Source organism: Streptomyces sp. NPDC058295 (assembly GCF_042880655.1).
Classification (GTDB): Bacteria; Actinomycetota; Actinomycetes; order Streptomycetales; family Streptomycetaceae; genus Streptomyces; species Streptomyces coriariae.
In genome coordinates, this window is sequence record NZ_JBHVYO010000001.1 from 199347 (window position 1) to 254972 (window position 55626).

The 55626-nt window shown below is 71.8% G+C and carries 52 protein-coding genes and 4 tRNA genes (1 of these 56 cut by a window edge); 27 read left to right on the forward strand and 29 right to left on the reverse strand.

The window, feature by feature from the left end; all coding sequences use genetic code 11:
- On the reverse strand, window positions 1-82 hold the beginning of the coding sequence (locus ACFVYS_RS00865) for a Gfo/Idh/MocA family oxidoreductase (protein WP_389497537.1). 1064 nt of this gene lie to the left of the window's left edge; the window shows 82 of its 1146 coding nt (coding positions 1-82); it begins with the start codon at window positions 80-82; its stop codon lies beyond the left edge, outside the window.
- A 56-nt stretch (window positions 83-138) separates the two neighbouring features.
- On the opposite strand from ACFVYS_RS00865, the gene ACFVYS_RS00870 reads away from it, so the two are divergent.
- The 6 genes from ACFVYS_RS00870 to ACFVYS_RS00895 all read left to right on the forward strand — a co-directional run bounded on the left by ACFVYS_RS00870 (window position 139) and on the right by ACFVYS_RS00895 (window position 5249).
- Window positions 139-1425 (forward strand): ROK family protein, encoded by a 1287-nt coding sequence (locus ACFVYS_RS00870; protein ID WP_389497539.1) that lies wholly within the window; start codon window positions 139-141, stop codon window positions 1423-1425.
- Window positions 1426-1526: 101 nt separating this feature from the next.
- Window positions 1527-2456 (forward strand): hypothetical protein, encoded by a 930-nt coding sequence (locus ACFVYS_RS00875; protein ID WP_389498010.1) that lies wholly within the window; start codon window positions 1527-1529, stop codon window positions 2454-2456.
- A gap of 166 nt (window positions 2457-2622) precedes the next feature.
- Complete coding sequence (locus tag ACFVYS_RS00880; RefSeq protein ID WP_355701586.1) at window positions 2623-3402, forward strand: HAD-IIA family hydrolase; 780 nt, start codon at window positions 2623-2625, stop codon at window positions 3400-3402.
- Window positions 3403-3521: 119 nt separating this feature from the next.
- Window positions 3522-4142 (forward strand): hypothetical protein, encoded by a 621-nt coding sequence (locus ACFVYS_RS00885; protein WP_389497541.1) that lies wholly within the window; start codon window positions 3522-3524, stop codon window positions 4140-4142.
- A gap of 2 nt (window positions 4143-4144) precedes the next feature.
- Complete coding sequence (locus ACFVYS_RS00890; protein WP_389497543.1) at window positions 4145-4804, forward strand: class F sortase; 660 nt, start codon at window positions 4145-4147, stop codon at window positions 4802-4804.
- Window positions 4805-5066: 262 nt separating this feature from the next.
- Window positions 5067-5249: a hypothetical protein gene (locus ACFVYS_RS00895; RefSeq protein WP_389497545.1), complete on the forward strand. Its 183-nt coding sequence runs from the start codon at window positions 5067-5069 to the stop codon at window positions 5247-5249.
- 130 nt (window positions 5250-5379) lie between these two features.
- Here ACFVYS_RS00895 and ACFVYS_RS00900 read toward each other — a convergent pair.
- Window positions 5380-5453: transfer RNA gene (locus ACFVYS_RS00900), tRNA-Lys, on the reverse strand.
- A 194-nt stretch (window positions 5454-5647) separates the two neighbouring features.
- Here ACFVYS_RS00900 and ACFVYS_RS00905 point away from each other — a divergent pair.
- The 5 genes from ACFVYS_RS00905 (at window position 5648) to ACFVYS_RS00925 (ending at window position 11326) form a co-directional block, all read left to right on the forward strand.
- A complete protein-coding gene (locus tag ACFVYS_RS00905; protein WP_389497547.1) occupies window positions 5648-7069 on the forward strand; it encodes a peptidoglycan-binding protein in 1422 nt (473 codons plus the stop codon).
- A 62-nt stretch (window positions 7070-7131) separates the two neighbouring features.
- Window positions 7132-8241, forward strand: coding sequence for an SPFH domain-containing protein (locus tag ACFVYS_RS00910; RefSeq protein WP_389497549.1), 1110 nt, complete (start codon window positions 7132-7134; stop codon window positions 8239-8241).
- A gap of 159 nt (window positions 8242-8400) precedes the next feature.
- Window positions 8401-9006: a lytic polysaccharide monooxygenase gene (locus ACFVYS_RS00915; protein ID WP_389497551.1), complete on the forward strand. Its 606-nt coding sequence runs from the start codon at window positions 8401-8403 to the stop codon at window positions 9004-9006.
- Between the two features lie 90 nt (window positions 9007-9096).
- On the forward strand, window positions 9097-9558 hold the full coding sequence (locus ACFVYS_RS00920; RefSeq protein WP_389497553.1) for a DUF3592 domain-containing protein: 462 nt from the start codon (window positions 9097-9099) through the stop codon (window positions 9556-9558).
- A gap of 40 nt (window positions 9559-9598) precedes the next feature.
- Complete coding sequence (locus tag ACFVYS_RS00925) at window positions 9599-11326, forward strand: AMP-binding protein (RefSeq protein ID WP_389497555.1); 1728 nt, start codon at window positions 9599-9601, stop codon at window positions 11324-11326.
- Here ACFVYS_RS00925 and ACFVYS_RS00930 read toward each other — a convergent pair.
- From ACFVYS_RS00930 to ehuB, 6 genes are all read right to left on the reverse strand, one after another.
- Window positions 11292-11365, reverse strand: a tRNA-Lys gene (locus ACFVYS_RS00930). The two genes, ACFVYS_RS00925 and ACFVYS_RS00930, sit on opposite strands and share 35 nt — an antisense overlap.
- Before the next feature lie 113 nt (window positions 11366-11478).
- Window positions 11479-12237: an IclR family transcriptional regulator gene (locus tag ACFVYS_RS00935; RefSeq protein ID WP_389497557.1), complete on the reverse strand. Its 759-nt coding sequence runs from the start codon at window positions 12235-12237 to the stop codon at window positions 11479-11481.
- A 267-nt stretch (window positions 12238-12504) separates the two neighbouring features.
- Window positions 12505-13329, reverse strand: coding sequence for an ectoine/hydroxyectoine ABC transporter ATP-binding protein EhuA (ehuA, locus tag ACFVYS_RS00940; protein WP_389497558.1), 825 nt, complete (start codon window positions 13327-13329; stop codon window positions 12505-12507).
- On the reverse strand, window positions 13319-13966 hold the full coding sequence (gene ehuD / locus ACFVYS_RS00945) for an ectoine/hydroxyectoine ABC transporter permease subunit EhuD (RefSeq protein ID WP_389497560.1): 648 nt from the start codon (window positions 13964-13966) through the stop codon (window positions 13319-13321). The genes ehuA and ehuD overlap by 11 nt, the downstream gene beginning before the upstream one ends.
- Window positions 13963-14703, reverse strand: coding sequence for an ectoine/hydroxyectoine ABC transporter permease subunit EhuC (gene ehuC, locus ACFVYS_RS00950; protein WP_389497561.1), 741 nt, complete (start codon window positions 14701-14703; stop codon window positions 13963-13965). The genes ehuD and ehuC overlap by 4 nt, the downstream gene beginning before the upstream one ends.
- Window positions 14703-15626, reverse strand: coding sequence for an ectoine/hydroxyectoine ABC transporter substrate-binding protein EhuB (ehuB, locus tag ACFVYS_RS00955; RefSeq protein WP_389497563.1), 924 nt, complete (start codon window positions 15624-15626; stop codon window positions 14703-14705). Before ehuB ends, ehuC begins: the two co-directional genes overlap by 1 nt.
- A gap of 97 nt (window positions 15627-15723) precedes the next feature.
- On the opposite strand from ehuB, the gene ACFVYS_RS00960 reads away from it, so the two are divergent.
- Entirely contained in the window at window positions 15724-16245 is a 522-nt protein-coding gene (locus ACFVYS_RS00960; protein ID WP_389497564.1) for a DUF3830 family protein, read from the forward strand.
- 69 nt (window positions 16246-16314) lie between these two features.
- Here the strand turns inward: ACFVYS_RS00960 and ACFVYS_RS00965 are convergent, their stop codons facing one another.
- A complete protein-coding gene (locus ACFVYS_RS00965) occupies window positions 16315-17688 on the reverse strand; it encodes an amidase (RefSeq protein ID WP_389497566.1) in 1374 nt (457 codons plus the stop codon).
- A 23-nt stretch (window positions 17689-17711) separates the two neighbouring features.
- The gene (locus tag ACFVYS_RS00970; RefSeq protein ID WP_389497568.1) at window positions 17712-18674 is read right to left on the reverse strand and encodes a D-2-hydroxyacid dehydrogenase; all 963 of its coding nucleotides are present in this window, start codon (window positions 18672-18674) and stop codon (window positions 17712-17714) included.
- Window positions 18675-18811: 137 nt separating this feature from the next.
- On the opposite strand from ACFVYS_RS00970, the gene ACFVYS_RS00975 reads away from it, so the two are divergent.
- The 3 genes from ACFVYS_RS00975 (at window position 18812) to ACFVYS_RS00985 (ending at window position 21613) form a co-directional block, all read left to right on the forward strand.
- Entirely contained in the window at window positions 18812-19660 is an 849-nt protein-coding gene (locus ACFVYS_RS00975) for a decarboxylase (RefSeq protein WP_389497570.1), read from the forward strand.
- A complete protein-coding gene (locus tag ACFVYS_RS00980; protein WP_389497572.1) occupies window positions 19657-20388 on the forward strand; it encodes an aspartate/glutamate racemase family protein in 732 nt (243 codons plus the stop codon). The genes ACFVYS_RS00975 and ACFVYS_RS00980 overlap by 4 nt, the downstream gene beginning before the upstream one ends.
- Window positions 20389-20494: 106 nt before the next feature.
- A complete protein-coding gene (locus ACFVYS_RS00985) occupies window positions 20495-21613 on the forward strand; it encodes an LLM class flavin-dependent oxidoreductase (RefSeq protein ID WP_389497574.1) in 1119 nt (372 codons plus the stop codon).
- Here the strand turns inward: ACFVYS_RS00985 and ACFVYS_RS00990 are convergent.
- Window positions 21592-23424, reverse strand: coding sequence for a putative bifunctional diguanylate cyclase/phosphodiesterase (locus ACFVYS_RS00990; RefSeq protein WP_389497575.1), 1833 nt, complete (start codon window positions 23422-23424; stop codon window positions 21592-21594). The two genes, ACFVYS_RS00985 and ACFVYS_RS00990, sit on opposite strands and share 22 nt — an antisense overlap.
- 378 nt (window positions 23425-23802) lie before the next feature.
- On the opposite strand from ACFVYS_RS00990, the gene ACFVYS_RS00995 reads away from it, so the two are divergent.
- On the forward strand, window positions 23803-25029 hold the full coding sequence (locus tag ACFVYS_RS00995; RefSeq protein WP_389497577.1) for a M6 family metalloprotease domain-containing protein: 1227 nt from the start codon (window positions 23803-23805) through the stop codon (window positions 25027-25029).
- A gap of 49 nt (window positions 25030-25078) precedes the next feature.
- Here the strand turns inward: ACFVYS_RS00995 and ACFVYS_RS01000 are convergent.
- The 7 genes from ACFVYS_RS01000 to ACFVYS_RS01030 form a co-directional block, all read right to left on the reverse strand.
- Window positions 25079-25152, reverse strand: a tRNA-Lys gene (locus tag ACFVYS_RS01000).
- Window positions 25143-25730, reverse strand: coding sequence for a bifunctional DNA primase/polymerase (locus ACFVYS_RS01005; RefSeq protein ID WP_389497579.1), 588 nt, complete (start codon window positions 25728-25730; stop codon window positions 25143-25145). Before ACFVYS_RS01005 ends, ACFVYS_RS01000 begins: the two co-directional genes overlap by 10 nt.
- 269 nt (window positions 25731-25999) lie before the next feature.
- Window positions 26000-26368, reverse strand: coding sequence for a hypothetical protein (locus ACFVYS_RS01010; RefSeq protein ID WP_020132289.1), 369 nt, complete (start codon window positions 26366-26368; stop codon window positions 26000-26002).
- 179 nt (window positions 26369-26547) lie between these two features.
- Window positions 26548-27888: an AAA family ATPase gene (locus tag ACFVYS_RS01015; protein ID WP_389497581.1), complete on the reverse strand. Its 1341-nt coding sequence runs from the start codon at window positions 27886-27888 to the stop codon at window positions 26548-26550.
- Window positions 27885-29492, reverse strand: coding sequence for a hypothetical protein (locus ACFVYS_RS01020; RefSeq protein WP_389497583.1), 1608 nt, complete (start codon window positions 29490-29492; stop codon window positions 27885-27887). Before ACFVYS_RS01020 ends, ACFVYS_RS01015 begins: the two co-directional genes overlap by 4 nt.
- Window positions 29483-30604, reverse strand: coding sequence for a hypothetical protein (locus tag ACFVYS_RS01025; protein ID WP_389497585.1), 1122 nt, complete (start codon window positions 30602-30604; stop codon window positions 29483-29485). Before ACFVYS_RS01025 ends, ACFVYS_RS01020 begins: the two co-directional genes overlap by 10 nt.
- Window positions 30555-31508, reverse strand: coding sequence for a phosphatase PAP2 family protein (locus ACFVYS_RS01030; RefSeq protein ID WP_389497587.1), 954 nt, complete (start codon window positions 31506-31508; stop codon window positions 30555-30557). The genes ACFVYS_RS01025 and ACFVYS_RS01030 overlap by 50 nt, the downstream gene beginning before the upstream one ends.
- 223 nt (window positions 31509-31731) lie before the next feature.
- Between ACFVYS_RS01030 and ACFVYS_RS01035 the strand changes: the two genes are divergently transcribed.
- Window positions 31732-32325 (forward strand): histidine phosphatase family protein, encoded by a 594-nt coding sequence (locus tag ACFVYS_RS01035; RefSeq protein ID WP_389497589.1) that lies wholly within the window; start codon window positions 31732-31734, stop codon window positions 32323-32325.
- A gap of 54 nt (window positions 32326-32379) precedes the next feature.
- Here ACFVYS_RS01035 and ACFVYS_RS01040 read toward each other — a convergent pair whose 3' ends face one another.
- Window positions 32380-33846, reverse strand: a complete 1467-nt coding sequence (locus ACFVYS_RS01040) for a hypothetical protein (protein ID WP_389497591.1) — start codon at window positions 33844-33846, stop codon at window positions 32380-32382.
- Between the two features lie 256 nt (window positions 33847-34102).
- Here ACFVYS_RS01040 and ACFVYS_RS01045 point away from each other — a divergent pair, with 256 nt between their 5' ends.
- Both ACFVYS_RS01045 and ACFVYS_RS01050 read left to right on the forward strand, forming a co-directional pair.
- On the forward strand, window positions 34103-34492 hold the full coding sequence (locus tag ACFVYS_RS01045; protein WP_389497593.1) for a hypothetical protein: 390 nt from the start codon (window positions 34103-34105) through the stop codon (window positions 34490-34492).
- 551 nt (window positions 34493-35043) lie between these two features.
- Window positions 35044-35910 (forward strand): spermidine synthase, encoded by an 867-nt coding sequence (locus ACFVYS_RS01050; RefSeq protein ID WP_389497595.1) that lies wholly within the window; start codon window positions 35044-35046, stop codon window positions 35908-35910.
- Between the two features lie 56 nt (window positions 35911-35966).
- Here ACFVYS_RS01050 and ACFVYS_RS01055 read toward each other — a convergent pair whose 3' ends face one another.
- Complete coding sequence (locus tag ACFVYS_RS01055; protein ID WP_389497596.1) at window positions 35967-36494, reverse strand: hypothetical protein; 528 nt, start codon at window positions 36492-36494, stop codon at window positions 35967-35969.
- 154 nt (window positions 36495-36648) lie between these two features.
- Between ACFVYS_RS01055 and ACFVYS_RS01060 the strand changes: the two genes are divergently transcribed.
- The 7 genes from ACFVYS_RS01060 to ACFVYS_RS01090 all read left to right on the forward strand — a co-directional run bounded on the left by ACFVYS_RS01060 (window position 36649) and on the right by ACFVYS_RS01090 (window position 45255).
- Window positions 36649-37368 (forward strand): response regulator transcription factor, encoded by a 720-nt coding sequence (locus ACFVYS_RS01060; protein ID WP_389497598.1) that lies wholly within the window; start codon window positions 36649-36651, stop codon window positions 37366-37368.
- Window positions 37365-38741, forward strand: coding sequence for a sensor histidine kinase (locus tag ACFVYS_RS01065; protein WP_389497599.1), 1377 nt, complete (start codon window positions 37365-37367; stop codon window positions 38739-38741). Before ACFVYS_RS01060 ends, ACFVYS_RS01065 begins: the two co-directional genes overlap by 4 nt.
- A 166-nt stretch (window positions 38742-38907) precedes the next feature.
- A complete protein-coding gene (locus ACFVYS_RS01070; RefSeq protein ID WP_389497601.1) occupies window positions 38908-40374 on the forward strand; it encodes a cellulose binding domain-containing protein in 1467 nt (488 codons plus the stop codon).
- 283 nt (window positions 40375-40657) lie between these two features.
- Entirely contained in the window at window positions 40658-41974 is a 1317-nt protein-coding gene (locus tag ACFVYS_RS01075) for an ABC transporter substrate-binding protein (protein ID WP_389497603.1), read from the forward strand.
- A 33-nt stretch (window positions 41975-42007) separates the two neighbouring features.
- On the forward strand, window positions 42008-42988 hold the full coding sequence (locus ACFVYS_RS01080; RefSeq protein WP_389497605.1) for a carbohydrate ABC transporter permease: 981 nt from the start codon (window positions 42008-42010) through the stop codon (window positions 42986-42988).
- Complete coding sequence (locus ACFVYS_RS01085; RefSeq protein WP_389497607.1) at window positions 42985-43869, forward strand: carbohydrate ABC transporter permease; 885 nt, start codon at window positions 42985-42987, stop codon at window positions 43867-43869. The genes ACFVYS_RS01080 and ACFVYS_RS01085 overlap by 4 nt, the downstream gene beginning before the upstream one ends.
- 69 nt (window positions 43870-43938) lie before the next feature.
- Complete coding sequence (locus ACFVYS_RS01090) at window positions 43939-45255, forward strand: glycoside hydrolase family 36 protein (RefSeq protein WP_389498012.1); 1317 nt, start codon at window positions 43939-43941, stop codon at window positions 45253-45255.
- Window positions 45256-45752: 497 nt separating this feature from the next.
- On the opposite strand, the gene ACFVYS_RS01095 is transcribed toward ACFVYS_RS01090, so the two are convergent.
- The 4 genes from ACFVYS_RS01095 to ACFVYS_RS01110 all read right to left on the reverse strand — a co-directional run bounded on the left by ACFVYS_RS01095 (window position 45753) and on the right by ACFVYS_RS01110 (window position 50610).
- Window positions 45753-47183 (reverse strand): GH1 family beta-glucosidase, encoded by a 1431-nt coding sequence (locus ACFVYS_RS01095; protein ID WP_389497609.1) that lies wholly within the window; start codon window positions 47181-47183, stop codon window positions 45753-45755.
- 153 nt (window positions 47184-47336) lie between these two features.
- Window positions 47337-48224 (reverse strand): carbohydrate ABC transporter permease, encoded by an 888-nt coding sequence (locus ACFVYS_RS01100; protein ID WP_389498014.1) that lies wholly within the window; start codon window positions 48222-48224, stop codon window positions 47337-47339.
- A 41-nt stretch (window positions 48225-48265) separates the two neighbouring features.
- On the reverse strand, window positions 48266-49276 hold the full coding sequence (locus tag ACFVYS_RS01105) for a carbohydrate ABC transporter permease (RefSeq protein ID WP_389498016.1): 1011 nt from the start codon (window positions 49274-49276) through the stop codon (window positions 48266-48268).
- A gap of 5 nt (window positions 49277-49281) precedes the next feature.
- Complete coding sequence (locus ACFVYS_RS01110) at window positions 49282-50610, reverse strand: ABC transporter substrate-binding protein (RefSeq protein WP_389497611.1); 1329 nt, start codon at window positions 50608-50610, stop codon at window positions 49282-49284.
- Window positions 50611-51061: 451 nt separating this feature from the next.
- Here ACFVYS_RS01110 and ACFVYS_RS01115 point away from each other — a divergent pair, with 451 nt between their 5' ends.
- Window positions 51062-52117, forward strand: coding sequence for a LacI family DNA-binding transcriptional regulator (locus tag ACFVYS_RS01115; protein WP_062648188.1), 1056 nt, complete (start codon window positions 51062-51064; stop codon window positions 52115-52117).
- Window positions 52118-52130: 13 nt separating this feature from the next.
- On the opposite strand, the gene ACFVYS_RS01120 is transcribed toward ACFVYS_RS01115, so the two are convergent.
- The 5 genes from ACFVYS_RS01120 to ACFVYS_RS01140 form a co-directional block, all read right to left on the reverse strand.
- Window positions 52131-52643, reverse strand: coding sequence for a GNAT family N-acetyltransferase (locus tag ACFVYS_RS01120; RefSeq protein ID WP_389497614.1), 513 nt, complete (start codon window positions 52641-52643; stop codon window positions 52131-52133).
- A 66-nt stretch (window positions 52644-52709) separates the two neighbouring features.
- Window positions 52710-52782: transfer RNA gene (locus ACFVYS_RS01125), tRNA-His, on the reverse strand.
- A gap of 96 nt (window positions 52783-52878) precedes the next feature.
- A complete protein-coding gene (gene orn / locus ACFVYS_RS01130; protein WP_389497616.1) occupies window positions 52879-53481 on the reverse strand; it encodes an oligoribonuclease in 603 nt (200 codons plus the stop codon).
- 115 nt (window positions 53482-53596) lie between these two features.
- Window positions 53597-54829: a helix-turn-helix domain-containing protein gene (locus ACFVYS_RS01135; protein WP_389497618.1), complete on the reverse strand. Its 1233-nt coding sequence runs from the start codon at window positions 54827-54829 to the stop codon at window positions 53597-53599.
- Between the two features lie 377 nt (window positions 54830-55206).
- A complete protein-coding gene (locus tag ACFVYS_RS01140) occupies window positions 55207-55536 on the reverse strand; it encodes a hypothetical protein (protein WP_389497620.1) in 330 nt (109 codons plus the stop codon).
- Window positions 55537-55626 lie beyond the last annotated feature (90 nt).

Here is a 55626-nt window from a genome sequence, read left to right on the forward strand (position 1 = left end):
CGACGGCCGGGCGAGTGCCCGATCCGGTGCCGATGTCGAGGGCTGTTTCGGAGCCGGTGTCGTCAGTCGTGCGTCCAGTCATGCCAACTACTTTGGCAACGCTGTTGCCAAAGTGCAAGCGCGAGGGACAATGGCAAGGTGAACAGGACGAACGACGGAGGAGACGCGGACCGCACGCCGGAGTCCGAGCCGGAGTCCGGGACAGCGCCCGAGACAGGCCCCGAGACAGGCCCCGAGACGGGTTCCAGCTGGGGGCTCCCGCCGGACCATGAGCCGGGTCCGGAAGCCGACCGCGCGCCGGAGCGGGCGGCGGACGCCGTGACGCGCCGGGCCGCGGGCGTGAACCTGCTGGCCCTGCGCAGCCACAACACAGCGCTGGTGCTCGACCTGCTGCGCACCGCCGGGCCCGAGGGCATCAGCCGGCTGGAGCTCGCCGAGCGCACCGGGCTCACCCCGCAGGCGGTCAGCAAGATCACCGCGCGGCTGCGGGAGGAGGGGCTGGCGACGGAGGCCGGCCGTCGCGCCTCCACCGGCGGCAAGCCGCGTACGGTCCTGCGGCTGGTCCCCGGGGCCGGTCACGCGGTCGGCGTCCACCTCGACCGGGACGAACTGAGGGTGGTGCTGGTCGACCTCGACGGACGTGTGGTGGGCGAGCGGTGTGCCCCGCTGTCGCTGGGCGCGGGGGCGGAGGCGGTCCTGGACGCGCTGCTCGGCGAGGTGACGGAGGTCCTGTCGGAGGCTCTCGGAGGCGGCGCCCTCCTGGCTCCGCTCGGTGTCGGGGTGGCGCTCCCGGGTCCGCTCGACCATGTGCGCGGGGTCCTGCACCGGGTCACCGGCTTTCCCGAGTGGGACGGTTTTCCGCTGCGGGACGTGCTGGCGGCGCGGCTCGGCGTGACGGTGGTCGTCGACAAGGACACCAACGCCGCCGCGCTCGGCCTCGCCGTCGGCGGCGAACGCGGCTCCTTCGCCTGTCTCTACCTCGGGACGGGCCTCGGCGCCGGCCTGGTGATCGGCGACGCCGTGCACCGGGGTGCCCGCACCGGCGCGGGGGAGTTCGGCCACCAGGTCATCCAGCTGGACGGCCCGCTCTGCTCCTGCGGCAACCGGGGCTGTGTCGAGGCGCTGTGCCTGGCGGCCATGGACCGGGGGGACGTGGCCGAGGCGGCGCGGGTGCTCGGCGAGGGCGCCGCGAACCTGGCCGGCCTGCTCGACATCGACGCCGTCCTGCTGGGCGGCCGCACGATCGTGGCCACGCCGGAGCCGTTCGTACGGGGAGTCGCCGCCGTCCTCGAGGCCCACGCACGCCGCGAGGGATCGCGGGAGGGCGCCGTGCCGGTACGGCTCGCCCCCGGCGGGGCCCGCGCCGTCGCGGAGGGCGCGGCGCAGCTGCTGCTGGGTCCGGTGTTCGGACGGCGGGACGGCTGAGCCGACCGATCGGTGCCGCCTCCGCCGAACGAGGGGATTCGTACGGTCGTACGGTGTGCCGGTCCTGCTCGCGGCGTTCCCTCGTGCAGGCTCACGTGTTCATGCGACTGTGCCCGCCTGTCTCCCTCTGCCTCGCCGTGGCCGCCGCCCTCCTCCCCGCGCCCGCCCAGGCGGTGGCCGGCCCGAGTTGCGCCGGTCCCGACGGCGCGGACTTCCCCCTCACCACCCGGCTGCACGGGGGCCCGGATTCCTACCGGGCCGGGGGTGGTTACGGCATCTGGTATCTCGACCTCACCAACACCACCCGCCTCACCTGCGACGGGATCCACCCGGTCGTCGTCCTGGTCGACGCCGGACGCACCCTGAAGCCGTCCCAGGCACGTCTGGAGTTCTACGCCGACGGACGACCGCACCCGGTCCGCTTCGAACCCACCGACGAGGACGAACTGGTCGGAGCCTTCACCGACGGCCCCACCGCCGGAGAGGCCGACGGGCAGACCGAGGGGCAGGCCGACGGCACCGACGGCTTTCCCGGTTTCACCGTGGGCCCCGGCCGGACCCTCACCGTCAAGCTGCGCCTCGCCCTCACCTCGGACACCGCGCCCAACGAGGTGACCGCCAACGCGGCGGTCGTCCAGCGGCACGGTGACGACGGCGACTGGATCGGACAGTCGAACGACTACCGCTTCGCCGTCGAGGCCGGCTCCGGCCCCGGCACCACTCCCGACGTGGAATCCGCCCCCGACCCCGACACCGCCCCCGGCCTCGACCCGGCCGCCCCCACCCCCGATCCGACCCGCGCCCCCACCGCCACCTCCTCCGCCACCGCGACCTCCTCCGCCACGCCCGCCACTCCCGCCCCGGATGCCTCCGCCGCGGACACCGGCCGGCTCTCCCTCGCCGCCGAGGCCGCGGAACTCGCCCGCACCGGCCTCACCTCACCCGCCGTTCTGGTCGGCGCCACCGCCTGTCTCCTCGCCGCCGGGACGGCCTTGCTGCTGGCCCGCCGACTGGCCCGGCGGCGCCGCTGAAGCGCGGCCGCATCCCAGCCGGTGGACGCCTCACCACCGGCCATTCCCTCAAGATCGGGCCTGTGCTTAGGCTGGGGCGCACGCAGCAACCGCGTGCTGGCGCAGCACCGCGTACAGGCGCGGTCACCGCGTACTCGCGTTCGCGTACGGCAGGGAGATCCCGCACATGGCAGACCGCAAGCCCATCGAGTCGTGGCTCACCGACATGGACGGTGTGCTCATCCACGAGGGCGTACCGATCCCCGGCGCCGACGCCTTCCTGAAGAAGCTCCGCGATTCGGGCAAGCCGTTCCTGGTCCTGACCAACAACTCGATCTACACCCCGCGCGACCTGCACGCCCGGCTGCGACGCATGGGCCTGGACGTGCCGATCGAGAACATCTGGACCTCCGCGCTGGCCACCGCCCAGTTCCTGGACGACCAGCGGCCCGAGGGCACGGCGTACGTCATCGGCGAGGCCGGCCTGACCACCGCGCTGCACGACATCGGGTACATCCTCACCGACCACGAACCCGACTACGTCGTCCTCGGCGAGACCCGCACCTACTCGTTCGAGGCGATGACGAAGGCCGTCCGGCTCATCAACGACGGCGCCCGTTTCATCTGCACCAACCCGGACGAGACCGGCCCCTCCGCCGAGGGCGCGCTCCCGGCCACCGGAGCCGTCGCCGCGCTGATCACCAAGGCGACCGGCAAGAACCCGTACTTCGCGGGCAAGCCCAACCCGCTGATGATGCGCACCGGACTGAACGCCATCGGCGCCCACTCCGAGAACAGCGCGATGATCGGCGACCGCATGGACACCGACGTCCTCGCGGGCATGGAGGCCGGCATGCAGACGTTCCTGGTGCTCACCGGTCTGACCCGCCCCGAGCAGGTCGAGAACTTCCCGTACCGCCCGTCGAAGATCGTGGACTCCATCGCGGATCTCGTCGACCGGATCTGAAACCCGCAGCTCCGAAACCCGTAACAGGGTGTGAGCCACTCGTACGGAGCAGTGATACCCCGCCCGGGGATGCGCGCCGGGTCCCGGCGGGGGAGTCTCCATCTAGCTGGAGGTTCACGATGGGTTCACTGAAAATCACACTCTGTGCGGGGGTCGCGGCCGTCGCCGCGGTGCTCATCCCGACGGCGTACGCCTCGGGCGAAGGCAGCGGGGACAGAGGCGGCAGCGTCTCGATCACACCGTCCACGCCCGCACCCGGCGCCGAGATCACCCTGAAGGTCAGCGGCTGCGGCGGCAGAACGGCCACCGCGGCCTCGGCCGCCTTCGTCGCGGACGCGCAGCTCGCCGGCGCGGGCGGCACGCTCGTCGGCGACACCAGGGTCCGATCCTCGATCGGGGCCGGCACCTACGACGTACAGATCACCTGCGTCGACTTCAAGGTGAAGGGCCATGTCAAGGTCGTCGCCGCGTCGTCCGCCGAGGACGCCGAGTCCTCGGGGCCGTCGGACTTCGAGTCGTCGGAGCCGTACGGGCCGTCCGCGCCCGCCTCTCCCGTCGCCCCGGTGCACGCCGGCGGCGGCGGTACCGCCGCCCTCGCCCCGCTCGCCGCCGTCGACGCGTCACAGGCGGAGGGCCATGGTCCCGGTACCGCGCAGGCGGTCGTCGGGCTGGTGCTCGCGGGTGTCGCCGCGGCCGCCGTCATCTTCCGCGGGGTGCACCGGAGACGCAGGACGGATTGAGCATGTCCGACCGCGAACGCTCTTCCGGCCGCTTCCTCACCGGTCTTGCCTGGGCGGTACTGCTGCTCGGGCTGTGGCTGTGGGGGCGCGAGGTGACCGACGTACGGCACGGCATATCCGCCCCGGCCACCGGTGACATGGCCGCGGTGGGCCGCCCGCCCGATGCCGAACTGCCGCCCGCCGCCAAGCCGTTGGGGCAGGCGCTGCCGCAACGCATCGACATTCCCGACCTGGGCGTGCAGGCGCCGGTCGTCGCCCGCGGGCTGGACACCGAGGGGGGCATCGACCCACCGCCCTTCGACCAGGCGGGCGTCGTCGGCTGGTACGCCGCCGGCGCGAAACCCGGCGCCCGGGGCACGGCCCTGCTGGTCGGGCACGTCGACACCGAGACCAGGCCCGCCGTCTTCTACAAGCTCAGCACGCTCAAGGCCGGCGAGACGGTACGGGTGGTCCGCGACGACGGGAAGGTCGCCGAGTTCACCGTCGACGACGTCGAGGTGGTCCAGCGCGACCGCTTCGACGCCCGCCAGGCCTACGGCCCCCGGCAGCCGGACCGCGCCGAACTGCGTCTGATCACCTGCGGCGGCACCTTCGACCGGGTGAGCCGCAGCTACACGGCGAACGTGATCGTGTCGGCGTATCTGACGGGCACGGGCGTCTGATCCGACGCCACCTGGCCCGGTCGACGGCCCGCTCCCCCGAAACCGCCGACCGGGCCGGTCCTCGACCGCGCGCGCCCGGGCTGCGGGAGTAGCCCGGCGACCGGCGCGGGAGGCTGTGGGGTTCCCCTACCCCGTGGACGGCGGTGACGACCGTTTTCCGGCCCTCTCGTGGGAGGCGCGGGTCCTGTGTCGGCGTCGAACAAGGGGAGTTACCGGACAGACAGGGCGATTCCGTGCTCCCGGACCGGCCGGCGTGTCACGCGTGTCGAGCGAGGAAGTGATGCAGGACGGTGCCCATCGCCGGGTGGTCCGGATCGGCGACACCGTCCGCAGGCCCGTCCAGCCGTGGACGCCCACCCTCCACGCGCTGCTGTCGCACCTGGAGCAGGTGGGCTTCGCCTGTGTGCCGCGACCGCTGGGAATCGACGACCAGGGGATCGAGTAGCCGATTCGCCTGCCACGGCCCGAACGTGTGCGCCTCACGCCAGGGCGCTCGCGCGACGAGCCTCAGGGCCCGCCGTGTGTGCGCATACGAACGAAGGCCCCTCGCTTTCGCGAAGGGCCTTCGGTGTCTGTGCGCCGCCAGGGACTCGAACCCCGGACCCGCTGATTAAGAGTCAGCTGCTCTAACCAACTGAGCTAGCGGCGCCTGCTGACGGGATAACTCTACAGGACCCCCGGGGGTGCCCCCGACCACCCGGCCGTCGGTCCGCCGCGGCACTGGGCCGGGCGGGTGTCGCGTACATCATTCGGACCGTCAGCATGCGCGTCGGGAAGACAGTTGAGAAACTGGCGAACGTGCACAGTCGCGGACATTTCCAGCTGGAGTGTGAAGGGAATCGCATGGGCTCTCCGGTATTCGAGGAATTCGATCCCGAGAGCGACTGCGAGTGCCCCGGATGCGTATCCCGGCGGCGGGTGGGGTCGAATTCCCCGCCCGCCCGGTTCGGCGGTCACCCGGCCGCCCATCGCGTCGTGGTCGTCGCCACGGCGGCGGCCGCGGCGCTCGGCGGCGCCCACGCGGTGCCCGCCTTCGCGGCCCCGCAGACCTCCGACCGACCCGGCGTACCCGCAGGTGACGAGCCCGAGACCCCGCAGGGCGGCAAGGCGCCGCTGCACGGTCCGGCGGGGCAGCCGGCCCGGCCGGGGGGACTGGCGGGACCGGTGAAAACGCCCCCGACGACCCGGGCGGACATCATCAGACGGGCCAAGGAATGGGTTTCGGCAGAGGTGCCGTACAGCATGAGCAGCTACTGGTACGACGGTTACCGGCAGGACTGCTCAGGCTTCGTCTCCAAGGCCTGGAACCTGGCCGGGAACGAGTGGACGGGCAGTCTCCACCAGTACGGGACTCGGATTACCAAGGAGGAGCTCCAGCCCGGCGACATTCTGCTGTTCCACAATCCGTCCAACCCCGAGAAAGGCTCGCACGTCGTCATTTTCGGCGGCTGGACGGACTACACGCACAGCTACTACCTCGTCTACGAGCAGACCCGCCCGACCACGCGCCGACAGACCACTCCCTACGCCTACTGGAGCAATTCCGACCGCTACGTGCCCTACCGCTACAAGGGCCTCACGTCGGTAGCTCCCGGCGACGGGGAACAGGTCGGCACGAGCGCCGGCGGCGGGAACCGGCCCGGCGCCGGGGGCACCGCGACGACGACGCCGTTCCCGGGGCGGGCGGCCTTCGGACCCGGCGCGAACAACCCGTACGTCACCCAGCTCGGCCGGCTCCTCGTCCAGCGCGGCGGAGCACGCTTCTACGCCTCGGGCCCGGGCCCACGGTGGTCGGCGTCCGACGGCTGGGCCACCGTGGCCTTCCAGCAGGCCCAGGGCTGGCGCGGCGCCGACGCCGACGGCATCCCCGGCCCGAGCACCTGGGCCCTGCTGATCTCCGGCCAGGGCAGGAACATCGCCCCCGGACAGTCCCCGACGACCGGCACCGGCCAGGGCTCCGGCGACGCGATCGGCGGGTATCCCGCGACCGGGGCGGCCGGCGCGCCCGCCGCACCCTCGCCGCGCGTCCCCGCGTACCCCGGGCGGGGCATGTTCCGGCCCGGCGCGCAGAACGCGTACGTCACCCAGCTGGGGAGGCGGCTGGTGAAGAAGGGGTTCGGCAGGTACTACACGACGGGGCCCGGACCGCACTGGGGCGAGGCGGACCGGCGAGGGGTCGAGGCCTTCCAGCGCGCCCAGGGCTGGCGGGGCGGCGCGGCGGACGGCTACCCGGGCCCGGAGACCTGGCGGCGGCTCTTCTCGTAGCTGGCTTTCTTGATCCCATCTCACTGTCATGGCGTATCTGGCGCGGAGGCTGGAGGCACGCAATGAACACGACCACTTCACAGACACCCGAGTCCGAGGGACCGTCCAGGCCCACTCGGCTCATCCAGAACGAGGTGACCACCGAGATCCCCGTCCATCTGCTGTTCCGGGACGAGCCCGAGCCGCGGCCCGTGCCGCTCGGCGCGGCCGTGGTGGGCAGCCGGGCGGGCACCGGCGAGCAGCCGCGACTGCGCCGGCCGACGCCGGCCAAGCCCCACCCGGTGGCGCAGGTCGACCCGGACCTGGTGGAACGGCCGGCCCGGGTGCTGCCCGGCGTGGCGGGCGTGTTCGCCGGGATGTGCGGGGCGGCCGGCTGTGTGGCCGCCTCCTGGTGGGCCGGGGTGCTGCCGTCGCACGCGGCGCAGGCACTGCGGCTGCCGGAGTTCGCGGGCGCCGGGCTAGGTCCGGCGCAGTGGGCGGCGTACGCGGGGGCGGGCGCCCTGGGGCTGTTCGGCTTCGGCGGTCTGGCCCGCGGGCGGACCGGACGGGCCTGGGTGCTCGGTCTGTTCGGCCGCTACCGGGGGACCGTGCGGCGCACCGGCCTGCTGTGGGTCAACCCGCTGCTGCTGCGCCGCCGGGTGGACGTACGGCTGCGGCACTGGCGCAGCGAGCCGCTGCCCGCCGCCGACGGCAGCGGGGTCGCGCTGCGGGTGGTGACGCTCGTGGTGTGGCGGGTGCGGGACACCGCGCGGGCCACGCTCGGCGTAGAGGACCACGAGACATATCTGCGCGAGTGCGTCGAGGCGGCCCTGGCCCGGATCCCGGTGGAGACGCCGGGCGCGGGACGCGGTTCGGTGGAGGCGGCGGGGGAGGTGCTGACCCGGCGGGTCGCGCAGGACGCGGGCGCGATCGGACTGGAGGTGTTCTCGGTGCGGCCGCTGCGGATCGAGTACGCCCCCGAGGTCGCCGCCGCGATGCACCGCCGCCGGATCGCCGCGCTCGACGCCCAGCACCGGGCGAGCGTGCTGACCTCGGTCGTGGACTCGGTGGAGGACACCGTGACCCGGCTGACCATGCGCGGACTCGTGGAACTCGACGACTACGAACGCAAGGCGCTGGTGAAGGACCTGACCGTCGCCTTCTGCTCGGGGCGCGGGGAGCAAGGGCCGTGACGGGCAGTCGTGAAGGGCGGCCGTGACGGGGGCGGCCGGACACGTCTTTGATATGGACACAGCCAAGAAACGGCAATAATCTCGAACTTGGTCTAGACCTGCACGCATGAGCTCACTGAACTCCTCACCGAACTCCCCACGTTCTCCAGGAGCGGCAGCATGCGCAAAAAGACCAAGTGGTACGCCGCCGCGCTCGGACTCACCACGGCGGGAGCCTTCGTGCTCACCGCCGGGGGTGCGAGCGGCCACGGCTACACCGACCTCCCCATCAGCCGGCAGAAGCTCTGCCAGAACGGCTCGGTCCCCAACTGCGGTGACATCCAGTGGGAGCCGCAGAGCGTCGAGGGCCCGAAGGGCTTCCCGGCGTCCGGCGCGGCCGACGGAAGGATCTGCTCCGCGAACAACACCCGCTTCGCCCAGCTCGACAGCCCGAAGACCCCCTCGGGCGGGGCATGGCCGGCCACCAAGGTGACCGGTGGTCAGAGCTACACCTTCCGGTGGCAGTTCACCGCCATGCACGCCACGAGCGACTTCAAGTACTACGTCACCAAGCAGGGCTGGAACCAGAACCACAACCTGGCCCGCTCCGACCTCAACCTCACGCCGTTCCTGACCGTGCCCTACGGCGGTCAGCGGCCCCCGTCCACCCTCTCGCACAGCGGCACGCTGCCGTCCGGGCTCAGCGGACGTCACGTGATCGTCGCGGTGTGGACGGTCGCCGACACGACCAACGCGTTCTACGCCTGCTCCGACGTCACGTTCTGAGCATGGCTTGAGCTCCCCCGGGTCCGGGCGCGGGTACGTTCCCTGCACGCCGGCACGACCAGGTCGGCGCCCGGACCTCGGGGGGAGCTCATGGAAGCCTTCTTCTACCTCGTGCCGTCGATCATGATCGTCGGCCTGCTGTTCGGCGTGTTCGGGGTGGTCCGCCGCTCCCGGCGGGTCGCCCGGGCCTGGGGCGGCGGTCTCACCGCGCAGGCGCGCTGTCTGCGCTCGTACACGACGACCAGCGGCGGCGGCGACACCATGGTCGGCACGACCCTGCACCACGTCTACGAGTTCACCACCCGCGAGGGCCGGGCCGTCCGCTTCGAGGAGGCGAACGGCCCGGGGACGACCATCGAGGGCGACCTCGTCACCGTCCACTACGCGGCCGAACACCCCGAGGAGGCCACGGCCAAGGCACCCGCCCGCGGCAGGCTCCTCGCCGAGTCGGGCTGTCTGCTGCTCTTCCTCGGCGTGGCCCTCGCCTTCTGCGTCTTCTTCATGGTCACCGCCCACTGGATGTTCGCCGAGGCGGACGACTTCATGCCGTAGCCCTCCACATCTGACGGTACGTCAACTACCGTGCGCCGCCATGGAGTCCGTCGCCGAACTCGTAGCGGCCCGGTGGGGCGACCACCGCCCCGGGCTGTGGTGCCAGAACCCCGAGGACACCGGGAGCCCCACGGGCACCGGGAACCCGGACGGCACCGGGAGCACCGTCCTCACCCACCACCAGGTCGCCGCCGGTGCCGCCGCCCGGGCGGCGCTGCTGGCCGACCTGCTGCCGTCGGGCGGTCCGCCCCATCTCGGGGTCCTGCTGGACAACACCCCGGAGTTCCCGCTCTGGCTGTCGGCCGCCGCCCTCGCAGGCGCGGCCGTCGCCGGGATCAACCCCACCCGGCGGGGCCCCGAACTGGCCCGGGACATCCTGCACACCGAGTGCGGGCTGCTGATCACCGAGCACGCCCACCTCCCCCTCCTCAGGGGCCTCGACCTGCCCGGGGTCCGCCTGCTGATCACCGGAACCCCGGAGTACGACGACCTGCTCGCCCCGTACGCGGACGCCCGCCCCGACCCTTCCCGGGCCGGCCCCGCCGACCGGCTCCTCCTCTACTTCACCTCCGGCTCGACCGGCGCGCCCAAGGCCGCGATCTGCACCCAGGGCCGGCTGGCCGCCGCGGGGCGCTCGCTGGCCGGACAGTTCTCCGTGCGGCGGGACGACGTGCACTACGTCTGCATGCCGATGTTCCACGGCAATGCGGTGATCGCCGACTGGGCGCCCGCGCTGGCGGCCGGGGCCGGGGTGGCGCTGCGTCGGCGGTTCTCGGCGTCCGGGTTCCTGGCGGACGTACGGCGCTACCGGGCGACGTACTTCACCTACGTGGGCCGGGCGATCCAGTACGTCCTGGCCACCGAGCCGCGCCCGGACGACCGGGACCACAGCCTGCGGCTCGGCTTCGGCACCGAGGCGGGGGCGGTGGACGCGGCCGCCTTCGAGCGACGGTTCGGGGTGCGGCTGGTGGAGGGGTACGGCTCCTCGGAGGGCGGGGCGGCCGTGCAGTGGTCGCCGGGGACTCCGGCGGGGGCGGTCGGGCGGGCGGCGCCCGGTCTCGTCGTCCTCGACCGGGAGACCCGCGACGAATGTCCGCCGGCTGTTCTCGACCCGGCCGGTCGGCTGCTGAACGGCGAAGAGGCGATCGGCGAGCTGGTCAACCGGGGCCCCAACCCCTTCGAGGGCTACTGGCGCAACCCGGCGGCCGAGGCGGAGCGGCGCCGGGACGACGGGGAGTACTGGACCGGAGACCTCTTCTACCGCGACCGCGCAGGCTTCCTCTACTTCGCGGGCCGCACCGACGACCGGCTCCGCGTCGACAGCGAGAACCTGGCCGCCGCGATGATCGAGAACATCCTCGCCCGGTACGAGGGGGCGGCCGCCGTGGCCGTCTACGCGGTGCCGGATCCGGTGACCGGGGACCAGGTGATGGCGGCGCTGGCCGGATCCTTCGAGCCGCTCGGTTTCGCCGAGTTCCTGCTCGCCCAGCCCGATCTGGGGACGAAGATGGCGCCCCGGTTCGTACGGGTCCTGGAGCGGATGCCGGTCACCGCCACGAACAAGATCCACCGGGCGCTGCTGCGGCGGGAGGGGATCCGGTGTGCCGATCCGGTGTGGTGGCGGCCGCCGGGCGAGGCGACCTACCGGCGGCTGACGGCGGCGGACGTCGGCGGCATGGGGGCCGGGGGGAACGCCGAAGGGCCCCTCGTGTCCACGAGAGGCCCTTCATCGGTGCGCCGCCAGGGACTCGAACCCCGGACCCGCTGATTAAGAGTCAGCTGCTCTAACCAACTGAGCTAGCGGCGCATGACTCCCGTCCTCCGCCTTCGGCGGCTGACGACGGAGAAAATACTACCCGGTCCGCGGGGGTGCTCCGCACCATGCCGGGAGCACCCGCCGGGCCACGGGTCGGACGGGCGTCAGATCGCGAGCGACAGCAGTACCGGTGCCGCGTTCCTGTTCAGGGTCTCGGCGGCCTGGCGGAGCCGGTGGGCGTGCTCGACGGGCAGGGAGAGGGCGAGGCAGCCCGCCATGGAGCCGGCGGTGATCGGGACGGCCGCGCAGACCGTGCCGATCGCGTACTCCTGGAGGTCGAGCGTCGGGACGGTGGGCGGCTGGGCCTCCAGACGGGAGAGCAGCAGCTTGTCGCTGGTGATGGTGCGCGAGGTGAGCCGGGCCATCTTGTGCCGGGAGAGATGGTCGCGCCGGCCGTTGTGGTCGAGCTGGCCCAGCAGGCTCTTGCCGAGCGCGGTGGCGTGTGCGGAGGAGCGGAAGTCGACCCACTCGTTGACGGACGGCGTGGCCGGGCCGTCGGCGTACTGGGTGATCGTGACCTCGCCGTCGACGTACCGGCTGATGTAGACGGCGGCGCCGACGGAGTCGCGGAGCCGGTCGAGGGTGTGCTGGAGCTGGTCGCGCAGGGCCTGCTCGCGATGGTGGGCGGAGCCCAGGCGGGTCAGGGCGTCGCCCGTGACGTACGCCCCGTCGGCGATCTGCTCGACGTAGCCCTCGCGGCGCAGCATGCGCAGGAGCGCGGTCAGTCGCTCCGCGCCGAGTCCGGTCTGACGGGCGAGTTCGGCGTCGGTGACCCCGGTGGAGTGCCGCGCCACCGTCTCCAGGACGCGCAACGCTCCCTGGGCCGAGTGGTACGGCACGGTCGGCTCGTGCTTCAGCGCCACGGTTTCCCCCCTGGTCGCCTCATGGCCGTGATTCCTGATCCTGGCAGCGAATCACCCTCCACGATATCCGGCAACCGGCTCGTGGGGAGGGGTGTTGAGGGGATTACCCCGCCGCAACTAGGGGGTTGCCCACCTGGCATATGCCAGCAGCATGCCTGGGTTCGGGCGGGCGGGGGGAGGTTTGTGCGTGCCGGGCGATGCGGGTTGCCGGTGGGAGAGGAGGGGCGAGAGGAGGGGCGCCACTCGGGGTGGCGCCCGCCCCTGACCTCACAGCACGGCGCTGAGGAACTCCCGCGTCCGATCCTGCTCCGGCTCGCTGAAGATCTTCTCCGGCGGACCCGACTCGATGACACGCCCCGAGTCGAACATCAGGACCTGGTCCGAGATGTCCCGGGCGAAGCTCATCTCGTGGGTCACGCAGAGCATCGTGATGTCGGTGGTGCGGGCGATGTCCCGCAGTACGTCCAGGACGCCGGCCACCAGCTCCGGGTCCAGCGCGGAGGTCACCTCGTCCAGCAGGAGGACCTGCGGTCGCATCGCCAGCGCCCGGGCGATCGCCACCCGCTGCTGCTGGCCGCCGGACAGCTGGGTCGGGTACTTGTCGATGTGCTCGGTCAGGCCCACCAGTTCGAGCAGGTCGCGGGCCCGCTGCTCGGCCTCGTCCTTGGACAGGCCGAGGACCGTGACCGGAGCCTCGGTGATGTTGCGCAGCACCTTCATGTTCGGGAAGAGGTTGAACTGCTGGAAGACCATCCCGATGTTCTTGCGGACCTCACGGATGTGCTTCTCGCCGGCCCGGACCAGCTTGCCGTTCCGCTCCTCGTGGGTCAGATAGTCGCCGCCCACCCTGATCGTGCCCTCGTCGGGCTCGGTCAGGGTCATCAGCAGCCGCAGGATCGTCGTCTTGCCGGAGCCCGACGGGCCGATCAGCGTGACGTGCTTGCCGGAGTCGACGGAGAAGTCGAGCCGGTCCAGGACGGTGTTGTCGCCGAAGCGCTTGGTGACCTTGTCGAAGCGGATCAGTTCACTGCCGTCCACCGGCGGATTGGCGAGGAGTTCGGTGTTCTCTGCGGGATTGGTGTCAGCGGACAAGGCGTCGCTCCAGGGCTCGGATCAGGAGGGAGGCGGGGTAGGCGATGACGATGAAGGCCACGCCCACGACGGTGAGCGCCTCGGTGGTGAAGGTCTCGTTGCTGAAGGCCTGGGCCTCGCCGAGCATGTCGAAGGCACCGATGGTCGCGATCATCGGGGAGTCCTTGAGCATGGCGACGACGTAGTTGCCCAGCGGCGGGACGACGCGACGGATCGCCTGCGGAAGGATCACCGCCCGCCAGGTGCGCCCCTTGGACAGGCTCAGCGCCGTGGCCGCCTCCCACTGGCCGGCGGGGACGCCGTCGATGCCCGCGCGGTAGACCTCCGCGGTGTAGGTGGAGTAGTGCAGTCCGAGGCCGACGATGCCGGTGGTGAGCGGCGACATCGACGGGCCGAAGTTGGGGACCACGTAGAAGAGGAAGAAGAGCTGCACCAGCAGCGGGGTGTTGCGGATGAACTCCGTGACGGCGATGACCGGCCAGCGCACCCAGGCCTGCGCCGACCGCTGTGCCAGCGCCCACACCAGGCCCAGCGCGAAGGCGATCAGGGTGCCGATGGCCAGGGCTTGCAGGGTGACGAGCACGCCGTCCCAGAACCGCGGCATGAAGTCGTCCACGACGTTCCAGTCCCAGCTCATCCCATACCTCCCGCGGACTGCGAACCGGCTTGCAGGCTTTCGCCGCGGGCGCCGAGCTTCCTGGTCGTCCCGCTGCTCTTCGCCGGCAGTTGCCCGATACCGGCCTTCGCCCTGCGCTCCAGCAGCCGCATACCGCGGGTGATGAGGAAGGCGAGGACGAAGTAGAGGACCAGCAGCAGGGTGTAGACCGGGGTGGTCTCGTTGGTGCCCAGCCGGAGCAGATTGCCGGCGAACGTCATGTCGGCCACCGTGATGACCGAGACCAGGGCGGTGCCCTTCAGCAGCTCGATCAGCAGGTTGTTGAACGGCGGCACCATCTCGGGCCACGCCTGGGGCAGTTCGATCAGGCGCAGCCGCTGCAGACGGGTGAAGTTGAGCGCGATGCCCGCTTCCTTCTGAGCCGGCGTGACGGCGGCCAGGGAACCGCGCACGATCTCGGAGCCGTAGGCGCCGTAGGTCAGGCCGAGCGCGCTGACGCCGGCCCACAGGGGTACCAGCTGCCAGCCGAAGAGGGGCAGCGCGAAGAACATCCAGAACATCAGCACCAGCGCCGACATGCCACGGAAGACCTCGAAGTAGACCCCGGCGAGGAAGCGGACGATCCAGTACTGCGACCCGCGGGCGAGACCGATGCCGAACGAGATGGCGGCGCCGAGGGCCGCGGAGAGCACCGTCACCTGGACCGTGACCCAGATCCCCGGCAGGAACCAGGTGGTGAAGAACTCGGAGGTCATCATCAGCCGCACAGCTCCTTCGCCGTGAGGTCCGTCATGTCGGCCTTGGCGAAGCCGAACGGGCCGACGATCCGGAGGAGTTCCCGGTAGTCGTCCTCCTTGAGCTTCAGCAGCTCCTTGTTGAACGCGTCGCGGAAGTTCTTCTCGGACTGCCGGAAGGCGAAGCCGCCGGCGCCGTAGGCGGGCTTGCCGTCGACCACGGGCTGGAACGGCTCGGTGGCCGACACGCGTCCGGAACCCGCCACCGCCGACCTGACCGTGATGCGGGTGCCCGCGAAGGCGTCCACCCGGCCCTGGGCCACCGCGTCGAGCCCGGCCACCTGGTCCGGCAGGACCAGCACGTCGCCGATGCCCGCGGCCTTGGCGTAGTCGATCTGGGCGTAGGCCTTGCCGGAGGCGAGCTTGAGGCCCTTCTTCTTGACGTCCGCATACGTCTTGATGCCGTGTGGATTGCCCTTCTTGACGATGAAGGCGTCCAGCATCAGGTAGTCCGGGTCGGCGAACAGCACCTGTTCGCACCGCAGGGGATTGATGTACATCCCGGCCGACACCACATCGAACTGCCGGGCCTTCAGCCCGGGTATGAGGGCACCGAAGTCCACAGGCACCGGCTTGACCTCGTCGATGCCGAGCTTCTTGAAGATCACCTTCGCGATCGCGGGTGCCTCTCCGGTGGCCTGTCCGTCGTCTCCGACATAGCCGAAGGGTGGTTCACTGGCGATGCCGATCTTCACGGACCCCTGATCCCGCAAGGTGTCCAGGAGGCTGCCTCCCAACACCTTCCCGTCTCCCGGGACGCGGCTGCAGCCGACCACCCCGAGGCCCCCCGCCGCGCTCAGCGCCGCTCCGGCGAGCAACGAGCGGCGACTGAGTCTTCCGTGGCGGCCGTTGTCGGTTCCTGATCGATGTGTGAGTGGTCGAGCCATAGGCGCGCCGCTACCCGACTTCATGCGAGTTACACGGGCTGCTTCCGGCCCCGGTCGCCGCCGAGGCCGCCTTGACCGCGGGTGGACCATGGAACGCATGGCTGACCGATACATCGAAGTCTCGCTGGTCAAACGCGGAATCACCGCCACGGCGCAGCTGCTCGACGATCGTGCGCCGATCACCTGCGCGGCCGTCTGGGATTCCCTTCCGCTCGCCGGAGACGTCTACCACGCCAAATACGCCCGTAACGAGATCTACGCCCTGTTCCCGCCTTTCGCGGCATCCGAACCACCGCTGGAGAACCCGACTGTCACTCCCATCCCGGGAGATCTCTGCTATTTCTCCTTCGCGGGAGCGGAACTCGGCACCCGGGCCTACGGCTACGACCGCGAGGTCCGCCCCGGCACCACGGTCGTCGACCTGGCCCTCTTCTACGAACGCAACAACCTGCTCCTCAACGGTGACGTCGGCTGGGTCCCCGGCATCGTCTGGGGGCGGGTCGTGGCAGGCCTGGAGGAGATGGCGGAAGCGTGCAACGACCTGTGGCGAACGGGCGCGGCGGGAGAGACGCTGCGGTTCCGGCGTTCCGGCCCGCCCGGGGGCGCCCCTGCCGGGTGAGAGGCCGGGCTGAGGGGTGAGGGGTGCAGGTGAAGTGCCGGGGCGAGGGGTGCGCGTGAGGGGCGAGGGCTACGACCACCCGCGCAACGCGTGCCCCGCCCGTAGTACCAGGTCGTCCCGGTGGCGGGCGGCCACGATCTGCAGCCCCACCGGCAGCCCGTCGCCGTCCGTGCCCACCGGAACCGTCGCCGCGGGCTGCTGGGTGAGGTTGAAGGGGTAGGTGAAGGGCGTCCACCCCGTCCAGCGCCGATGCCCCGACCCGGCCGGCACCTCGACGCCCGCCTCGAACGCCGTGATCGGCAGCGTCGGGGTGAGGAGCAGGTCGTAGGTGTCGTGGAAACGGCCCATGCGGCGGCCCAGTTCCATCCGGACGTCCACCGCGGACAGATAGTCGAGGGCGGAGTACCGCGCGCCCTCGGCGCAGATCTCCCGCAGCCCCGGATCGAGCGCCCCCCGCCGGTCCGCCCGCAGCCTTCGGGTCACCTGGGCCGCCCCGGCGAACCACAGGGTGTGGAAGGCGTCCACCGGGTCGGTGAAGTCCGGGTCGGCCTCCTCGACGTACGCGCCGAGCTCCGCCAGCCGCTCCACGGCCCGCCGCACCGCCGCCGCGACCCCCGGCCGTACCGCGACCTGTCCGCCCAGCGACGGCGAGTACGCCACCCGCAGTCCGCGCACGCCCCGGTCGAGCCCCGACCGCAGCGGTCCGTCCGCCGGACCCAGCGCCGACCAGTCCCGCGAGTCCGGCACGCCGATCACGTCGAGCAGCAGCGCCGCGTCCGCCGCGTCCCGGGTCATCGGACCCACGTGCGCCAGCGTGCCGAAGGCGCTCGCCGGGTACAACGGCACGCGACCGTACGTCGGTTTCAGCGCGAAGATCCCGCAGAACGCGGCCGGGATACGGACACTGCCCCCGCCGTCGGTCCCCAGTGACAGCGGCCCCGCGCCGAGCGCCACCGCGGCCGCGCTCCCGCCGCTGGAACCGCCCGCCGTGCGCGACGGGTCGTGCGGGTTGCGGGTCACACCGGTCAGCGGGGAGTCCGTCACCCCCTTCCAGCCGTACTCGGGGGTGGTCGTCTTGCCGACGAAGACCGCGCCGGACTCGCGCAGCCGGGCGACGGAGGGCGCGTCCTCGTCCCAACGGCCGCTCACATCTACGGACTTGGAGCCTTTGAGTGTCGGGTGTCCCCTCAGCAGCAGGAGGTCCTTGACCGTCACCGGCACCCCGTCGACCGGCCCGGCCGGCTCCCCGCGCCGCCACCGCTCCCGCGAGGCTTCCGCCTGCGCCAGCGCCTCGTCGGCGAGGATCCGTACGAACGCGTTCACCTCCGGCTGGATCCGCTCCGCCCGGTCGAGGACCGCGCGGGTCGCCTCCACGGGGCTGAACTCGCCCTTGCGGTAACCGTCGAGGAGTTCGGTCGCCGTGAGTGTGGTGAGGTCGGTCATGCACCCTCCCGAGGCCGGGGACGTCAGTGTCCGGGCACGTATCCGCGTTGCTTGTCGACCACGTTCCTCAGCGGTCGGCCCGCCACCCACCGCTCGAACAACTCCACGAACTGCGCGCCGAGTTCGTCCCGCCAGCCGACCGTGTCGCCGCTCATGTGGGGCGAGATCAGCAGCCCCGGGACGTGCCACAACGGGCTGTCGGCGGGGAGGGGTTCGGTGGTGAGGACGTCCAGGGCGGCGCCCGCGATCCACCGCCGCTCCAGGGCCCGAACCAGCGCGTCCTCGACGACCAGCGGTCCCCGGCCGACGTTCACGAAGCGGGCGGAGGGCTGCATCACGCCGAATCGCCGGGTGTCGAACATGCCGTGCGTCTGCTCGGTGAGCGGGGCGGCCGCGATCACCCAGTCGGCGCGGGCGAGGAGCCGGTCCAGGTCCTGGGGTCCGTGGATGCCGGTGCGCGGGACGCGGCCGACGACGGCCGTGGTCATGCCGAGCGCCTTCAGGGTGCGGGCGATCGCCCGTCCGATCGGCCCGGACCCGACGACGACGGCCCGGGTCCCGGAGACCCGTCCGCCCTCCCGGTGCCTCCACTCGCCCCGCCGCTGAAGCTCCCAGCTCCGCGGCAGGTCCTTCGCCATCGCCAGCACCAGCGCGGCGACGTACTCGGCGATCGGCTCGTCGAAGATCCCGCGGGCGTTGGTCACCACCGTGTCCGAGGCGGCCAGCTCGGGGCACAGCAGGTGGTCCACGCCGGCGCTCGCCGTGTGCACCCAGCCCGGCCGCGGCCCCTCGCCGGGCCAGGCGGCGCGCACCGCGTGCGAGGTGAAGTCCCAGACCAGCAGGACGTCCGCCGCGGGCAGTCGCGCGGCGAGGGAGGCCTCGTCGGTGTGCAGCACCCGGGCCCGACCGGTGAGGCGCCCGAGCCGGGGCGGGGGATCGGCGTCCAGCACGAGAACCGTGGGCAGCGCTGCGGGGACGACGGCCATCCGATGCCCCCTCCGTCCGTGACCAAGTGCCTGACGTGCGCGGATTGACCACGTTCGCACCCGAACCTACCGTCGTCAACACGGCCGTTCGTACGGCTCGTTGCGCATCCTGTCTCCCGGTGAGGGCGGTGCCCGCAATGGACGTCACCTTTCTCGGCGGCCCCCGCGCGCAGCGCGGCCTCGGTGTCGTCGCCCCCTTCGACTTCGCGCTGGACCGCGAGCTGTGGCGCTGGACGCCGGACGACGTCTCGCTGCACCTGACGCGCACGCCGTACGTCCCCGTCGAGGTCAGCCTGGACCTCGCCCGCCGGGTGAGCGAGCACGAGACCCTCAGGGACGCCGTCCGCACCCTGATCGCGGTCGCCCCCGAGACCGTGGCCTACGCCTGTACCTCGGGCAGCTTCGTCGGCGGGCTCGCGGGGGAGCGGGCGATGTGCGAGGCGATGACCAGGGCCGGTGCGACACCGTCCGTGACCACGTCGGGCGCGCTGATCGAGGCCCTGACGGAGCTGGGCGCCCGCCGGGTGGCCCTGGTGACGCCGTACACGGAGTCGGTGACGCGATCACTCGAGGAGTACGTGGCCGAGGCGGGCGGCACGGTCACCGGACGCGCGTTCATGGGCCTGACCCGGCACATCTGGCGGGTTCCGTACCGGGAGGTGGTGGAGATGGCCCACCGGGCGGTGCCCGCGCCCGCGACCGCCGACGTGCTGTTCATCTCCTGCACCAACCTGCCGACCTACGACGTCATCCCCCAACTGGAGGCGGAACTGCGTCTACCGGTGATCTCGGCCAACCAGGTGACCATGTGGGCGGCGTTGCGCCGACTGGGTACCCGAGCGGTGGGACCGTATCAAGCGCTGCTGGACACTTCGGCACGCGTGTGGCCCCCCGGGCTGCCGGACACCCGGGTACCGCGGGAACTTCCCGTGCCGCAGGAACCTCCGGTCCTGCCGGACGAAGAGCAGCAGGAAGGCTGGACATGACCGCACTCGGTTTCCTCTATCCGGGCCACTCGGCCGAGGACGACTACCCCCGTATCGAGCAGCTCCTGGGCAGTGACATCCGGTTGGACCTGGTCCACACGGACATCGGCGAGGACGCGCACAGGGCCGACGCGCTGCGCGAGATGGGCGCGCCGCACCGGCTGGCGAAGGGCGTCGAGCAGTTGCGGCTGGCCGGCGCCGAGGCGGTTGTGTGGGCCTGCACCAGCGGCGGCTTCGTGCACGGCTGGGAGGGCGCCCAGGAGCAGGTGCGCGCCCTGGCCACGACCGCCGGGATGCCGGCCTCCTCCACCTCCTTCGCCTTCGTGCACGCGGCCCGGGAGATCGGCGCCGGGCGGGTCGCCGTCGGGGCGACGTACCCGGACGACGTGGCGGCACTGTTCGCCGGGTTCCTGCGGGCGGGCGGGGTGGAGGTGACCGGCGTCCACAGCGCCGGGATCGTCACGGCGGCCGAGGTCGGCACCTGGGGCGAGGCGGAGGTGTTCGCCCTCGCACGGGCGGCCGACGCGCCCGACGCCGAGGCGATCCTGCTGCCCGACACCGCCCTGCACACGGCCGCGTTCCTCCCCGCCCTGGAGAAGGAGTTCGGCAAGCCGGTTCTCACCGCCAACCAGGTCACGGTCTGGGAGGCGCTGCGCCTCACCGACCGCCGGGTGAACGCCCCGCGCCTGGGCACCTTGTTCACCCGGGAGCCGATCGTGCAGGTGTGACCGGCCGGCCGCCCCGGTCGGTCCGGCGGGCCGACCGGGAATAAACGGGGACACCCTCCTGTTATCTGCCCGAGGACAGTGCACGGTCGACAACAGGAGGACCCCCGTGGCGGCGGACGAGACGGTGAGCGATGTGACGGTGGCGGACGAGATCCGAGGGGTGGCCCAGGGCGGCGCGCCGGTGCCCCTCTCCGTGCTGGACCTGGTCACCGTCGGCTCCGGTCGCACCGCCACCGACGCCCTGCGCACCAGCGTCGACCTCGCCCGGTTCACCGAGTCGCGCGGCTTCCACCGCTACTGGGTCGCCGAGCACCACTCGATGCCGGGCGTCGCCTCCTCCTCGCCCGCGGTGATCCTCGCCCACCTCGCCGCCCACACCGACCGCATCCGGCTCGGCTCGGGCGGCGTGATGCTGCCCAACCACGCGCCGCTGGTCATCGCCGAGCAGTTCGGCACCCTGGAGGCGCTGGCCCCCCGCCGTATCGACCTCGGCCTCGGCCGCGCCCCGGGCACCGACGGCGCCACCGCCGCCGCGCTGCGCCGCACCGCGACCCTGCACGAGGGCGCCGACGACTTCCCCGAGCAGCTCGCCGAGCTCACCCGTTTCCTGGACGACGACTTCCCCGACGGCCACCGCTACGGCCGTATCCACGCGATCCCCGGACCGGTCCAGGGCACGTCCCCCGGCGGGGTGCAGTCGCCGCACCGGCCGCCCGTCTGGCTGCTCGGCTCCTCCGGCTTCAGCGCCCGGCTGGCCGGCGTGCTCGGCCTGCCCTTCGCCTTCGCGCACCACTTCTCGGCGCAGAACACCGTCCCGGCCCTCGACCTGTACCGGGAGTCCTTCCGGCCGTCCGAGGTGCTCGCCGAGCCGTACGCGCTGATCGGCGTCTCCGTGCTCGCCGTCGACGACGAGCGGGAGGCCCGCCGCCAGGTCCTGGCCACCGGCCTCAACATGATCCGGCTGCGCGGCGGCCGCCCCGGCCTGTTCCCCTCCCCCGAGGAGGCGGAGGCACACGAATTCAGTCCGCTGGAAAGGGAGTTCGTCGACTCCTGGGGCGCGAACATCATCCACGGCACGGCCGACGAGGTCCGCTCCGGCCTCGACGACCTCCACAAGCGCACGGGTGCCGACGAGTTGATGCTCACCAGCCACGCCCACCGCGGTGAGCTGCGCCTGCGCTCCTACGAACTCGTAGCCGACGCCTACGGGTTGCCGACGGCGTAGGTCTCGGTCCCCAGCAGCTCGGAGATACGATCCGGCGACACCGGACGGGAGTACAGCCAGCCCTGTCCGGTGTCGCAGCCGATGCTGCGCAGCCGGGTCGCCTGCGCGGAGGTCTCCACGCACTCGGCGGTGACGGTGAGCCCCAGCCGGTGGGCGAGGTCGATCATCGCCTCGACGACGACCTGGTCGGCCGGGTTCGGCGGGGAGCCCGCGCCCTCGTACTGGAAGCCGCGTACGAAGGACCCGTCGAGCTTGAGCACCGACACCGGCAGCCGGCTCAGATAGGCGAGGTTGGAGTAGCCGGTGCCGAAGTCGTCGATGGCGATGCCGACGCCCATGTCGCTGAGCGCCTGGAGCGCCTGGAGCGGCCGCCCCGCCGAGCCCATCACGGCCGACTCGGTGAGTTCCAGCTGGAGCAGGTGCGGCGCGAGCCCGGTCTCGGCGAGGATCTCCGCCACATCCGCCACCAGGTCCGAGTCCCACACCTGACGCACCGCCACATTGACGCTCACGAACAGCGGCGGATCGTCCGGATTGTCCAGCTGCCATTGCCGTGCCTGGCGGCAGGCGGTGGCCAGAACCCATCGGCCGAGCGGCACGATCGAACCGTCCTCCTCGGCCAGCGCGACGAACCGATTCGGCGACAGCAGCCCGAACCGGGGGTGATCCCAGCGGACCAGCGCCTCCACGCCGCGCAGCCGGCCGTCCGACATGCCGACCAGTGGCTGGTAGTCGAGGCGGAACTCGCCGCGCTCGATGGCCGGGCGGAGCGTGGAGGCCAGCGCCTGCCGGGTCATCAGATGGGCGTTGCGCTCGGGGTCGAACAGCGTCCAGCGGTCCTTGCCGTCCACCTTCGCCCAGTACAGGGTCGTGTCGGCGGCCTGCATCAGCCCGGTCGCGGTGGTGCCGGCCGCGTGCCGCTCCACGACCCCGATCGACGCGGAGACGTTCAGCCGGTGCCCGGCCAGGTCGAAGGGGGCCTGGAGCGCCTTGAGCACGGACTCGGCGAGGTCGGCCAACTGCTCGGTGCCGGTGGAGTCCTCGACCAGCAGGGCGAACTCGTCGCCGCCCAGCCGGGCCACCAGCGGCACGCTCGGCCGGGTCTGCCCGGCCTGCTCGGCGCTTTCCGTCAGCCGCTCGGCGACGGCGGCCAGCAGCAGGTCGCCGACCCGGTGACCGAGGGTGTCGTTGACCGCCTTGAAGCCGTCCAGGTCCAGGTAGCACAGGCCGATCCGGCCGGTCCCGCTCTGCTCGTAGGCCTCCGCCTCCAGCGCGGCGGACACCCGCTCGAAGAACAGGGTCCGATTGGGCAGCCGGGTGACCGGGTCGTGCATCTGGAGGTGGCGCAGTCTCGCCTGGAGGTCACGGTGAGCGCTCACGTCGGCGACCGAGAGCAGTACGCCGGGCATGTCCGCGTCGAGGGGGGACACGGTGACCTGCGCCCACAGTGAGCGCCCGTCGGGCTGCTTCAGGCGCCGGGTGCAGCGCAGTCTCGCCTGCCGGCCGCGCAGCACCTCGCGGTAGGCGTGCCAGGTGCGCGCGTCGGAGGCCAGGTCCAGCAGGTCGGAGGCGACCCGCCCGACCAGGCCCGCGCTCCCGCCGAGCAGCGCGCCGAGCGCGTCGTTGGCGTCGACGATGCGACCCTCGCCGTCGACCACGGCCATGGCGAGGGGCGCCGCCGCGAAGACGGAACGGTAGGCCGGTGGTCGGTTGACCAGGAGCCCGCTTTCCGTACTGTCGATGTCACTCTCTGTGACGGCTGACCGGTCGAGGTCTGCCGCGGGCGTCGGCCCTTCGGACGTTCCGCTCACCGCTCGCTCCCGCAGTGCACTCGATCTCTGTCCGTGCAGGAAAGTCTGCCGATCATAGAGGCTGCCCCCGGACCCGCGCAGCCACTGCCCAGTGTCCCCGAACAACCGGCCTTTCTGGCAGATCGTTTCTGCCCGCACCTGGCCCGGTTCTGTGGGGAGACGACCGCTTGTGACGTTCCGTGAGAATTCCGGGGGTGTCGAGGTGATGCCCGCTTTCCGCCTCCTCACTCGTCTGGGGCAGACAAACAGGGCGTAGTACGACAATTTCACACAGGCTGGTGGCGGTGTCCCGTGAACCGCCTTCCGGAGGTCTCTGTGCCGCGACTGCCGCGACGAGTGCGACTGCTTCCGCGCCCCCGACTGCGCAGTACGGCGGCCGTGTTCACCACCCTCTCGGCGCTGGTCGCGAACTCGCTCGTCGGCGGCCCCTCGGTCGCCGAGCCGTTCTCCCCCGCCCCGTGTGCCCTGGCCCGCACCGCGGCCCACCACTCGGAGGGCGTGAACACCTGGAACGGCGCCTACCCCCGGCCAGCCCGTTCCCTCGACGCGGTGATGGTCTTCCTGTCCTTCCCGGACCGGTTCCCGACGACCTCCCCCGACGAACTGGCCGCCGACCACTTCCCGGCCACCAGCCGCTTCTTCCGGCAGGCTTCCTACGGGAAGTTCGCCCTGCGCGCGCATCCGCTGAAGCGCTGGATCAGCATGCCGAAGCCGTCCACCGCGTACGCCATACAGCGTGACTGGAACGCCGAGAGCCGGGCCGCCTACCTGCACGACGCGCTGGCCGCCGCCGACCCCCACGTGGACTTCTCCCGCTACGACGTCGTCTACTTCGTGGCCGACCCGGACGCGCCGGGCGTCGACTCGGACGCCACGAAGGTCGTCAACCTGGACACCCCGCTGACCGCCGACGGCACGGACATCCGCCGGGTCGTCACCGTCTTCGAGCAGCACCCCCCGGACCGTCTCGTCCTCGCCCACGAGACCGGCCACGTCTTCGACCTGCCCGACCTCTACCACCGCCCCGTCGACGGCAAGGGCGACTGGGACACCTACGTCGGCGACTGGGACCTGATGGGCAGCCAGTTCGGCCTCGCCCCGGACCTCTTCGCCTGGCACAAGTGGAAACTGGGCTGGCTGGACGAGCGCCAGGTGGTGTGCGTACGGGGGCCGGGTCCGACCCGGCTGACCCTGGAACCGCTGAGCGCCGGGCCGGGCGTGCGGGTCGCCGGTGCCTCCGGGGCGCCGTCCTTCGGGCTCGGCAACGGGCCCAAGGTGGCGGTGGTGCGCACCGGCCCCGACAGCGCGCTCGCCTTCGAGGCGCGCGGCCCGGCGGGCAACGACCGGGCGGCCTGCCGCAGCGGCGTCCTCGTCTACCGCGTCAGCAGCGGTGCCCGCTCCGGCCGGGGCCCGGTCGAGGTGATCGACGCCCACCCGCGCACCGAGGCCTGCTGGGAGAACTCCGTCTACCCGCCCCTCGCGGACGCCCCGGTCGCCCTCGGCGAGAGCTTCACGGTGCCGGGCAACGGCGTACGGGTGGACGTCGAGGGGCGCACGGTGTCGGGGGAGTGGACAGTGAAGATCACGCCGGGCACCCACCTGTGACGGGGCACGCGAAAGGCCCCTCGCTTTCGCGAGAGGCCTTTGCTGTCGGTGCGCCGCCAGGGACTCGAACCCCGGACCCGCTGATTAAGAGTCAGCTGCTCTAACCAACTGAGCTAGCGGCGCCTGCTGACGTCGTAGACCTTAGCATCCTGATCCTGGGGAGGAGAAATCGAAATCCGCACGGCCGAACGGGCCGCCCGGACGGCCGCCCACAGCAGGATCTCCGGGCCCGGCAGCCACGGATGACGGGTGTCCGGGGCGACCATCCAGCGCGCCGACGCGCCGTCCCGGGCGGGGGTGAGCGCGGGCACGGTCACCGCGTCGCCCGTGCCGTGACACAGCAGCGGCGGCACCGTCGCGGTACGACCGTCCCGGCGCCCTTCGGCGCTCCACTCCTCCCACTCCAGCAGTGAGGGCAGCCGCTGGGCCGTGCCCGGCGCCGCGAACAGCAGCGTCCGCCCGCGGAACGCGGCCACCGGCCCGGAGCCCGGCCCCTCGCCCCACAGCCGGTCGAGCATCAGCCGCCCGAACATCGCCGGCGCGCTGACGATGTCGAACGCCGAGCCGCAGGGCAGCACCACCGGGGCCTGCGGCCGCTCCTCCCAGAAGGCGAGCGTGCTGCGCGGATATGTCCCGGCGGAGGCCAGCCAGGCGGCGCCGTCCGGGGTGACGCCGATGGGTTCGTCGCATGCGCTGCTCATACCCCCAGGTCTACCGGGGGTGAGCGGACGAATTCACAGGGTTGCGGGAAACCGGGACGGGAGGGGGCAGGGAGGAGTATCTTGCCCGCCCGGCATATGCCAGGCGGGCAGGGCGAGTGCGGCACGGACCGGGACCGGACTGGACCGGGACTGGACGACCACTCTCCTCCGCCCGGCCGCCCGTGCGGCTCGTACGGCCGGTGCGGTCGACGAGGCCGGCAGAGCCGACGCGGCGCTCGGACGACGCGGCCGCTCGGACGACGCGGCGCTCAGACGGGGTCGGCGTGCCCCCGGCCCTCGGTGTCGCCGCGCAGCAGATCCCGGCCGAACTCGACCATCTTCTTCGCGTAGTCCTCGGTCCACTCGGCCCGCTCGCCGATGTCCGCCGGCGTCAGCCGGTCGAAGCGGCGCGGATCGGCGAGCTGTGCCGCCGCCATGGCCTGGAACTCCACCGCCCGGTCGGCGGCCGCCCGGAACGCGAGTGTGAGCTCCGTCGCCCGCGCGAGCAACGCGGCCGGATCGTCTATCGACTCCAGGTCGAAGAAGTGCTCCGGATCACCGGCCGCCTCGGCGGGCTCGAAGAGCAGGGGCGCGGGGCGTAGCCGCGGTTCGTTCCGACGCGGCGTGGGCTCCGCCATGTCTTCTCCTCCTCGTACGGTTCGGATGGTTCCACGGGTGGACGTCACCGGTGGAGTGGACCACCCTCCATTGTCCCCCGGTCGCGCAAGAGGCCCTCGGCCCCGCAGTCTCAAGGCTCCCGGCCGCTCCGATGTTCCCGTCGGCTCGGGACTTCGGGGGCGCCGGTACTCCCGCCCGGTCAGGGTCTCCAGGACACCCGGTGTTCCGCGAGGTGGGCCAGTACCGCGTGGTTCGCCTCCCAGCCGTCCGGGAACTTCACGAGGGTTCCCAGCTGGACCGGTTCCGTCGACGGGTAGGCGTCCAGGAGGTCGCCCACGCCTGCCCGGCACACCACCACGCACGCGTGCCGGTGGCGGGAGGCCAGGACGCACAGCCGGCCCGTCTCCAGGTGGAAGGCGGTGGCGTCGGGGCGGCCGGAGAGCGGGTGGAGGATCACCGTGACGTCGAACTCCATGCCCTGGAGCCGGTTCGCGGTGTCCACGGTCACGTCCGGGACGCCCAGCTCCGCCAGAGCCGCCCGCACCGCCGCCGCCTGGTCGCGATGGGCGGTGCCGACCGCGACCCGGCCGGCGGTCAGCGGGGTCGGATCGGGGGAGAGCTCCGAGGTGGCCGCGCCGCCCCGGTCCAGCAGCCGCCGGACGACCGTCGCGACGGCCCGCACCGCCTCCGGGTCGGTCCGGGGCGTGTGCCGGGCGGGCAGCTCCAGCAGGCCCCAGCCCGACTCCGCCGCCTCGTCGATCACCCGGTCGGTGCCGGAGCCGTCCGGCGGCACCGCGAAGGACAGCCGCCGGTCGCCGTGCCCGGTGCCGCTGCGGAACCGGGTGTACGGGTAGAACGCGTCGGAGACCAGGGGCGCCGCCGACGCCGGAAGCCGCCAGGACACCGGCAGCCGGTGCTGGGGCAGCTCGGGGTTGTGGGCGAGCAGGGTGCTCACCGCCGAGGCCGACGGATCGTAGGACAGGCCCGCCCACTGCTCGCCGCCCACGATCGAGAACGGGTCCAGCTGACCCGGGTCGCCCACGAACAGCGCCCGCTCGAACAGCCCGGCCACGGCCAGCAGCCCGTCCGACCGCATCTGGTACGCCTCGTCCACGATGGCGTGCCGCCACGGCTCGTCGACCTTCACATGCGCCCACTTGGCGGCGGTGGAGATCACCACCGGCAGGCCCGCCAGCTCCGCCGCCTTCGCCGACTTCCGTACGTTCGGCAGCTCGTCGAGCACCTTGTCGTACGGGTCGGCGTCGCTGCTGTGCAGCCGGCCCACCGGCAGCTCGGGGTTCTTCACCGCGAGCCGTACGACCAGGTCGTCGACCTGCGCGTTGGTCTGCGCGACCACCATCAACGGCCGCCCCGCGTCGGCCAGTTCCAGCGCCGCACGGACGACGAGCGTGGACTTGCCGGCGCCGGGCGGGGAGTCGACGACCACCCCGCGCGCGGTGCCGTGCAGGGTGTCGCGCAGGATCGCGTCGGTGGCGCGGGTGGCGGCGGTACCGGGGTCGAAGGCGGCCTCGGTGGTCACAGCACATCCTCCTGGGTGACGGAATCGGGGACCTCGGGCGCCTGCTCGCCCGGCGGACCGCCGTGCGTCCACGGCGTGTCCTCCGGATCGGGCAGCTTCGCGCCGCCGCGCTGCTCGTGTTCGAAGAGCGTGAAGCAGAGCCGGTCGCCCTTCTCGGGCACGGACCCCACCTCGGGCTCCTTGCCGCGGCCCATCTTGTCGACGATCCGGAGCACCAGCAGGCCGTCCTCCTCCTCGCCGTCCTCGCCGTCCCGCCCCACGAACTCGGCCGCCTGCGGCTTCCCGCCCAGCGACCGGAACACCTTCGCCCGCTCCCCGAGGTGCGGCCGGTCGTCCGTCCGTACGGTGACCAGCGGGCGCGGGCTCGGCCGCTTGCTCTCGCTGTACGCCATGACCACGTCGACGACCTCGCCCGCGAACGCCTCTCCGGCGAGCCGCCGTCCCGCCATCACCAGCGGGTCGTCGAGCGCCTCCTGCGCCTCCAGCCGGGCCTGTTCGCGCTCGCGGGTGGCGAGCTTGTTGGCGGCGGTGACCGCGTCGTCGCGGCGCGGCTGCGGGGGCTCACCGGCGAGGACCCGGTCGCGGTGACCGGTGAACGACCAGCGGTCGCGCGTCCACCGTTCCTCGACGTGCGCGCCCTCCGGCAGCGCCCGCAGCAGGTCCAGGCCCTCCCACACCTTGTTCCAGGTGGGCAGCGTCCGGCTCTTCACCAGCTCGCGGATCTCCCGCTCGGCCGCGGTCAGGGCGCCCAGCCGGTCGTCGGCCTGGAGACCGTCCTCGGCGGCGGCCAGGGCGGTACGCGCACGGTCGTAGCGCTCGATGGCCGGGGCGAGCAGCTTGTTGTCGAACGCCGGGTCCGTCGCCGGACCGGCCGGCGGGCACCGCAGCTGTCCGGCGGCGTCCCGCGCGAGTTCCGCGCGCAGCGCCGCCTCCGCGCCCGTCTCACCCGGCGGCGGGGCGATCCAGGCGAGCTGTGCCCCCAGGTGCTGGTCCTCCAGGCTGGACTGCCCGGTCGCCCAGTGCCGGCCCAGGACCTCCGTCATCGCCGTCAGCAGCGAGGAGCCGGGCACCCGGGACCGCTCCCCGTAGTGGGTCAGCCAGCGCCCGAGCAGGGGCACGCGCGGGGGCGCGGGATACGGCGTCTCCGGGTCCTGTTCCGCCGTCCGCCGAAAGCGCATGGAGCGGCCCAGGAGGCGCACGAAGTCGACACCCGCGCGGCTCGGGACGATCAGCTGGGGCGCGTCGGCGCACAGCTCGACCTCGACCTTGACGCGTTTGCCGGTCTCCGGGTCGGTCTCGCTGCGCTCGGCGGCCTCGACGACGTCGGCGTAGGAGTCGAGGTACGGCAGGACGACGTCGGCCAGTTCGGCGAGGAACGCGAACCTCAGCTCACGGTCGCGCGGCTGCGGCACGACCAGCAGCCGCGGCGCCTCCCGGTCGGTGCCGACCAGCGCGCCCAGCGGGGCGCCGGCCTCACCGGCGGTGGTCAGCGGCACGAAGACCAGCGGCCGCTCGGACAGGTGCCGGTGCCGGACGGTGGCGGTGGGCTGGGCGCGGCCGGTGGTGACGGCCTCGAGGCGGGCGAGGGTGGTGATCAGTGACACATCGCCCCCAGCGCCTCGGTGCGCAGTCGGGCGGCCCGGCGCAGGGCGGCCACCGCGGGATCCCGTGGATCGCCGCTCTCGCCGCGGGCCGCCGCCAGGACGCCCTCGACCGTCGTCAGCCCGCCCAGTTCGGCCCGTACGGAACGGCCCAGGGAGGTGACCGCGCCGGCCGCGCGGGACCGCTCACGGCAGTGGAACGCCAGCTCGCAGGCGGCCAGGCACTCGGGCGCGTACGCCGCCGGGACCGCCTCGACGGCCGCCGTGAGCTGTTCGGCGGGCAGCTCGGGGGAGAAGCAGGTGCCCTCGGGGAGGGCGTCGGCGATGTCCTCGATGCGGGTGAGGCGGGCCAGTTGGCGGCTGGTGACCGCGCGCTGCTTGCGTACGTCCACGGCGGAGGCGGTGGGCAGGTTGGAGAAGTCCTTGGGGCAGACCAGGAGCACCCGGTGGCGCACGCGCGGGCCCGGGTCGAGACGGGCGGCGACCGCCTCCAGGGCGAGCACGTACACGGCGGCCTGCCGGGCGGCCGCACCGACCTTCGCCGGGTCCGCCGAGCCGTCCAGCATCGGGAAGGACTTGATCTCCACGACCGTCCAGCTGCCGTCCGGGTGCACCACCACCGCGTCCGGCTCCAGGAAGGCGGGGGAGCCCGCGACGTCGAGCGCGATCATCGGATGGTCCAGGAGCGTCCAGGTGCCGGTCGCCTCGGTGGCCTCGCGCAGCGCCAGCGCGGTGCGCGCGGTGCGGCCCTCGGGGCCGATCGCGGACAGGTCGGGCAGGGCCGCGCCGACGGGCGGCGCGGCGCCGGGGTCCAGCCGCTCGTGCACCAGCCGCAGCAGTTCCGCCCCGCCGTCCGCCTTCACCTTCGCCTCGAACGCGTTGCCGCGGGTCAGGGCGAACTGGGACTGCCCGAAGGCCGAGGGCGAGCCCAGCGCGTCCGCCAGCGTCGCCTTGTCCACCCCGGCGCCGTCGAGGATCGCGCGCCGCCGGCAGCCGGGGTTGGCGGCCAGCGCCGCGAGGGCACGGGCGTCCAGCGCCTTGGCCGGAACGTCGGGGCCGCGCAGCTCAGCGAGCCGCTGCCGGAGCGCCGTCCCCCGCGTCCGAGGGGGTGGCACCCGGCTCGGCTCCGGGGCCGAACCGTGACTCGCGCTGCCGTGGAATTCGCTCACCCGTCGAAGTCTGGCATCCGCCACTGACAATCGAGGCCGATGCGGTCGGAGAGGCCGCCGCGACCAGCGGGACACGGGCCGCGAACCACACCCGGGCACGGTCCGCGCCGCGCATCACCAACGGCGTCAGCAGCAGCCCGACGCCCATCACGGCCGCGCCCGCGACCGCGTCGAGGAAGTAGTGGTTGGCGGTGCCCATCACCACGAGCGTCGTCACCAGCGGGTAGACGACACCGGCCGTCTTCGCCGTACGCGTGCCGCCGTACCGCCACAGCATGACGCCGCACCACAGCGCCCAGCCGACGTGCAGACTCGGCATGGCCGCGTACTGGTTGGTCATGCCGCCCATGCCGCGCGGCGCGCTCGCCTCGCCGCCCCACCAGCCGTACGAGCTGTACTGGGCCATGGTGTCCACGAAGCCGTGGCCGGCCGACAGCAGCCGGGGCGGGCAGGTGGGCATCAGCGTGAAGCCGATGAGGCCCATGAACGTGGACGTCATCAGCCAGGTGCGGGCCGCCCGGTAGCGCAGGGCCCGGGACCGGAACAGCCAGACCAGGATCACCGGTGTCACCAGGTAGTGCAGCGACGCGTACCAGAAGTCGGCCGGCACACCGATCCACGCCTGGCTCCTGAACAGCCGGTTCAGCGGGTGCTCGGCGTTGATGTGCAGGAACTTCTCGATGCGCAGGAGCGCCAGACCGTGGTCGACGGCGGTGGTCACATCGCCCCGCGCGAGCAGCCGGCCCGCGGAGTAGCAGGCGTACACCAGCAGGATCAGGGGCAGCTCCGTCCACCAGCGCAGCCGTGTCCGCGGGGCCGCCTCGGTGCCTGGTGTCTCGGTCTGCGGCATCCGATTGCCTCCCCCTTCGTGTCGCTGTCTCGTCGCTGGTGTGCCAGTGGCTCGGGACGGGCCACTTTACGGCGTGCGTACGCGCCCCTTCGTAGGCCCCCGGCTCTCAAAGACGCTGAGATCGCCCACCGGGTTGCCCCTGTTCAGGGTGAGCGATGATGGAAGGGCTCCGCCCCTGGTTTCTCCCCTGATCCCGCTCAGGGTCTCCCCGGAAAGGTCCCCCATGGCACCGCGCATCCTGCTGGCCCGGCACGGACAGACGGAGTGGTCGCTGTCCGGCAAGCACACCGGCAGGACCGATGTGCCTCTCCTGGAGGAGGGGCGCCGGGGTGCCAAGCTGCTCGGCGAGCGATTGCGCCGGGCCCCGTACGACGGCCTGACGGACGTGGAGATACGCACCAGCCCGCTGGCACGCGCGCGGGAGACGTGCGAGCTCGCCGGCTTCGGTGAGCGGGCCGCCACCTGGGACACCCTGATGGAGTGGCACTACGGCGCCTATGAGGGCATGACCCCCGCCGAGATCCAGGCCGTCCGGCCCGACTGGCTCATCTGGCGCGACGGTGTCCCCGAGGGCGAGACGCTCGCCGAGGTGACCGCCCGCGCGGACGAGGTCGTCGCCTGGGCCCGCTCGGCCGACCGGGACGTGCTGGTCTTCGCCCACGGGCACATTCTCCGCTCCATCGGGGCACGCTGGCTGGGTCTGCCGCTGGACTTCGCGGCCCGGATCCGGCTGAACCCGACGTCACTGTCGGTCCTGGGCTGGGCCTACGGCGAACCGGCGATCGAGAGCTGGAACGACCTCGGGCACCTCGGCTAACCGCGGGTGGTCGCGTGGGCCGTGGTGACCGCGGAGGGCTGCGCAGACCGGGTGTCACACCATCCGCGGTGTCGAGGCGTGCCGCTCCAGGAACGTGGACACGCCCCCCGCCCGCCGGTGCGGCAGCAGCACTCTGGCCGTACCCGCCAGCATCGTCTGGATCCGGGAGGACTGGACCTGGTCCAGCAGGTCCAGGACCCGCATCCCGGCCACCGCCGCCTCGTCGGGAAGGCCCCCGCGCGCGAGGTCGTCGGCCAGTTCGGCCGTGTACAGCGCGATGTTCCGGGAGAAGTGCGGGTCCTGGAGGTCCGCCGCCCGCTTCGCGTGCCGGGCCGCGCGCGGCCAGTCGCCCAGCGTCGACCAGCACTGCGCCTCGAGCCCTTCGAGCTCGGCCTCGCCGTAGAAGCTCATCCACTCGGGATCGCTGTCGCAGGGACCTCGGTCGTACAGGGCCTGCGCGCGGACGAGGGCCTGTTCGCAGCCGGTGCGGTCGGCGAGCCCCGCCCAGCCGCCCGCCTCGCGCAGCGCCAGCAGCGACATCAGGCGGGGCGAGCCCAGGGGACGGGCGACGCGCTGGGCCGCCTGGGCGGCACGGACGGCCTCGCGCGGCCGGCCCGCGTCCCGCGCCAGGAACGCCGTGTTGCAGAAGGCGTGCGCCTCCAGCCCTTGGTCCCCGGTCACCCGGGCGGTCGCCAGGGCCTCCGCGTAGTGCGAGCGCGCGTCGTCGAACCGGCCCGAGTCGTGTGCCAGCCAGCCCACCGAGATGGCCAGCTCCCCGGCGCCCGAGTGGAGCCGGTCGGCGGTCGTCTGCCGGGTCGTCCCGGCGTCCAGCAGCGCGTAGGCGGCGCGTAGCGGGGCGGCGGCGCGCCGGTAGAGGCCGTCGGCCCCATGCCGGTCGTCCAGCAGCCGGATTCTGCGGACCGCTTCTTCGAGGGCGCCGGCCTCGCTCGTTCCCGCGCGGCGCACGGGACGAGCCGCCGACGCGTCGTGGGCGAGCCCGAGGGGGCCCAGCGTGGCGGCGGCCATGGTGGCACCTCCGCCGGTCATGAATGCGCGACGCAGCACGTCGCTCTCCTCGTGGTCGTGGTACTTGTCGTACGGGTCCTGCGTGTCATACGGCTGGTGCGCCCCACCCGTCTCACGCGTCTCACCCGTGTTCCGCTCGTCACTGGTAGTGCGCTCCGGTCTTGTGGTGTGCGTGCAGGGCGCGTCCTCAGGGGTGCGAGCCCCTCGTCCGCGCACGGACGCGCGGGGCGCGAACCCCAGATCGCTGAGCGTGCGGCCGGGAAACATGTGCAGGAACACCCGCTCGTACGCGTAGTTGGGGCAGCGGATCTCGCCCGCCTCGACGCGCCCGATGTAGCGCGCGTCACAGCTGACGCACTCGCCGATCTCACGCGCGGCCCGCCGCACCAGTGCGGCGAACTCGGCGGGTGAGCGATGTCCGCGCAGGTGGCGGAAGGCGAGGTTGGGCCGTGCCGGCCGGTCGGGCCGAGGTGGGGTCACCGTTGACGACGCCATGGCCGGGTCCTCTCGTGCGAACCGTCGAACCATGCCGGAATAGGGATGAGTTGTCCGTGTGGCACCCTTGTTCCCGGCGGGCAAGAACGTACCTGCTGTGGTCGGGCCGCCATGCGGTGTTTGGCTACAAACCGGATATCTCATCCGCGATCTGCCATGAACTGCCATCCTTTGCGGCGGACTTCCGCCGTAGCCCTTGACGCCGTGAGGCGTTGAACCTTGTGGACTACAGGCGGGCTGCGCGGTGGAGGCCGGGATGGAGACCAGCCAGAGCAACGTTCCTTCTATGACATCGGTGGCGGCGTGCGATCTGGTGACGGTGCCGACCCGTCAGGGGTTGGAGGCGGTCGACATCCTGCGAAGGGGGTCGACGGGAGACGGGGTCGGGCCCGTCCTGCACGACGACGGCGACGACACGCTCGGCTTCGTGGTGCCGGCCGGGACGGCGGCGGCATGGGACATGCCGGGCAGTACCTGTACGAACACCGACGGCCGGGGACTGCGACTCGCCCCCGAGTCGCCGGTCCGGGGCTCGGACTGGCTGGTGCCCCCCGGTGAGGCGGACCTCGCGACGGATCCGGCGGTACTGCGGCGGGCGTTGGGTGAGGCGGCCCGGCTGATCGAGGCGGCGGACAGCTGCCGGTGAAGCCGCCTGCGATGTGACCGGCGAGGCACCCGTCGGCGCGTGGGCCCCCGAGCGCACGCGCGCGTGCCGTGAACTCCACGACCGCCCCCGGCACCTGCCCACCCACCTGCCCGGCCCCCACCCGCCTGCCTGCGCGGCCCGTGCTCGCTTCCGCGTCCGGCCTGTACTCGCCTTCTGTCCCGGCCGTGCTCGCCTGTTTGTGCGGCCGGTGCTCGCCTTCTCTCCGGACTGTGCTCGCCTCCTCGTCCGGCCTGTACTCGACTTCTCTCCCGGCCGTGCTCGCCTACTTGAGCGGCTCGTGCTCGTTCGCTCGTCCGGCCCGCGCTGGCCCGCTTGTGCGCCCGCGCTCGCCTGTTCGTCCGGCCCATTCCCGGCTGCTCGTCCGGCCCTTACCAGCCCGCTTGTGCGGGCCCTTCCCGGCCGTCGTCCGGCCTCTGCCCGGCCTCTGCCCGGCCTCTGTTCGGTCGGCCGGCCTGTCGCTGGTCGGGTGCTGGTCGGGTGCTGGTCGGTCGGGCGCGCGGGGAGTGTCCGCGGCCTGCGAAAATGCTGTCATGGCAAAGTCCAGGAACACCCGGCGCGAGCGGGACGCCGACGCCGTCGTCGAGCCCGTCGACGGCGGGCTCGCCCAGCTCGTACCCGACCGGGACCGGGCGCGGGCCTGGACGCTGCTCATCGACGGAGCCCCCCAGTCGCATGTCGACCTCGACGACCCCGCCCATCTCTCCTTCGAGTACCAGCGGCGCCTCGGTCATGTCATCGACCTCGTGGCACCGCCCGGCAAGCCCCTGCACGTCGTGCATCTCGGCGGCGGCGCGTTCACCCTCGCCCGGTACGTCGCCGCCACCCGCCCCCGCTCCACCCAGCAGATCGTCGAACGGGACGCGGCCCTCGTCCAACTGGTCCGCCGGGAGCTGCCGCTGGACCCGGGGGCGCGCGTCAGGGTGAGGTCGGTCGACGCACGCGAAGGTCTCGTCAAGGTGCCCGACGGGTGGGCGGATCTCGTCCTGGCCGACGTGTTCAGCGGCGCCCGGACCCCCGCCCACCTCACATCGACCGAGTTCCTCGACGAGGTCCGCAGGGCGCTCAAGCCGGGCGGGGCCTATGCCGCCAACCTCGCCGACGGCCCGCCGCTCGCGCACCTGCGCGGCCAGATCGCCACCGCCGCCGCACGGTTCGCGGAACTCGCGCTGGTCGCGGACCCGACCGTGCTGCGCGGCAAACGGTTCGGCAACGCCGTGCTCGTCGCCTCCGACCGGCCGCTGCCCACCGCCGAGCTGACCCGCAGGGCCGCCTCCGACCCCCACCCCGGCCGGGTCGAGCACGGCAGGGCGCTCACCGACTTCACCGGCGGCGCGGTACCGGTCGTGGACGCGTCGGCGGTGGCCTCACCGGCCCCGCCGCCCTCCGTCTTCCGTTAGACCGGCCGGCCCGCCCCGGGTTCCGGCCGTCGGGCCGCCGCCCGGAGCTCCGGACGTCAGTACGTGCCGACCTCCACCCGGGGCGGCCCGTCGTGCCAGGTGCAGAACACCGACACCCGGTCCGCGCCGGAGCTGAACTCCACCCGGATCCACGACTCCGTCTTCCACACCTGCATCGACCAGCCCGCGCCCGGCGTCGCCGAGACCAGCGACGCGGCACTCTTGCCCAGGTCGAAGACGACCAGCCCGCCGTCGGTGTCGTAACTCTTGACCGTGCCCTGGGACGTGCCCCGGGGCGTTTCGGAGGCGCTGGGGGAGGGACCGGAGGTCGCCGCCGTCCGGGAGGGGGACGGGGATGCCGGGGTCCGGCTCGGGGACGGGCTCCGCGACGTGGACGGACCGCTCGTCGGCGAGGCCGGCGGCTTCGACTCCTGCGTGATCGTGTCGCCCGCGGTGAGCGGCAGGGCGCGCGGCGGGTCGTAGGCCGTGCCCGCCATCACCGTGTGGACACCCCACCACGACAGCGTGACCGCCGCGCCCGTGGCGAGCGACCAGGCCAGTACGTGTACGAGTCCTCTGCGCATCGCGGGCCATCTTGCCCCACGCGCCTCACCCGTGTCGCACGGATGCGCTCGGCCGTCCCCTCGGCCGCGCACGGTCGCCTCACCGGTCGTCCACAGGAGCCGAGTTGTCCACAGGCCAGAATGACCCTCGTCCGCATGGCGTAGGTTGCGGCGCATGGCAAGTGTGCTCGTGGTCGAGGACGACCAGTTCGTACGCTCGGCGCTCATCCGGCAGCTGACCGACGCCTCGCACCTCGTGCGCAGCGTCGGTACGGCACTGGAGGCGCTGCGCGAGGTCGCCCATTTCCGCTTCGACGTGGTCATCCTCGACCTCGGCCTGCCCGATCTGGACGGCTCCGAGGCCCTGAAGATGCTGCGCGGCATCACGGACGTGCCGGTCATCATCGCCACCGCGCGCGACGACGAGACGGAGATCGTCCGGCTGCTGAACGCGGGCGCGGACGACTACCTGACCAAGCCGTTCTCGGTGGAGCACCTGTCGGCGCGGATGGCGGCCGTGCTGCGGCGGGCCCGGTCCGGTGCCGCGGAGGCCGCGCCCTCCAGCGTGATCCGGGTCGGCGGTCTGACCGTCGACCCGCTGCGCCGTCAGGCCGAACTGGACGGCGTACGGCTCGACCTCACCCGCCGCGAGTTCGACCTGCTGGCCTTTCTCGCCGGCCGGCCGGGGGTCGTGGTCCCGCGCCGGGAACTGCTGGCCGAGGTGTGGCAGCAGTCCTACGGCGACGACCAGACCATCGACGTCCATCTGTCCTGGCTGCGCCGCAAGCTGGGCGAGACGGCGGCGCGGCCGCGCTATCTGCACACCCTGCGGGGTGTCGGCGTGAAGCTGGAGCCGCCCGTCCGCGACTCCGGGGGGACGGGACCGATCCGATGAGATGGGCACTGGTCAAGGTCTGTCTGGCGGTCACCACGATGGTCGTGGTCGCCTTCGCCGTCCCGCTCGGTCTGGTCATCAAGGAGATGGCCCGCGACCGCGCGTTCTCCAACGCCGAGCGGGAGGCCGCGGTCGTGGTCCCGGCGTTGTCCATCACGACCGACCGCGACCAGTTGGAGCGGGTCGTGGCCTCGGCGGGCTCGGACGACGGCATGGCGGTGCACCTGCCGGCGAGCGACGGCCGGGCCGCCGTCGACCTCGGCCGGCAGCGTGCCGCGGACGCGGACATCGCGGCCGTACGGAAGCTGGGCCGTGCCTCCACCACCGAGGTCGCCGGGGGTTCCGCGCTGCTCCAGCCGGTCGCGCTGAGCCTGGGGACCGTGGTGATCGAGGTGTTCGTCCCCGAGTCCGAGGTGAGCAACGGCGTCGGCACGGCCTGGGCGGTGCTGGCGGCGGTCGGGGCGGCGCTGGTCGTCGGCTCGGTCGCCGTCGCCGACCGGCTGGGCGTACGGATGGTGCAGCCGGCGAGGCGGCTGGTCGAGGGGGCGCACGAGCTGGGGGAGGGCAAGCTCGGGGCGAGAGTGCCCGAGGAGGGTCCGAGCGAACTGCGGCTCGCGGCGGTCGCGTTCAACTCGATGGCGGATCAGGTGGTCCAACTGCTGGCCAACGAGCGGGAGCTGGCGGCGGATCTGTCCCACCGGCTGCGGACCCCGCTGACCGTGCTGCGGCTCAACGCGGCCTCCCTGGGCGAGTCTCCGGCCGCCGAGCAGACGAGGACCGCCGTCGCCCAGCTGGAGCGCGAGGTGGACACGATCATCCGGACGGCGCGGGAGGCCAAGCCGCAGACGGCGGCCGCCGGTCCGGGCGCGGGCTGCGACGCGGCGGAGGTGGTCCGGGAGCGGATGGCGTTCTGGTCGGCGCTCGCGGAGGACGAGGGCCGCAAGGTGCGCACGGCCGGTGTGGACCGCCCGGTTCGCATACCCGTGGCCCGTACCGACCTCGCCGCCGCCCTGGACGCCCTGCTCGGCAACGTGTTCCGGCACACCTCGGAGGGCACGGCCTTCGCGGTCGACGTCCACAACGGCGAGGACGCGGTGATCGTCCTCGTCTCGGACGCGGGCCCGGGCATCGCCGACCCCGAGGCGGCGATGGCGCGCGGCCGGGGCTCGGGCACCGCGGGCTCGACCGGCCTCGGCCTGGACATCGTCCGTCGGCTCGCCGAGTCGACGGGCGGTGACGTCCGCATCGGCTCCTCGGTACTGGGCGGCACCGAGGTGCGGCTCTGGATCCAGCTGGACGGGCGGGAGCCGGTGCGCAGGGGCCACCGGGGAGCTGTCCGCAGACGACGGCGGGCACTCGTCGGCCGTTCCTGAGGGGCGAACCGGTCTCGACCTTTAACCGCCCCCGATGTGTTCCTTAAGCGCTCCCTAAGAACCTCAACAGCCGTCCCTATCAGGCGCTTTGCCCGTTTCGGGATCGCTAGCGTGCTGCCGCACCCCACCCCCGGGAACTCCCGTGAGCAGTGAAGGCAGGCACGTGATGAGCACGCATCGGCGCAGGATCAGTGGCAGGAACAAGATGATCGGCGGTGCGGTCGCCGCGGCCGTGGTGGGCGGTGGGGCCGTTCTGCTCGGCGGTACCGCGCAGGCGGCCGGGGTCGGGGCTGCCTACACCAGGACCAGCGACTGGTCGACGGGGTACACCGCGCAGTACGTCGTGACGAACAACAGCGGTCGGGCGAAGGCGGACTGGAAGCTCGAGTTCGATCTGCCGGCCGGGGCGAAGCTGGGCTCCCTGTGGAACGGCGAGTCGGCCGTCAGCGGGCAGCACGTCACCGTCTCGCCGCCCGGGTGGGACACCGACGGGCTCGCCGTCGGGGAGTCCGTCACCGTCGGATTCGTCGTCAACGGCAGCGGGGATCCCGCCGGTTGTCTGGTCGACGGCGCCAAGTGTTCCGCCGACGACGGCGCGACGCCCGAGCCGAGTGGCAGGCCGACCCAGAGCGCGAGTCCCACCACGGCCCCGAGTCCGACCGCCACCTCCTCGCCCTCCTCTCCGGCGACCACCTCTCCCGCCCCGAGCACCAGCGCGAGCACCGGTACCGGCACCACCGCCTCCGCCGGGTTCGCCCCCTACGTCGACACCTCCCTGTACCCCGCCTTCGACCTCCTGGCGAGCGTCAGCGCGACCGGGGTGAAGGACTACAACCTGGCGTTCGTCACCGACGGCGGCGGCTGCACGCCCAAGTGGGGCGGGGTGACCGACCTCGCGAGCGACGGCGTGGCCGCGCAGATCGGGGCCCTGCGGGCCAAGGGCGGTGACGTCCGGGTCTCCTTCGGCGGCGCCTCCGGCTCCGAGCTGGCGACGACCTGCTCCTCGGCGGACGCGCTGGCGGCGGCGTACGGAAAGGCGGTGGACGCCTACCAGCTGACCAAGGTGGACTTCGACATCGAGGGCGGCGCGCTGCCGAATGCGGCGGCCAACACCCGCCGCGCCCAGGCGATCGCGAAGCTCCAGCAGCAGCATCCGAATCTGAACGTGTCGTTCACCCTTCCCGTCATGCCCGAGGGGCTGACGCAGGACGGGGTGAACCTGCTGGCCGGCGCCAAGTCCGCCGGCGTCGGCATCGACACCGTCAACATCATGGCGATGGACTACGGGCCGGCGTACAGCGGCGACATGGGGACCTATGCCGAACAGGCCGCCACCGCCACCCAGGCGCAGGTCAAGAGCGTCCTCGGGCTCAGTGACAGCGCGGCCTGGAAGGCGGTCGGGGTCACCCCGATGATCGGTGTGAACGACGTCACGTCCGAGATCTTCAAGGTCGACGACGCCACCCAGCTCGTCGCCTTCGCCAAGGCCAAGGGGCTCGGCCCGCTGTCGATGTGGTCGGCCACCCGGGACAAGCAGTGCGCGGGCGGGGCCAAGAACTACGCGGACGCGACATGCAGCTCGATCGTCCAGGCCGACTCCGCGTTCTCGAAGGCGTTCGCCGCCTACAAGTGATCACTACCTTCAAGTGATCAGTGCCTTCAAGTGATCGCTGCCCACAAATGATCGCCGCCTGTAAGTGAGCAATTAAATGATCAAGAGGGGGAGCGGGAATTGATCACGTAAGTGATCAAGGTGCGTCGATTACGTTTCGACAAATGAAGCCAGCGGCTCTTGACGCATGACCGGACATACGGCTGTTATTGCGCCACCCCGTGTTCGGTCAAGTTGATTTCTGGTCGATTGTGACCGGCTTTCAGCCACACTCCGTGGCCGAACCTCGCGTCAGGAGCCGCTCATGCACCACCTCTCCCCCTCCGGCCGTCTCGCTCTCCCCTCCCCGAGCCGTCGTACCCTCCTGCGCGGTATGGGCGGCGCGGCCGTGCTCGGCGCCGGCATACCCCTGCTCTCCGCCTGCGGCGGCAGTGGCACCGCGGCCGACCCGAAGACCGTCACCCTCGGCTCCAACGCCTCCGACGCCGTCCCGAAGAAGGCCTTCGCGGAGATCTACGCGGCCTTCAAGAAGCAGTCCGGAATCACGGTCGACGTGAACACCAAGGACCACAACACGTTCCAGGAGCAGATCAACTCCTACCTCCAGGGCACCCCGGACGACGTGTTCAACTGGTTCGCCGGCTACCGCATGCAGTTCTTCGCGGCCAAGAAGCTCGCCACCCCGATCGACGACGTGTGGCAGCAGATCGGCGGCGACTTCCCCGACGCGATGAAAGCGCTCAGCAAGGGCGAGGACGGCAAGTACTACTTCGTGCCGCTGTACACGTACCCCTGGGCGCTCTTCTACCGGAAGAGCGTCTTCCAGCAGCACGGCTACACCGTCCCCACCACCTGGGACCAGCTCGTCGCCCTGTGCAAGCAGATGAAGAAGGACGGCCTCGTCCCGATCGCCTTCGGCGACAAGGATGCCTGGCCCGCGCTCGGCACCTTCGACCAGATCAACTTCCGCACCAACGGCTACGACTTCCACGTCGAACTGATGGCGGGCAAGGCCTCCTGGACCGACGCCAAGGTCCGCAAGACCTTCGACCACTGGGCCGAGATCCTCCCCTACCACCAGGACGGCGCCGTCGGCCGCACCTGGCAGGACGCCGCCCAGACCCTCGTCTCCAAGAAGGCCGGCATGTATCTGCTGGGCACCTTCGTGGCGCAGCAGTTCACCGACCAGACCGACGCCGACGACCTCGACTTCTTCGCGTTCCCGGAGATCGACCCGGCCTACGGCCAGGACACCGTCGAGGCGCCCACCGACGGCTTCATGCTCTCCAAGGCCCCGAAGAGCAAGGCGTCCGCCGTCAAGCTCCTGCAGTACCTGGGCACCCCGGAGGCCGAGGCGATCTACCTCAAGGCCGACCCGAGCGTCGTCGCCGCCTCCTCCAAGGCCGACACCTCCTCGTACACCGCCCTGCAGAAGAAGGCGTACGCGATGATCAGCGGCGCCAAGCACCTGACGCAGTTCATGGACCGTGACAGCCGGCCCGACTTCACCTCCACGGTGATGCAGCCCGCGCTCCAGAAGTTCGTCCGCGACCCCAAGGGGATCGACAGCCTGCTGACGTCGATCGAGCGTCAGAAGAAGACGATCTTCGCGTCCGGCTGAGACGCTCGAGCCGAGGCGGATGAGCACCGACACATGAGCTCCGAAACGACCACGAAGATCCCGGAGGCGGCCGCCGAGCCGTCTCCGGGCACCGCGACCCCGAAGAAGTGGGCTCCGCAGGGCCACCGGCGCCTGCTGACCCGCCGCGACCGGCTCACGCTCGGCCTGATGGCCGGCGTGCCGACGGTCCTGCACGTGGCCCTCGTCTGGGTCACCGCCCTCGCCTCCGTCGCCCTGGCCTTCACCACCTGGGACGGCATCGGCTTCGACTCGATCAAGTGGGTGGGCCTGGACAACTTCAGGGAGCTGTTCAGCAACAACCCGCAGTTCTGGCCCGCCGTCCAGCACAACGTCGTCTGGTTCGTCGTGCTCATCCTGGTCCCGACCCCGTTCGGGCTCTTCCTGGCGGTCCAGCTGGACAAGAGGATCCGGTTCAGCCGGGTCTACCAGACGGCCTTCTTCCTGCCGGTCGTGGTCTCCATGGCCGTCATCGGCTTCGTCTGGCAGCTGGTCTACAACCCGGACACGGGCCTGATCAACAGTCTGATCGGCGCCAACGAGCCGGGCCACTACATCGACTGGATCGGCGACCCGGACCTCAACCTCTGGGCCATCCTCGTCGCCGCCTCCTGGCGGCACGCCGGCTACATGATGATCCTCTACCTGGCCGGCCTGAAGAGCGTCGACCCGGCCCTGCGCGAGGCCTCCGCCCTGGACGGCGCGAACGAGTGGCAGACGTTCAAGAACGTCATCTTCCCGACCCTGCGGCCCACGAACACCGTCGTCCTCGTGGTGACGATCATTGAGGCCCTGCGCGCCTTCGACCTGGTCTTCGTCTTCAACAAGGGCGCCCAGGGGACCGAGCTGCTGTCGATCCTGGTCACCAACAACATCATCGGCGAGTCCAGCCGCATCGGATACGGATCGGCGATCGCCGTCGTCCTGCTGGTGATCTCCCTCGCCGTGATCATCCCGTACCTGATCGCGACCTTCCGGAAGGAGCGGCGAGCATGAGCGCGACCCTCGCGTCCAGGCAGCGCACCCCCGTCCGCCCCGCCCGGATCCTGCTGCACACCTTCCTCGTCGTGACGTCCCTGGCGTGGCTGGCGCCCCTGCTGTGGGCCCTGTTCGCGGCCCTGCGCCCCTACGCGGAGACCAGCGAGAAGGGCTATGTCTCCTGGCCCGACAGGCTCGGCCTGGACAACTTCACGAACGCGTTCCAGCAGTCGGACATGCTGCACTACTTCGGGAACACGCTGCTGATCGCGGTCCCCGCCGTGCTCGTGACCCTCTTCCTGTCGTCGTGCGTGGCGTTCTACGTCAGCCGCTTCGACTTCCGGGTCAACCTGTTCCTGCTCCTGGTGTTCACGGCCGGCAACCTTCTTCCGCAACAGGTGATCATCACCCCGCTGTACCGCCTGTACCTCCTGGTCGACCTGCCGGGCATCACGGTCAGCGGCAAGCTCTACGACTCCGCGCTCGGCCTGGTCTTGATCCACGTGGCGTTCCAGTCCGGCTTCTGCGCCTTCGTGCTGAGCAACTACATGCGCTCGCTGCCGCACGAGCTGACCGAGGCCGCGCTGGTCGACGGCGCGTCCGTGTGGCGGCTGTACTGGCAGATCGTGCTGCCGCTGTGCAAGCCCGCGATGGCGGCCCTGGCGACCCTGCTCTCCATCTGGATCTACAACGACTTCTTCTGGGCGATCGTGCTGATCTCCACCGGTGAGAACATGCCGATCACCTCGGCCCTGAACAACCTCTCCGGCCAGTACTTCACCGACCCCAACCTGGTCGCCGCCGGCGCCCTGCTGACCGCGATCCCCACGTTGATCGTGTACTTCGTGCTCCAGCGCCAGTTCGTCAGCGGCCTGACCCTGGGCGCCAACAAGGGCTGACGCCCGCCCCTTCCGTCTCCGCCCGCTGCCCTCCGTCTCCGCACGTCCCTCCCCGTGAAAGAGAACCCCGTGCACCACCCCTTCACCCCGGTGGCCGCCGTCCCCGTGGACCCGCGTCGTGCCCGCGTCCACGAGGAGGGCTGGCAGTCCTGGAGCCCGAGCGGCGCCTACGCCCTCCGCGACACCCCGTACCGCCCGACGAACGACAACTGGGCGACGGTCTGCTACCGCCCCGGGATCACCGTCCCCGCGGGAGTCTTCCAGGGGGAGGGGCTGCTCGCCCTCGACCCCGGCGACGGCTCACCGGTACGGCTGTGGGCGGCGCCGGACCCGGTGCGGGAGGTGCCGTCCATCCGCCTCACCCGGGCCGGATCCGTGGCGGAGATCAGCGCCGACGGCCCGGTGAAGGAGTACACGGGCACCGACATCCAGGCGCTCCTGGCCGACTGGGCCGCCGGGCTCGGCCTGCCGGCCCCCCGTCCCGCGCCGACCGTCTGGTGCTCCTGGTACGAGTACTTCACCGCCGTCACCGAGGACGACATCCACGAGAACCTCCGCGCGATGGACACCCTGGACCTGCCTGTCGACGTCGTCCAGATCGACGACGGCTACCAGCGCGCCCTGGGCGACTGGCTCGTCCTCTCGGGCCGCTTCCGCTCCCGTTCCGGCATCGCCGACGCCATCCGCGCCCGGGGCCGCCGCGCGGGCATCTGGACGGCACCCTTCCTGGTCGACCCGAGCAGCGAACTGGCCACCCGGCACCCCGACCGGCTGGTCCGCTCCGCCGACGGCGGCTTCGCGCACGCCGGCCACAACTGGGGCCACGACCTTCGGGTCCTCGACACCACCCACCCCGAGGCGGCGGCGTACCTGACGGACGTCTTCCGGACGCTGCGCGCCGAGGGCTACGACTACTTCAAGGCCGACTTCCTGTACGCGGGCGCGCTGGACGGCGTACGGCACGACGGCACCGTGGACGCGCTGACGGCGTACCGCTCGGGCGTCGAGCTGATCCGCGCGGCGATCGGCCCGGACGCGTACCTCCTGGGCTGCGGCGCGCCGATCCTGCCCTCCCTCGGACTCTTCGACGCGATGCGGGTCAGCCCCGACACGGCCCCGCACCGCCGTCCCGAGGCCGACGACTACAGCCAGCCCGGCCAGGACCCGGCGGAATTCACCGGCGCCGGCCGCCAGTGGCAGCACGGCCGGCTCTGGACCAACGACCCGGACTGCCTGATGGCCCGTCCGGCGGTGGAGACCCGGGAGCGGTGGGCCGCGCACGTGGAGGCGACCGGCGGCCTGATGGCGTCCAGCGACCGGCTGCTGTCGCTCGACATCTGGGGCGTGGACACCACCCGCCGTCTGCTGTCGGGAGGCGACCGGTGACGTGTCGCGTGCGGTGACGCCCGCCCGCCACTGGCTGACGCCGCCGGCCGGTGACACCGCCACCTGGTGACACCGCCGGCCCGGGGACACCGCCGGCCGGGAACGCGGATGTGCAGCAGCACGCGCTGAAGGACGTCGCCAAGGCCAAGAACGCCAGGTTCACCTCCCGGTTCGGTGAGCCGACCTGGCGCAGGAAGTTCAGACACGAGGGCTTCCGTGCCATCGGCACCGCCCGCGTGCCCGAGTACGACGCAGACGGCTCGGTGAAGCTGAACGCGAAGACCGGCAGCCCAGACCGGACCGACCTCGCCCGAGCTCATGTCGCTCCTCCCCGTACGCCCCCGCCGACGCGCCGACACCTCCGGCGACAGGAGGGCCGTGGGCGCAACGAGCGTGCCACGGATCCCGCCGACCCGGACGGAAGGCGGACAGGAGCGATCACCGGCGAAGGGCGCGGCAGGCCCCCAGCCCGCCGCGCCCTCTCCCCGCTCCCCGGGTCAGTTGGTCTCGGTCGGCGCCAGGGTGCCCGTACGGGCCGCCTGGCTGTACCACAGGGCGCTCGACTTCGGCGTGCGGGTCAGCGTCGCGTAGTCGACGTACACCGCGCCGAACCGCTTCTCGTAGCCGTACGCCCACTCGAAGTTGTCCAGGAGGGACCAGAGGTAGTAGCCCCGCACGTCCGCGCCGTCCGCGATCGCCCGCCGGACCGCCGCGAGGTGGCCGTTCAGGTAGGCGATGCGCTCGGGGTCGTGGACACGGCCGTCCGAGTCGGGCTTGTCGTCGTAGGCCGCGCCGTTCTCCGTGATGTAGAGGGGCAGGCCCGGCGCCTCCGCCGTGTAACGCATGATCAGCTCGTGCAGGCCGGTCGGGTCGATGGACCAGCCCATCTCCGTGCGGTCGCCGGGCGTCACGTGGAAGGCCACGTCGTCCGCGCCCGGCCACGGCGAGTGGTCGCTCGCACCGTGACCGTCCGAGCGGGGTCCCTCCACCGACGCGTCCGCCGCCGAGACCAGCGTGGGCGTGTAGTAGTTCAGGCCCAGCGCGTCCAGCGGCTGGTGGATGGCGCGCAGATCGCCCTCGTGGACGTACGACCAGTCCGTCAGCGACGAGGTCGCCGCCAGCAGGGTCTCCGGGTAGGCACCCCGCAGGATCGGGCCGTGGAAGACGCCGTTGGCCAGGTCGTCGATCTTCTGCACCGCGGCCAGGTCCGCCGGGTCACCCGGGGAGAGCGGGCGCACCACCGAGGAGTTGAGACTGATCGCCACCGAGTTGCGGGCCGGCATGGCCGTGCGCAGCGCCGAAGTGCCCAGCCCGTGCGCCAGGTTCAGGTGGTGCGCCGCCTTCAGCGAGGCCACCGGCTCGGTACGGCCCGGCGCGTGCACCCCGGACGCGTAGCCCAGGAACGCGCTGCACCACGGCTCGTTCAGCGTGATCCAGTTCTCCACGCGGTCGCCGAGCGCCTCGCCGACGATCTGCGCGTATTCCGCGAACCGGAACGCCGTGTCCCGCTCCGGCCAGCCGCCGGCGTCCTCCAGCTCCTGGGGGAGGTCCCAGTGGTAGAGGGTGACGGCGGGCTTGATGCCCGCCGCCAGCAGCTCGTCCACCAGACGGCGGTAGAAGTCCAGGCCCACCTGCACCGCGGGGCCGCGCCCGGTCGGCTGGACCCGGGACCAGGAGATGGAGAAGCGGTACGTGGACAGGCCGAGCTCCGCCATCAGCGCCACGTCGTCGCGGTAGCGGTGGTAGTGGTCGACAGCGATGTCACCGGTTTCGCCACCGGCCGTCTTGCCCGGCGTATGGCTGAAGGTGTCCCAGATCGAGGGGGTACGGCCGCCCTCGCGCACCGCCCCCTCGATCTGGTACGCGGAGGTCGCGGCACCCCAGAGGAAGGCGGGCGGAAAGGTCACCGGAGTAATGGGCTCAGGCATGGAAGCGCTCCCATGGGTGGTCGTCGAGACCGACGAGGTCGGGGGGGAAGTGGTGCGGAGGGGGCCGGGGCGGCGGTGACCCGGCCCCCGTGAGGTCACGGACGGACGAACGGGAGGGCGTCGTGAGGCGTCGTACGCGGTCGCGACGTGTCCTCAGCCCTTCACGGCGCCCTGCATGATGCCGCCCACGATCTGCTTGCCGAAGATCGCGAAGACCAGCAGCAGCGGCAGCGTGCCCAGCAGCGCGCCCGCCATGATCAGGGACTGGTCCGGGGTGTACCCGCGGCCGAGGCCCGCGACCGCGACCTGCACGGTCGGGTTGCCGGTCTGGCTCAGCACCAGGAACGGCCACAGGAAGTCGTTCCACGTCTGCACGAACATCAGCATGCCGAGCACCGCCATCGCCGGGCGCGCCGCGGGGAACACCACGTGCCACACCACGCGCCAGCTGCTAGCGCCGTCCACCCGGGCCGCCTCGATGATCTCGTCGGGCAGCGCCTGGATGAGGTACTGCCGCATGAAGAACACACCGAACGCGCTCACCAGCGACGGCAGGATCACCGCCTGGAGCTGGTCCGTCCACTCCAGCTTGGCGACCATCATGTACAGCGGGATGATGCTCAGCTGCGGCGGCACCATCATCGTGCCGATCACGATCAGCATCAGCGCGCCCCGGCCCCGGAACCGGAGCTTGGCGAAGGCGAACCCGGCGATCGTCGAAAGGAAGACGATCGTCGCGGCCGAAGTCCCCGCCACGATCGTCGTGTTGACGAACGCCTTGCCCAGGTTCGCGTCGTTCCAGGCCACGTCCAGGTTGTGGAAGAGGTTGGAGCCGAACACGAACGGCGGCGGGTTCTGCGCCAGCCGGTTGTTGTCGCGGGACGCCGCGATCGCCGTCCACACCAGGGGGAACAGCGAAACGATGGTGAAGACGCCCAGGATGATGTAGGCGATCGGTCCGCCGTGCATCTGCCCGCCGGCCCGCGCGGACTTCGGCCGGCGCACCTTCCGGGCCGTCGGCACGGCGTCCTCGGGTTGCACGGACTTCGCGGTCGTTGTCGTCGTCGTCACGGCCGGTACTCCTAACTACTGGCGCGCAGCCGGCGCGAGATGACGTAGTTGACGATGCCGATCACGATCAGGATCAGGAACATCGTCCAGGCGATCGCCGAGGCCCGGCCCAGGTGCTGGTTCACCCAGCCCTGCTCGTACAGGTACAGACCCAGCGTCTGGAACTGGTGCTCCGCGCCGCCCGACGCGCCCTTGTTGGCGTCGAACAGCAGCGGTTCGCCGAAGACCTGACTGGCGCCGATCGTCGAGACGACGACCGTGAACAGGATCGTCGGCCGCAGCGACGGCAGCGTCACGTGCAGGAACTGCTTCCAGCGGCTGGCGCCGTCCAGCGCCGCCGACTCGTACAGGTCCTGCGGGATCGCCTGCATCGCGGCCAGGTAGATCAGCGCGTTGTAGCCGGTCCACCGCCAGATGACGATCGACGAGACGGCGATCTGCGACGGCCACTTGTCGTTCTGCCAGTCGACCGCGTCGATCCCGACGAAGTGCAGCGCCCAGTTGATCATGCCGTAGTCGCGCCCGAAGAGCAGCACGAAGACCAGCGAGGCGGCCGCGATCGAGGTCGCGTACGGCGCGAGCATCGCGACCCGGTAGAAGGTCGAGGCGCGCAGCTTGTAGTTGAGGATGTGGGCGAGGCCCATGGCCATCAGCAGCTGCGGAACGGTCGAGATGATCCCGATCGTGAGCGTGTTCTTCGCCGCGTTCCAGAAGAAGTCGTCCTCGAAGATGCGCGTGTAGTTGCGCATCCCCACCCACGTCATGTCGGTGGGCGCGGTCAGCTCCACCTGGTGCAGCGACGCCCAGCCGGTGTAGACCAGCGGGAACAGGCCGAATGCGAGGAACAGCAGGAAGAACGGCGAGACGAAGGCGTACGGGCTCCAGCGCTTGTCCCGCTGCCAGCGGCGGGAGAGCCGGGCGCGGTGCCGCTGCTCCGCCTCCGTGGGAACGGGGGCCGGGCGGCCCGGGGCCGCGCCCCCCTCCTTGGTGGGGGGCGCGGCGGTGTCGTGGCGGGTGGCCATGCGGGTCACTTGTCCAGGTTGTTGTCGATGGTCTTGGTGGCCGTCTTCCAGGCCTCCGCCGCCGACTTGCCCTTCGTCACGAGGATGACGCCGTTGTCGGTCAGGCCCTGCTGGATGATCTGGTCCTTCGGGCCGATGACCTGCACCGGAGCCGTCTTGGCGGCCTCGGAGAAGACCGTACCGATCGGCGAGTCACCGGTCATGTCGTTCTTCGCGCCGGTCACCTCGGGCATGGTGTACGCGCTCGGCGTGCTCGGGAAGGAGCCCTGCACCTTGAACAGCTTCGCCTGCTGCTCGGGCGCGGTCAGCCAGGTGATGAACGCCTCGGCCTCCTTCACGTGCTTGCCGCTCTTCGGCACGCCCAGGAAGGAGCCGCCCCAGTTGCCGGACTTGGGCGCGACGGCCACGTCCCACTTGCCGGCGTCCTCGGCCTTGGCCTTGCCCTTGATGGTGCCGAGCATCCACGGCGGGCAGGCGATGGTGGCGAACTTGCTGTTCGCGATCGTGGTGTCCCACGACTGCTGGAACTGCGTCTGGGCCTGGACCAGGCCCCCCTCGGCGGCCTTCGCGGTCAGGTCGAAGGCGGCCTTCACCGCCGGGTTCGTCTTGTAGATGATCTCGCCGGAGGAGTCGTAGAACTTCTCCTTCTCACTGCTGAGAATGGCGTTGATCAGGCCGCCGGGGGAGTCCATGAAGAAGGTGCCCGCCTTGGCCTTCTTCTTGTACTGCTCACCGGTGGCGACGAACTTGTTCCAGTCACCGGCCCACAGCTTGCCGACCGCCTCGCGGTCGGTGGGCAGACCGGCCGCCTCGAAGAGGTCCTTGCGGTAGCAGAGGGCCATCGGGCCGACGTCGGTGCCGAGAGCGATCGTCTGGCCGTCCTTGGTGGTGCCCTGCGACCACTTCCAGTCCAGCCACTTGCTCTTGTCGACGCCCGAGACCTTCGACATGTCCTCGAACTTGGCCGCCTGGGTGGCCACGACCTCGGCGATGTTGCCCACCTCGATGGCCTGGACGTCCATCAGGCCGCTGTTGGTGGTGAGGTGGTTGACGAGCGCCGGGTAGTAGTTCTCGTTCCGCTCCGTGACATTCTCAGCGATCTTGATGTCGGGGTGGAGCTTCTCGTACTCGGTGTAGAGACCGGCCTCCTTGAAGCCCATCGTGCCGAACAGACCCATCGTGATCGTCGTCTTGCCCTTGCCGCTGCCCGACGACGAACCGTCGGAAGCGTCGTCGTTGCCGTCGTCGGCACAGCCGGCCAGCAGCCCGGCGCCCAGCGACGCTACGGCCGCGAGGACCACCACCCGGCGGGTGGTTCGGGTACGTGCTCGCATTGCGTCCTCCTGTTGCCCTGACGTGCCGACCCCCCGGCCAACTGCATTGTTGGGCCCGTTAGTTACTCGCTGCGGCTCGGGCGGGGAACGTGCGGGATGTGTATGTGTCAGGTACCGTGGGAGCGCTCCCACAGGTGATGTGTTGAAGAGTCGTCGGTTCGGGCGGGGGTGTCAAGGGTGGGAGCGCGGAGAGATGCGTTCAGTTATCTGCCTGTTAGCTAACTCGGGGGGACAGCGCTTTCCGGCCGTGAGCGGCAACGGACGAGCCGTCCGGTGGCGGGGAGTTGGGCGCGCCCGGCGTCCTGGGACCGGGCCGGTCCGGCGTACGGGTGCGAGGTCCCGTGGGGTCGAAGCGGGTCCCCGGGGACGGTGGCCGTCGGCGAGGATGGGCTGAACGGACGGGGCTGTTAGATTCCAGGCCAGCGTGAACGACGGCGGGAAGGCGGGGCCCATGGCAAGCCACGGAGCGCGGAGCCGGAGCGGAGGGCGGCCGACTCTCGAAGAGGTGGCCGCACGCGCCGGTGTCGGCCGCGGCACGGTCTCCCGGGTGATCAACGGCTCGCCGAGAGTCAGTGACGCGACCCGCGCGGCCGTCGAGGCGGCCGTAGCCGAGCTCGGCTACGTCCCCAACACCGCGGCCCGTGCCCTGGCCGCCAACCGCACGGACGCGATCGCGCTGGTGGTCCCCGAGCCGGAGACCCGCTTCTTCGCCGAGCCGTACTTCTCGGACATGCTGCGCGGTGTGGGCGCGGAGCTCTCCGACACCGAGATGCAGCTGCTGCTGATCTTCGCGGGTAGCGATCGCGAACGACGCCGGCTCGCCCAGTACCTGGCGGCGCACCGCGTCGACGGAGTTCTCCTGGTCTCGGTCCACGCCGACGACCCGCTGCCCGATCTGCTGGCCCAGCTGGAGATCCCGGCGGTGATCAGCGGCCCGCGCTCCGCCGCGGAGACCCTCCCGTCGGTGGACTCCGACAACTACGGCGGCGCCCGCTCGGCGGTGGATCACCTGCTGTCCCGGGGCCGCACCCATATCGCCCACATCACGGGCCGCCTGGACGTCTACGGCGCCCAACGGCGCGTCGACGGCTACCGGGACGCCCTGCGCGACGCGGGATACCCGCCGGACGAGGGCCTGATCGCCCCGGGCGACTTCACCGAGGAGGGCGGACACCGCGCGATGGGGGAACTCCTCGCCCGCAACCCCTCCCTCGACGCGGTCTTCGCGGGCTCCGACGTCATGGCGGCCGGCGCCCGCCGGGCACTGCGCGAGGCGGGCCGCCGGCTCCCGGAGGACGTGGCGATGGTCGGCTACGACGACTCGGCGATCGCCCGGCACATGGACCCGCCGCTGACGAGCGTCCGCCAGCCCATCGAGGAGATGGGCCGCAGGATGCTGGACCTGCTCCTCACGGAGATCGCGGACCGCCGTCCCGCGGTGTCGCGGGGCCTGGAGCGACGCCAGGTCGTACTGGCGACGGAGCTGGTGGGGCGCTCCTCCTCCTGAGCGTGCCCCGGGTTCACGGCGCGACGACCAGCCGCCACCGCACCTCGCCGTCCTGCCGCTCCGCGGTGGCCGACAGCCCGGCGGAACGGGCCACGGCCGCGGACGCGTGATGGTCGGGGTGGATGTGGGCGACGATCGTGCGCACGCCCCGATCCCGTAGCAGGCCGACGAGTCCCGCGGCCGCCTCGCAGGCGAGGCCGCGACCCTGCCAGGGGGTACCGACGACCCAGGCGATCTCGGCGTGGTCCCGACCGGTCACGGTGGCCTGCAGGGTCCCGGCCGGCCGGTCGGCGTCCCGCACCCGCAGCACCCAGTTGCACCAGGAGACGGACGGATCCGGCGAACCGGCGACGAGCCGTTCGTAACGGGCGCGCAGGGCCTCGGGTGTGCTTGGGGCGCCGCCGATGAAGGTGTGCAGCGCGGGATCGCCCAGGACGACCGCCAGCTCGGCCGCGTGGTCGACGCGCAGCGGGACGACGTCGAGCCGGGCGGTCGCGAACGGCTCGGCGGTGAGGGTCGAGTGCATGACGCCTCCCGGGAAACACATCAGCCGGTGACCTCCCTTGCGGGAAGTCACCGGCTGATGACTCAGGGTGAGTGACGGGACTTGAACCCGCGGCATCCTGGACCACAACCAGGTGCTCTACCAGCTGAGCTACACCCACCACGCCCGGCAGTTGGACTTTGCGGTCTCCCTACCGGCCGAGAAAAAGTGTACAGGGTCCGAGGGGGTGCTCGCGCACGCCTTTTACGGGGCCCCGTCAGCCGCCCGGCAGGACGTGCTTCGCGGCGATGGTCCGAGCGGTGTCGGAGTCCGGGCCGGGCTGCGGCACGAAGACCGCCTCGCGGTAGTAGCGCAGTTCCGCGATGGACTCGCGGATGTCGGCGAGGGCGCGGTGGTTGCCGTTCTTCGGGGGGCTGTTGAAGTACGCCCGCGGGTACCAGCGCCGGGCGAGCTCCTTGATCGACGACACGTCGACGATCCGGTAGTGGAGGTAGCCCTCGAGGGAGGTCATGTCCCGCGCCAGGAAGCCGCGGTCCGTGCCGACGGAGTTGCCGCACAGCGGCGCCTTGCCCGGCTCCTTCACGTGCTCCCGTACATACGCCAGCACCTGGGCCTCGGCCTCGGCGAGGGTCGTCCCGCCCGCCAGCTCGTCGAGCAGCCCGGACGCGGTGTGCATCTCGCGCACCACCTCCGGCATCGTCTCCAGCGCCCGGGCCGGCGGGCGGATGACGATGTCGACACCGTCGCCGAGCACGTTCAGCTCGGAGTCGGTGACCAGGGCGGCAACCTCGATGAGAGCGTCGTCCGACAGCGAGAGGCCGGTCATCTCGCAGTCGATCCAGACCATGCGATCGTTCATGCGACCACCCTAAAGCTGACGTCGGCTTTTGAGATGCCCCGCGTGGACGCTCTCGTGCCCGGGCGCCGGCCGGGCCGGTGGGCCCGACCGGCACTCGAGAGGTTCGGTCACCTGCTCAGGTACTGCTGCGCTGCCCCGGCAGACTCGCCCGCGAGGTCGCGTAGGAGTCCCGCGCGTGCTCGGACGGCAGGGACGCCGACGAGCCCAGCGCGCCGGCCGCCGCCGAGGCCGTACGCCGCAGCTGCGGCGGTACCGGTCCCGGAGCGTCCGGGTGCAGCGCCTGCGGCGGGAGCGGCGGCGACGGTTCGTTGTCCGTCTGCCGTTCGCCCTGCGGCCTGCGGGCCCGGTACGCCGCCCGGTACGCCGCCGGGGACGAGCCGAGCTGCCGGCGGAAGTGGCCGCGCAGGGCCACCGGCGAACGGAAGCCGCAGCGCCCCGCGACCTCGTCCACCGAGTAGTCCGACGTCTCCAGCAGGCGCTGCGCCTGGAGCACCCGCTGGGTGATCAGCCACTGGAGCGGCGCGCTGCCGGTCAGGGACCGGAAGCGGCGGTCGAACGTGCGGCGGCTCATATAGGCGCGTGCCGCCAGCGTCTCCACGTCGAACTGCTCGTGGAGATGCTCCAGCGCCCAGGCGACGACCTCGGCGAGCGGGTCGGCGCCGATCTCCTCCGGTAAAGACCGGTCGAGGTAGCGCTCCTGGCCGCCCGACCGGCGTGGTGGGACGACCAGCCGCCGGGCCAGCGCGCCCGCGGCCTCGTTACCGTGATCTGTCCGCACGATGTGCAGACAGAGGTCGATTCCGGCCGCCGTGCCCGCCGATGTCAGTACATCGCCGTCGTCGACGAACAGTTCGCGCGGATCCACGTGTACCGACGGATAGCGCTTGGCCAGCGTCGGCGCGTACATCCAGTGGGTGGTGGCCGGGCGGCCGTCCAGCAGACCCGCGGCGGCCAGCACGAACGCGCCGGTGCACAGGCCCACGATGCGGGCACCCTCCTCGTGCGCCCGGCGCAGTGCGTCGAGCGCGTCCTCCGGCGGCGGAGAGGTGATCGAACGCCAGGCCGGCACGACGACCGTGCCCGCCCGTGCGATCGCCTCCAGGCCGTGAGGCGCGGTGAGTTCCAGGCCCCCTGTGGTCCGCAGCGGGCCTTCTTCGCCACCGCACACCAGCAAGCGGTAGCGCGGTACGCCGGCGTCCTGGCGGTCAATCCCGAACACCGACAGTGGAATGGAACTCTCGAAAATGGGGCCGCCGCTGAACAGCAGCACCGCGACGATCTCCTTGCGGCGTCGCCCGGAGAGTTTCCGGGCCGCGGCTTCCGGCGCGGCAGTGGAGTCGTGGCTCATCCTGCTAAGCCCCCCTCGGTGGTCGCGGCTCCTCGGTTGTGTCGCTCCTGCACGTTTCCCCTCGGTCCTGCACGAGTCCCCCGCCGTAGACAGTCAAGATCGAATCTAACGTGTCGCACAATGCCGGCGTGGCCAGTTCGCCACCCGGCAGATTGTCGACATGGCAACTTGGCGTGAAGCATTCGATCACGAAGCGTTGCACTCGTGGGCCGTGCAGGGAAGTGCGCCTCGGTGTGGTGGCCAATCCCCGTAGGGTGCGCAGGGCCCCTGAGGCCCTTTCCGTGCAGGTGGAACGGGGGGTGGGGGGTGGTGGGGGCAAGGGATGCGCCATCACCGGAAGTTGGCTGAAAAGAAGCGGGTCCGTGCGTGAAAACCGGTCAACCGACCGGTGAGTTTCCCCCGGAGTGACGACCGCCACGGTGTGACCCCGTCCCGGTGCGCTGATGGCGCCCCCGGGGGTGCGCCCGGAGCACGGGCTCCTCGTCCAGCAACCGGGCCGGGCACCGCTCGGACCGGCGCAGCAGCACCCGGCAGACGGCCGTGACGGCGGCTAGGCCCAGGGCGGTGCCGGTGGTGCCGGCCAGCGAGGTGCCGTACCAGAGGAGGACCACCGGGACCAGGAAGCAGCTGAAGGCCGCCCAGCGGATCAGGTCGGTCGACCGGTCGTCGCCGGGCCGGGGGTCGGGGGTGGCGCGGGGCGAGGGCACGGGGCGGGCTCCTTCCTGGGGCGGCGGTGCGGGGGCGGCGGTGCGAGGGGGCGGGGTGCGGCGGCGGTCGGGCGGCGGTGGTGGAGCGCC

Bases quoted from the DNA above. Each gene is read 5' to 3' on its own strand.
- ACFVYS_RS00960 (WP_389497564.1), top strand. From the start codon at position 15,724: ATGGCTGACCGATACATCGAAGTCTCGCTGGTCAAACGCGGAATCACC.
- ACFVYS_RS00875 (WP_389498010.1), top strand. From the start codon at position 1,527: ATGCGACTGTGCCCGCCTGTCTCCCTCTGCCTCGCCGTGGCCGCCGCC.
- ACFVYS_RS01105 (WP_389498016.1), bottom strand. From the start codon at position 49,276: ATGGCCACCCGCCACGACACCGCCGCGCCCCCCACCAAGGAGGGGGGC.
- ACFVYS_RS01005 (WP_389497579.1), bottom strand. From the start codon at position 25,730: ATGAGCAGCGCATGCGACGAACCCATCGGCGTCACCCCGGACGGCGCC.
- ACFVYS_RS01060 (WP_389497598.1), top strand. From the start codon at position 36,649: ATGGCAAGTGTGCTCGTGGTCGAGGACGACCAGTTCGTACGCTCGGCG.
- ACFVYS_RS00905 (WP_389497547.1), top strand. From the start codon at position 5,648: ATGGGCTCTCCGGTATTCGAGGAATTCGATCCCGAGAGCGACTGCGAG.
- ehuC (WP_389497561.1), bottom strand. From the start codon at position 14,703: ATGATGACCTCCGAGTTCTTCACCACCTGGTTCCTGCCGGGGATCTGG.
- ACFVYS_RS00970 (WP_389497568.1), bottom strand. From the start codon at position 18,674: ATGGCCGTCGTCCCCGCAGCGCTGCCCACGGTTCTCGTGCTGGACGCC.
- ACFVYS_RS01115 (WP_062648188.1), top strand. From the start codon at position 51,062: ATGGCAAGCCACGGAGCGCGGAGCCGGAGCGGAGGGCGGCCGACTCTC.
- ACFVYS_RS00915 (WP_389497551.1), top strand. From the start codon at position 8,401: ATGCGCAAAAAGACCAAGTGGTACGCCGCCGCGCTCGGACTCACCACG.
- ACFVYS_RS00885 (WP_389497541.1), top strand. From the start codon at position 3,522: ATGGGTTCACTGAAAATCACACTCTGTGCGGGGGTCGCGGCCGTCGCC.
- ACFVYS_RS00980 (WP_389497572.1), top strand. From the start codon at position 19,657: ATGACCGCACTCGGTTTCCTCTATCCGGGCCACTCGGCCGAGGACGAC.
- ACFVYS_RS01110 (WP_389497611.1), bottom strand. From the start codon at position 50,610: ATGCGAGCACGTACCCGAACCACCCGCCGGGTGGTGGTCCTCGCGGCC.
- ACFVYS_RS00965 (WP_389497566.1), bottom strand. From the start codon at position 17,688: ATGACCGACCTCACCACACTCACGGCGACCGAACTCCTCGACGGTTAC.
- ACFVYS_RS01050 (WP_389497595.1), top strand. From the start codon at position 35,044: ATGGCAAAGTCCAGGAACACCCGGCGCGAGCGGGACGCCGACGCCGTC.
- ACFVYS_RS01030 (WP_389497587.1), bottom strand. From the start codon at position 31,508: ATGCCGCAGACCGAGACACCAGGCACCGAGGCGGCCCCGCGGACACGG.
- orn (WP_389497616.1), bottom strand. From the start codon at position 53,481: ATGAACGATCGCATGGTCTGGATCGACTGCGAGATGACCGGCCTCTCG.
- ACFVYS_RS01135 (WP_389497618.1), bottom strand. From the start codon at position 54,829: ATGAGCCACGACTCCACTGCCGCGCCGGAAGCCGCGGCCCGGAAACTC.
- ACFVYS_RS01065 (WP_389497599.1), top strand. From the start codon at position 37,365: ATGAGATGGGCACTGGTCAAGGTCTGTCTGGCGGTCACCACGATGGTC.
- ACFVYS_RS01075 (WP_389497603.1), top strand. From the start codon at position 40,658: ATGCACCACCTCTCCCCCTCCGGCCGTCTCGCTCTCCCCTCCCCGAGC.
- ACFVYS_RS01085 (WP_389497607.1), top strand. From the start codon at position 42,985: ATGAGCGCGACCCTCGCGTCCAGGCAGCGCACCCCCGTCCGCCCCGCC.
- ACFVYS_RS01120 (WP_389497614.1), bottom strand. From the start codon at position 52,643: ATGCACTCGACCCTCACCGCCGAGCCGTTCGCGACCGCCCGGCTCGAC.
- ACFVYS_RS01095 (WP_389497609.1), bottom strand. From the start codon at position 47,183: ATGCCTGAGCCCATTACTCCGGTGACCTTTCCGCCCGCCTTCCTCTGG.
- ACFVYS_RS00890 (WP_389497543.1), top strand. From the start codon at position 4,145: ATGTCCGACCGCGAACGCTCTTCCGGCCGCTTCCTCACCGGTCTTGCC.
- ACFVYS_RS00910 (WP_389497549.1), top strand. From the start codon at position 7,132: ATGAACACGACCACTTCACAGACACCCGAGTCCGAGGGACCGTCCAGG.
- ACFVYS_RS00925 (WP_389497555.1), top strand. From the start codon at position 9,599: ATGGAGTCCGTCGCCGAACTCGTAGCGGCCCGGTGGGGCGACCACCGC.
- ACFVYS_RS00975 (WP_389497570.1), top strand. From the start codon at position 18,812: ATGGACGTCACCTTTCTCGGCGGCCCCCGCGCGCAGCGCGGCCTCGGT.
- ehuB (WP_389497563.1), bottom strand. From the start codon at position 15,626: ATGGCTCGACCACTCACACATCGATCAGGAACCGACAACGGCCGCCAC.
- ehuD (WP_389497560.1), bottom strand. From the start codon at position 13,966: ATGAGCTGGGACTGGAACGTCGTGGACGACTTCATGCCGCGGTTCTGG.
- ACFVYS_RS01040 (WP_389497591.1), bottom strand. From the start codon at position 33,846: ATGGCGTCGTCAACGGTGACCCCACCTCGGCCCGACCGGCCGGCACGG.
- ACFVYS_RS00920 (WP_389497553.1), top strand. From the start codon at position 9,097: ATGGAAGCCTTCTTCTACCTCGTGCCGTCGATCATGATCGTCGGCCTG.
- ACFVYS_RS00880 (WP_355701586.1), top strand. From the start codon at position 2,623: ATGGCAGACCGCAAGCCCATCGAGTCGTGGCTCACCGACATGGACGGT.
- ACFVYS_RS01010 (WP_020132289.1), bottom strand. From the start codon at position 26,368: ATGGCGGAGCCCACGCCGCGTCGGAACGAACCGCGGCTACGCCCCGCG.
- ACFVYS_RS01070 (WP_389497601.1), top strand. From the start codon at position 38,908: ATGAGCACGCATCGGCGCAGGATCAGTGGCAGGAACAAGATGATCGGC.
- ACFVYS_RS01055 (WP_389497596.1), bottom strand. From the start codon at position 36,494: ATGCGCAGAGGACTCGTACACGTACTGGCCTGGTCGCTCGCCACGGGC.
- ACFVYS_RS01035 (WP_389497589.1), top strand. From the start codon at position 31,732: ATGGCACCGCGCATCCTGCTGGCCCGGCACGGACAGACGGAGTGGTCG.
- ACFVYS_RS01080 (WP_389497605.1), top strand. From the start codon at position 42,008: ATGAGCTCCGAAACGACCACGAAGATCCCGGAGGCGGCCGCCGAGCCG.
- ACFVYS_RS01045 (WP_389497593.1), top strand. From the start codon at position 34,103: ATGGAGACCAGCCAGAGCAACGTTCCTTCTATGACATCGGTGGCGGCG.